We start from the raw sequence: 54,299 nt of genomic DNA, 5'->3' as shown, positions 1-54,299 counted from the left end.
GTCAGGCCGCCGGACCGCCCGCGCCGACGGCAGCGACTCCGGCGGCGGTGCCCACCAGGTCGAGCACCTCGCGCAGGGTGCCCAGCGTGCGGCCGCGCCACTCCCGGTCCGCGTTGAACACCATGTGCTCGGCCAGGTCGGGCGCGGCCAGCCGGACGGCGGTCATCCCGGCCCGTTCGGCGCCGGTCAACTCCTGGCTGCCGCCGTCGCCCACGTACAGGCACTCGTGCGGCGCGAGCCCGAGCCGACCACACGCGGTCAGGTAGAGCGCCGCGTCCGGCTTGCAGCGTCCGACCTGCACGGAGAAGACCCGCACGTCGAGCAGGGGCGCGATCGGGAGCTGCGGCAGGAACGCCGGCAGTTCGTGCGTACAGTCGCTGACCACGCCGGTGCGCAGGCCGCGCTGCCGCAGCGCCGCCAGCACGGGCACGGCGTCGGCCCGCAGCCGGGTGTCCGCGCGGATCGCGCGGTGCCGGGACGCCACCGCCGCCCGCAGCGCACTGTCACTCGGGTGTACGCCCGCCTGGCCGCACACCCACCGCAGGGTCGCCTCGGCGTTGCCGAGCCGGCCGGTGGCCCGCTCGTAGTAGGTGCGATTGAGCACCTCGGTAAGTGTCTCGGTGGGGCAGCCGAGCAGTTCCGCGGTGCCGAGGTGCGCGGCGCCGCGCTGGACCGAACGGGTCAGCGTGCCGAAGAAGTCGAACAGCACCGCCTGGAAGTCGGGCATGGGGGAGCGCCTCCGCGCGGTCGAGGGTCGTCGGCGCGAACGCGCGTGATCGTAACGGAGTGCTGACGGTCCGTGTTGCCCGCGATTCGTGTGACCATTGCTTCCCGTGCCCCCTGGATCTCCCCGCCCGCCGCTGGATCCGCTGACCACCGGCGCGGTCGGCCTGGCAGTTGTCGCCGTGTCGTCGTCCGCGCCGCTGATCGCGTACGCCGCCGCTCCCGCGCTGGCCATCGCCTTCTGGCGCAACCTGCTCGCGGTGGCCGTGCTGAGCCCGTTCTCGCTGGCCCGGCGCCGCGCCGAGTTCCGCGCGTTGGCGAGCCGGGCCGGCCGGCGGGAGGGCCTGTTCTGCGTACTCTCCGGGGTCGCGTTGGCCGGGCACTTCGCGACCTGGGTGCCGAGCGCCCAGCTCACCTCGGTCGCCGCGGCCACCGCGCTGGGCGCCACCCAGCCGGTCTGGCAGGGGCTGATCGCCCGGGCCCAGGGGCGGCGGCTGCCCACTGTGGTGTGGGTCGGCATCGCGGTGGCCGTCGGCGGCGCGGTGATCGCCACCGGGGCGGACGTGGGCATCTCCGGCCGAGCCGTCGTCGGTGACCTGCTGGCGGTGACCGGCGGCATGTTCGCCGCCGTCTACACCGCCTTCGGTGAACGGGCCCGCGCCAGCATCAGCACCACCACCTACACGACCATCTGCTACGGCATCTGCGCGTCGATCCTGCTGGTGATCTGCCTGGTCGGCGGGGTCCGGATGACCGGCTTCGACACTCGGACCTGGCTGGCGATCCTGGCCCTGGTGGCGGGCGCCCAACTGCTCGGGCACTCGATGTTCAACTACGCCCTGAAGAAGATCGCCGCGACCACTGTGAGCGTGCTGATCCTGCTGGAGGCCCCCGGGGCGGCCCTTCTCGGTTGGGCCTGGCTGCACCAGGTGCCCCGCCCGTACGCGCTGCTGGGCATGGCGGTGCTGCTGGTCGGGGTCGTCGTGGTGGTGGTTGGCGGTGCCCGCGCGGGCCGCCGCGCCACGCCGCCCACCCCGCTCCCGGCCGACGCCGCCCCGCTGGAGAGCTGACCGCTCTCACAGGTACGGCGCGAAGTGCTCCTGCACCACGTCGGTCAGCTCCTCGCCGCCGAGCGTGCCGTCGACCCGGATCACCCGTACGCCCAGCCGTTCCGCCTGCGCCGCCGCGTCGTCCGCCACCAGTTCGTCGCGTGCCCACCGGTTGCGCAGCGCCCGTTCCGGGTCGCTGACCCCGGCGGGGACCGCCCGCGCCCGCGGCAGTCGGGCGATTTGCTGGGCACGGAACTCGGCGGTGGGCACCAGCACCACCATCTGCCGTACCGATTCGACGACAGGTGCCACCAGTTCGGGGCGCAGTCCCCAGCCCTCGGCCACCATTCGGCGGCCGGGAACGAGGGCGCTCAGGTCGTCCATGACCCAGTCGAAGCGGCGGGAAAAACTCGCGAGCGTGTCGGCGGCCATCCGGGCCGGGTCGGTGCGCACCCAGGTGGTGTCCGGGTCGGGCCCGGCGGGCGGTTCGCCCCGCCGGACCCGGTCGGCGACCCGCCGGTCGTCGTGGCCGCGGGCGTCGTGTCGGTCGTAGAGGTACGTGGTCAGTCCGTGTCGCAGGCTCAGGTTCACGGCGACCGTGGACTTGCCGGCCCACTGTCCACCGCCGATCCAGAGGGCCTGCCGGGCGGTGGCTGTCGCATCGAAATCCATGCCTCGACCCTGGCCCTCGAACAGTCCAAGATCAAGTCTTGTTCCGGCCCACCACCACGTGATGAAGTAGGGGAAGAGGCGGATCTCTGCCTCCGCGCGGCGCTCAGCTGGTTGCCCTCCGCCCAACCCGGCCGCCCTTCCCCGGCGCCTGCTTCACGCGGCCCGCGCGGTCCGCTTCGCGCGGCCCGGCCGCGAAGCGCGCGCTGAAGAGATCTTGGAGTTGGCCGCCAACGGAAACTGTCCAAGATTGCGAAGAAGCGCCGGGTGCCGCGTCCGCGCCCGGCACTTTGCCCATGCTCGGCTGGCCGGGCGGCGGTCACACCTCGTGGACCTCGATGACCCGGGTGTTCGGGGCGGTCTCGCCGAGAGCGGTGCGCAGCGCCGCCCGCTCCGGGTCGACGAGGAACGACTCGTACCCGGCCCGGTCGTCGAAGGTGATCACGTGGACCTCGGCTCGCCCGTCGGTGCCGCGCAGCCGTCGCTCCAGCCGGCCACCGTGCCTGCCGAGCAGCGCCAGCACGGTGTCCTCGTAGCGCTGCCCAACGGCCTCGGCTCCGGTCGGATACTCGACGACTGCGACAAGGGTCAGCATGACGGCCACGCTACCCATCGATGCCGACGGCCGTGGCGCTGGCTTCCCAGAGCCGGGCCGCGAGCCGCGGATCGGCTGCCTTGCGGTACGGCCGGCGTGGCCGGCGGTTGTAGTAGTACCCCCCGTTGATGAGCCGGGCCGGATCCCGGTTGGCCAGCCAGACCAGCGTCTCGGCGCCCTTGGAGGGGCTGCGGAAGGGCAGGAACCGCATGCCGAACGCGACGATCGCACTGTCGTTGGCGAACCGCGTACGCACCACGCCGGGGTGGAAGCTGTGCGTGGGGATGTGCGGCCAGCGGCGGGCCGCCTCGGCGGCGAACAGGATGTTGGCCTGCTTGCTGGTGCCGTACGCGCCCATCGCCCGGTAACGGCGCAGCGGTTTGTTGAGGTCGGCCGGGTCGAGCCCGCCGTAGCGGTGCGCGCCCGAGGCGGTCACCACTATCCGGCCCACCCGGTCGGCGAGCAGGTTGGTCAGCAGGAAGGGGGCCAGGTGGTTGGCCTGGATCGACAGCTCGAAGCCGTCGACAGTGGTGAGTGGTTGGAGCGCGATGGCCCCGGCGTTGTTGGCCAGCACGTCGATCCGGTCGTACCTGTCGCGCAGCCGCTCGGCGAGCCCGCGTACGTCGTCGAGCACCGCGAAGTCGGCCCGGAACAACTCGGGCCGCGCGCCCGAGGTCTCCCGTACCCGTTCCGCCGCGGCCTGTAGGCGGGCCGGATCCCGCCCGACCAGCACCACCTGGTCGCCGCGGCACGCGAAGCTCACCGCGGCGGCCAACCCGATGCCGGAGCTGGCCCCGGTCACCACCACCAGCCGACGCCCAGTGAGATCTTCCACAGGTCCATTCACCCCGGTCATGGCGCGAGGTTACCGTGACGTCACCACGCCCTTTGGGATCGTTAAGTTTTCTTCGGAGTCACGTGGCGTCGGCGTGTCCGCCGGTCGCTGGAAGGAGCACATTCATGGCCGCAGTCGGTCGTCCCCGCCGGTCCTGCCTGGCCGTGCCGGGTTCCAGCGTCAAGATGCTCGGCAAGGCGCAGGGTCTCCCCGCCGACCAGGTCTTCCTCGATCTGGAGGACGCCGTGGCCCCGCTGGCCAAGCCGGATGCGCGCAAGAACATCGTGGCCGCCCTCAACGACGGTGACTGGGCCGGCAAGACCCGGGTGGTGCGGGTCAACGACCTGACGACCCCGTGGACCTACCGGGATGTCATCGAGGTGGTTGAGGGCGCCGGCGCGAACCTGGACTGCATCATGCTGCCGAAGGTGCAGAACGCCGCGCAGGTGCAGTGGCTGGACCTGACGCTCACCCAGATCGAGAAGACGATCGGCCTCGAGGTCGGCCGGATCGGCATCGAGGCGCAGATCGAGAACGCGGCGGGTCTGGTCAACGTGGACGCCATCGCGGCCGCCTCGCCGCGCGTGGAGACCATCATCTTCGGCCCGGCCGACTTCATGGCGTCGATCAACATGAGGTCGCTGGTGGTCGGCGGCCTGATCCCGGACTACCCGGGCGACCCGTACCACTACATCCTCATGCGGATCCTGATGGCCGCGCGGATGCACGACAAGCAGGCGATCGACGGCCCGTTCCTGCAGATCCGCGACGTCGACGGGTTCCGCGAGGTGGCCAAGCGCTCGGCGGCGCTGGGCTTCGACGGCAAGTGGGTGCTGCACCCGGGCCAGATCGACGCCGCCAACGAGGTGTACCAGCCCGCCCAGGCCGACTACGACCACGCCGAGCTGATCCTCGACGCGTACGAGCACTACACCTCGGAGGCCGGCGGCAAGCTCGGCGCGGTGATGCTCGGCGACGAGATGATCGACGAAGCGTCCCGCAAGATGGCTCTCGTGATCGCCGCCAAGGGCCGCGCCGCCGGAATGAGCCGTACCTCGTCGTTCACCCCGCCGGCCCAGTGACGCCTCGGGCCGGGTCGGTCGCCGCCGGCTGCCGACCCGGCCCAGCAGTCGGCGGTACGCGACCCGCCGGCCGGCTCAGTAGCTGCTGCCGCTGTCGTTGCCGGTCGTGACCGCGAGGACGATCGCGACGACGTAGAACGCGATCCCCAGCACCATCAGCGCGGTGATGATCCAGCCGACGATGATGCCGGCCTTCGCCATTCCCTCGCCGCCCTCGCCGCTGACCCGGATCTGCTTCTGCGCCACGTGGCCGAGGATCGCCCCGATCGGCCCGGTGATGCCGCAGGTGGTCAGGCCGGCCAGGGCCAGTACGAGCGCCGCGATGGCCAGCCCGTTGGTCTTCGGCGGTGGCGGGTAGCCGTAACCGGGGTGCGGCGGATAGCCGGGTGGCGGGTACGCCCCCGGCGGCAGCTGTCCACCCGCGTACGGGTCGACGGGCGCGTACGGGTTCGTGGGGCCGGGTTGGGTCGGTACGGGCTGGCCGGCCACCAGGGTCGGGTCCGGGGGTGCGCTCGACGGTTGAGCCGACCAGGTGGGGTCGGTCCAACCGCCGGGGGGCGGGGGATTGGTCATGCGAACTCTCCGTCGGCTCGGGTGCGCCGACAGAGTAGCCAGGGGTGCCTAAACCCGATGCCCCCGCTCCCGGGTGCCGCGTTGCTCGGGCCGGTCGTAACGGGCAGGATCCCTGGCATGGCAATAGACGCGCGCGCCGCGGACCGTTCCGGCAGCCGACCGCGACGGGACGTGAGCCGCCCGGGTACGGGCCGCCGCGGTCGGGCGGCCACGCCGGCCGGCGCTCCCGGCCCGGACGAACCGGTCGCACTCGCCGATCCGGTGACCATGCGGCTCGACGGCCGGGTGGCCCTGGTGACCGGGGCCGGCAGCCCGGACGGCATCGGTTACGCCACCGCCCGGCGGCTCGCCGACCTGGGGGCGCGGGTGGCCATCGTCAGCACCACCCGGCGCATCCACGAGCGGGCCGGTGAGCTGGGGGCGACCGGGTTCGTCGCGGACCTGACCGACGAGTCCGAGGTCGGCGCGCTGGCGGACGCGGTGGCCGAGCAGCTGGGTGACGTCGAGGTGCTGGTCAACAACGCCGGTCTGGCGAGCCGGGCCAGTCAGGGGGTGCTGCGTCCCGTCGCGCAGCTGACCTACGACGAGTGGCGCGGCGAGATCGACCGCAACCTGTCCACCGCGTTCTTGTGCAGTCGCGCGTTCATCGGCGGGATGGCCGAGCGGGGCTGGGGGCGGATCGTCAACCTGGCGGCCACCGCCGGGCCGGTCAACGCCCTGCCCACCGAGGCCGCGTACGCCGCCGCGAAGGCCGGCGTCGTCGGGCTGACCCGTGCCCTGGCCATGGAGATGATCGCCGACGGGGTGACGGTGAACGCGGTCGCGCCGGGCACGATCTACACGGCGGCGTCCACGATGGCCGAGATCAAGCAGGGCCTGGGCACGCCTGTCGGTCGACCGGGCACCCCGGACGAGGTGGCCGCCGCGATCAGCTTCCTCTGCTCGCCGGCCGCCTCGTACATCACCGGCCAGATGCTGGTGGTGGACGGCGGCAACAGTGTCCGGGAGGCGCGTTTCCGCTGACCGGCCCGGCGGGTCAGTAGCCGCTGCTGTCGCCGGTGTTGCTGAAGATGACCAGCGCCAGCCAGCCGCAGCAGGCCAGCAGGGTCAGCGCGGTGAAGGCGTAGCCGAGGATCAGCCCCCAGGTGGCGAGCTGGTCGCCGTCCTCGCCGCTGGTACGGATCTGTCGCTTGGCCACGTGGCCGAGGACGGCGCCCGCCGGTGGGAACACGAAGGCGAACACCAGCGACAGGATCGCCAGCACGTTGGTGCCCCGACCCGGGCCGGACGGCGGTGGGCCGTACTGGCCGTAGGGGCCCTGCGGCGGGTACGGCGGCTGCTGCCCCCAGTGCGCCGGCTGGTGCGGCTTCTGCTGCTCGTACGGCGACGGCTCGTCGGCGGGGGGCCCGTACGGTGAGCGTTCCGGCGACCCGAACGACGACTGGTCCGGCGGCGGCGGGTACGGCGACTGGCCGGCCGGCGGTGGCGCGTACGGCGACTGGTCCCGGGGTGGCTCGTAGGGTGACGGCGGCGGCTCGTCCCCCGGGGGGCCCGACGGTGGCGGGTAGCTCACAGCTGTCCTCCTCCTGCCGGTGCCGGAAAAGTCCTTCTTGCCGGACGGTACCCGCAGCGGTGAACCTTTTCACAGCGGTTGTGTGGACTGGTCACCTTGGCCTTGCCGGCCGGGAGGCCGATACTGACCGAGCGTTCAGTTACCCATGAGTAGTGCGCTGATCCCCGGAGGCTGAGATGGCCCGACTCGCCCAGACGCCCGGCCTGACCGATGTGCAGCGATCGATCCTGGAGACCGTCCGGGAGTTCGCCGACAAGGAGATCATTCCGCACGCCCAGCGGCTGGAGCACGCCGACGAGTACCCCACCGACATCCTCGACGGGATGCGCGAAATGGGGCTGTTCGGCCTCACCATCGACGAGGAGTACGGCGGGCTCGGCGAGTCGCTGCTCACCTACGCCCTCGTGGTGGAGCAGCTGTCCCGGGGCTGGATGTCGATCTCCGGGATCGTCAACACCCACTTCATCGTGGCGTACCTGATCTCCCAGCACGGCTCCGCCGAGCAGAAGGCCCGCCTCCTGCCGAAGATGGCCACCGGCGAGGTGCGCGGCGCGTTCTCGATGTCCGAGCCGGAGACCGGCTCCGACGTCTCGGCGATCAAGTCCCGGGCCGTCCGCGAAGGCGACAGCTACGTGCTCAACGGGCAGAAGATGTGGCTGACCAACGGCGCGTACTCCTCGGTGGTGGCCACCCTGGTCAAGACCGACACCGGTGCCGAGTCGGTGTACGGCAACATGAGCACCTTCCTGCTGGAGAAGGAGCCGGGCTTCGGCGAGACCGCCCCCGGCCTCACCATTCCCGGCAAGATCGAAAAGATGGGTTACAAGGGCGTCGAGACCACCGAGATGGTGCTCGACGGGGTGACCGTGCCCGACTCGGCCATCCTCGGCGGCGCCGACAAGGTGGGCCGCGGCTTCTACCAGATGATGGACGGCATCGAGGTGGGCCGCGTCAACGTGGCCGCCCGCGCCTGCGGCATCTCCATCCGCGCCTTCGAGCTTGCCGTCGCGTACGCCCAGCAGCGCAAGACCTTCGGCCAGCCGCTCGCCCGGCACCAGGCGATCGCGTTCAAGCTCGCCGAGATGGGCACGAAGATCGAGGCCGCGCACGCCCTCATGGTCAACGCCGCCCGCCTCAAGGACGCCGGCCAGCGCAACGACGTCGAGGCCGGGATGGCCAAGCTGCTCGCCTCGGAGTACTGCGCGGAGGTCGTCCAGGAGGCGTTCCGCATCCACGGCGGCTACGGCTACTCCAAGGAGTACGAGATCGAGCGGCTGATGCGCGAGGCCCCGTTCCTGCTCATCGGCGAGGGCACCTCCGAGATCCAGAAGACAATCATCTCCCGCGGCCTGCTCAAGGAGTACAAGCTCTGAGCTGCCCCTGGTCCTGCTCCGGCCCCGCCCCCGCCCTCGTCGATCAAGAAGTTGTGGTGGGTGACAAGAGCGGCCTATGACCACAAGTCCGGCACCACAACCCCATGATCGATGGGGCGGGGTGGGGGTTAGCTGAGGCGGGTCAGGCCGGCGGCGGCGCGCTCGACGATGAGGCAGCGGTCCTCGACGTAGTCCATCCCGGCCTCCTCGGCGATCCGTCGCGCCTCGGCCGAGACGATGCCCAGTTGCAGCCAGACGGCGGGAGCGCCGATCGCCGCCGCGTCCCGGACCACCTGCACGGCGTCGGCCGCCGGCCGGAACACGTCCACCAGATCCACCGGGTGCGGAATGTCGGCCAGCGTCGGGTACGCCCGCTCGCCGAAGAGCTCGTCGACGGTCGGGTTGACCGGGATGATCCGCCAGCCGTACTGCTGCATCTGCAACGGCACGCCGTGCGCGGCCTTGCGGGGGTCGCGCGACGCGCCCACGACGGCGATGACTGCGGAGTCGGCGAGGATCTGCTGAGCGGTACGCACCCGCCGACTGTAACGCCGCCTGCTGGCTAGAGCAGGGTCAGCTGCTCGGCTGCCGGCGGTGGGGGCGGCTCGGGCAGCCGGCGGTTGTCACCCAGCTCGCCCCGGTGCAGCCCGTGGCGGCGGGCCGCGATCCGCACCCGGGCGGTCAGCTCCCGCTGGTACGCCTGCGGGGCGTACGCGCCGGCCCGGTAGAGCTCGCGGTAGCGGGGCGCCAGGTGCGGGTGCTCCCGAGCGAGCCACTGCGCGTACCACTCCCGGGCACCTGGGCGCAGGTGCAGCGCCAGTGGGGTCACGCTTGTCGCCCCGGCCGCCGCGATCGCCGACACGGTGGCGTCGATTGACTCGTCGCCGTCGCTGAGCCCGGGCAGGATCGGCGCCATCAGCACCCCGACCTCGAAGCCGGCGTCGGTGAGCCGGCGGACGGCGTCCAGGCGGCGGCTCGGGTGCGGCGTGCCCGGCTCGACGCCACGCCAGAGCTGCTCGTCGACGAAGCCCACCGAGTAGGAGATGCCGACCCGGGTCACCTCGGCGGCCTGGCGCAGCAGCGGCAGGTCCCGCAGGATCAGCGTGCCCTTGGTCAGGATCGAGAACGGGTTGGCGAAGTCGCGCAGCGCCGCGATGATCTGCGGCATCAGCCGGTAACGCCCCTCGGCCCGCTGGTAGCAGTCCACGTTGGTGCCCATCGCCACGTGCGCGCCCCGCCACTTCGGCGCGGCCAGCTCCCGCCGTACCAGCTCACCGGCGTTGACCTTGACGATCACCTGCCGGTCGAAGTCCGCCCCGGCATCGAGGTCGAGGTACGTGTGAGTGTTTCTTGCGAAGCAGTTGTGGCTCACCACGCCGTCGGCGATGAAGTCGCCAGTGCCGGTGGTGATGTCCCAGAGCGGCAACTCCAGCCCGAGCGCTTGAACGCCCGCAATCCTGAGGTTGGCCTGGCACTTCAGTGCGGTGCCCTCGATCGAGCGCTTCCTGGTGATGGCCGGGTCGGTCAGGTGGAAGAACCGAAGCCGGGCGGGAAGGCCACCGGTCAATCTGATCTGCCGCACGCGGTTGGGTTTACCGGGGTCTTCGAGCACGCAGCTGAACCCGAACCGGCGCAGTGCCTCAGTTGTCTGGTCGAGGATCGCATCGTCGCTGTTGCAGATGCGCAGGATGCCCCTACCACAGCTGCCCTCGGCGTCGAAGATGCCGGCCAGGAAGCCAAGCCGCCACTCGTCGCTGGGGTTGACCGGCCACTCGATCAGCTTGGTAATGCTCTCGATGTCGCGCTGTTTGGAGGTGCGGATTGCAGAAAGAGCCTGGCGGGTGGCGCTGGCGGGCATGAACGAGAAACGCCGTGTCTGGATGCCCTCCTGGGCAAGGTAGCGCTCGCTCCGGCTCAACGCCTCGTCGTCGATCAGCGCCAGCCGGAACCGGTGCACGACGCCGTAGGAGTACGAGAAGGTGCCGAGATGCGCGTCACCGCGGATCATCCCGCAGAGGTAGCCTCGGCGGTAGTCGGGCGATTCCTTGGGTCCGGCTGCGAAACGGCCCGTGCCGATCAGGCGATTGTTGGTGGTCAGGTAGGGGCGTTGGCCGACACCCTGCATGGCGCCGGTGACGTACTTCCAGCCACGGTCCGAGAGAAACCTGTGGTCACCGCTAGCGATGAGCGTGGTGCCGTCCGTCAAGGTGACGCGGTACGCGGGCTTCACGGTGGACCACTTGTCCAGCACGGTGGTGACGACGTAGCGGCGGTAGGCGCCGCGCCGTTCCGTCCCGTAGATCCGGTCCCCTGGTTCCAGCTCACTGATCGGTTTCGTGCGACCGTCCGCCATCAGGATCGGGGTGTCCGCTCCCAGGCAGTACACACACGCATGAGAGCAGCCACGGTACGGGTTGATGGTCCACTCGAAGGGCACGCGGGACTGGCCGGGCACCCGGTTGAGGATGGACTTGGCCTGCACCTCGTGAAAGGTCATCCCGGCGAACTCGGGGGTGTCGAAGGTGCGCACGACGGCGCCGGGCAGCGCCAGCGGCAGGGGTGGCGTCGCTGGCGCTGCCCGCTCGGGGTCTCCCTCAGCCGGGGGAGCGGTGAGGTTGTCCCAGCGCATGGCCACTATTCGAACACGTGTACGAGATGCGCGCAAGTGACCCGCCGGACACCGGAGCCCACCCGGCGGTCGCGCGGGGGAGGATGGACACCATGGAGAGGTCGACCTTCGTCTACGACGGGGACTGCGCGTTCTGCACGACGTGCGCGGAGTTCATCGAGCGCCGCATCCCCACCGCCGCCCGGGTGGTGCCCTGGCAGTTCGCCGATCTGGACGCGCTCGGCCTCACGGTCGCCCAGTGCGAGGAGGCCGTGCAGTGGGTCGGCGCGGACGGCTCCCGCGCCGCCGGGCCGGACGCCATCGCGAAGCTGCTCGCCGCGAGCGGTCCGCTCTGGCGGGTCGCCGGAGCGGGGCTGCGGTTCCCGCCGGCCCGCGCAGTCGCCTGGCCCGCGTACCGCTGGGTGGCGCGCAACCGGCACCGGCTCCCGGGTGGCACGGCGGCGTGCTCGCTGCCCCAGGAGGCCCGGGAGCGGCTCTACGGGCCGGCCGGCCGCCCGAGCGCCGGGGCCTGATCCCCGGGCGGCACCGGCTCCGCACCGGCTCCCACCGGAGCTGGGTCGGGAGCCGTCGGCTCGGTCTCGACGCGCGCCGGGGTGTCCGTCGCCGACCCGCGAGTCCCCCGGCCGGCCAGCCGGCGGGCCCAGACCAGCGGGCGGAACCGCTCCAGCGGCAGGAAGCTCGTCATCGCGGCGAGGTGCGGCGCGAACGAGATCGTGATGGTCGCGATGGTCACCACGTGGAACGAGTAGAAGAAGCCGACCATGGCCAGGCGCCAGCGGGCCGGGAGCAGGAACACCACGGGGCTGAACAGTTCGAACGCCACGATGCCGAACTGGGCGACGATCAGCAGGTACGGCACCTGGGCGACGAGGTCCGCCAGGTCGGTGCCGCGCCGGATGATGGCCCGCGCCAGCACCGAGCCGGTCAGCCAGTCCAGGCCGCCGAAGCGCAGCTTGGCCCAGGCCGCCAGGAAGTACGTGCAGATCACCGCGATCTGGGTGACCCGCAGCGCCCAGCCGCCGGCCTCGGTGCGGGTGGTGTCGCCGTGGCGGGCCCGACCGGCGGTGGGCAGCACGGCCAGTGCGACGAGGAGCCCGAACCGGTCGTGGTCGACCTTTCCGTAGCTCATCGCGATGATCATCCACTCGAGGTAGAGCGCGCAGACCGACCAGCCGAGCAGCCGGGGCGCCCGGCCGGTCGCGGCGAGCAGGGCGAGCAGCAGCAGCGCCCAGAAGATCACGGCCACCAGCGTCGGCGTCGGCGTCGGCAGGGGGAGCAGCCGGCCGATCAGCAGGGGTTGGTACAGCTCGCCGGGCACGCTGGCCCGGGTGCGTACCCACGGGGTGAAGACCACCAGGTCGGCGGCGACGAACAGGTAGATCAGGGTGCGGAAGGCGGCGATCCGGCCGCGCGGCACCGCCTCGGTCAGCCAGCCGCTCATCGGGCGACCTGCCAGCGGACCACCGTCTCGTCGGTGTGCTGCCCGGTGGGCCGGCCGGCGCGGATGCCGTGCCAGCGGATGACGATGCGGACCTCGACCAGCGCCGGGGCGGCCGGGTGGCGTTCGGCGTACGCGTCGGCCACCTCGGCGAGCAGCGTCGGGTCGGCGGCGTACCGGTCCTGCTGGCCCTCGATCTCGGCGCGGCGGATGCCCGTGGCGCCCTGGTCGAGGTCGACCACGGCCCCGGTGCTGTTCACGCCCTCGACCCGGGTGTCCGGGGCGGGGGCGTTCGGCGGGTTGGAGGTGGCGTACATCCGGAACGGGCCGAACGGGAAGTCGTCGTCGCTGCCCCAGAAGGTGCCGAGCAGCAGCAGGACGAGGCCGAGAGCGGTCGCGCCCAGCCGGGTCGCGCGCCCGCGGGTGGTGAGGGTCTCCATCGGGTCGTGACGATACGGGATGTACCGGCCGTGTCGGGTCCCTCCGACGGTCAGTTCCGCCTGCCCAGGTCGGTGATCATGAGGGTGTGCCCGGGTACGACGAAGGGCCGGACCCGAACCGGGCCCGGCCCTCGCGCGCCGTCGCGGGGACGGCTCAGTGGTTGTGCTCGGCCAGCTGCTTGCGGACGTCGTCCATGTCCAGCGCCTCGACCTGCTCGATCAGGTTCTCCAGCGCGGACTCGGGAAGCGCGCCCGGCTGGGCGAAGACGATGACGCCGTCACGGATCGCCATGATCGTCGGGATCGACCGGATGTCGAACTTCGCCCCCAGCTCCTGCTGGGCCTCGGTGTCGACCTTGCCGAAGACGATGTTCTGGTGCTTCTCCGAGGAGCGCTCGTAGACCGGGGCGAACCGCTTGCACGGGCCACACCAGTCGGCCCAGAAGTCGACCAGGACGATGCCGTCGTTGCCGGTCACCTCGTCGAAGTTCGCCGAGGTCAGCTCAACGGTTGCCATTGCACTCTCCGATCACCGCGGTTTGTCTGCGTCCCGTAGAACCAGGGCTGACCGTATCGAATTCCCGGGCCGTCCAGCACGAAACGTGCGCAGGGCTGCCCGGGGTCCTCGTCGGCCATCGAACTATGTCAGTTCATCCCGTCCTGCGGAACGCAAGTGCATGACGCACTTGCGTGACCTGGGGTGATGGGAGCGATTCCAAGGAGATCCACCCGATCGAGCGCTACGAATCGGTAACTTGAGCCCTGACGAGGAGGTATCCGGCCTGCGGAGATCGCTGATCAACCCGCTCTCCGTCACGGAGAGTAGTGTTACAAAAAGATAAATGTGACCTCGATCTCTGTCGTACCTACGCCGCCGTAGGGCAGAATTCCTCGCATCAGAGCGTGGGCGGCGGGTGCCGGGGAGGGCCCCGCCGCTCATTGCGTCTCCCCTCGGGTGAGTGACCGGTGTGACATTTCCGCCGGGGTCGCGCCCCGGCCGTCGCCTTAACCACCGGTAAGGCATGCTGTGCCGAACTCCATCGCCGCCCGTCGAAGGGGACCAGGATGCAGTTCGGCCGCTACTACGAGGAGTTCGAGGTCGGCGCGGTCTACCGGCACTGGCCGGGCAAGACCGTCACCGAGTACGACGACCACCTCTTCTGCCTGCTCACCATGAACCACCACCCGCTGCACATGGACGCGCACTACGCCGCGACCGCCAGCCAGTTCAAGCGCAACGTGGTGGTCGGCAACTACATCTACTCGCTGCTGCTCGGCATGTCGGTGCCGGACGTCAGCGGCAAGGCCATCGCCAACCTGGAGGTCGAGTCGCTGCGGCACGTGGCGCCCACCTTCCACGGCGACACCATCTACGGCGAGACGACGGTGCTGGACAAGCGCGAGTCGGGCTCCAAGCCCGACCGGGGCGTCGTGTCCGTGGAGACCCGGGGCTACAACCAGGACGGCACCATGGTCTGCGTCTTCCGCCGCAAGGTCATGGTCCCCAAGCGGGAGTACGCGGCCGACGCCGTAGCCGAGGGAGTGGACCCGGAGCGGCCCAGCTTCCCGAGCCCGCGCTGACCCTCCGGGCGGCGCTGAGCAGCAGTCGTCGCCGCCCTGGCACGGGCCTCCATCCCCACCGCAGGTTCTGCCGGGGAGGGGGCCCACCGCCCGTTTCGGGGCTTATGCTGGCGCCGGAGGTTCCGATGAGCCACTCCGTCGCCGGAGAGCCGCCCTCTGCCGGCCGCCGCGCCGCACCCTTGACCACCGCCGTCTACTCCGCCGCCGAGTGGGACCTGCTCACCAGCCTGCCCGCCCGGGTGCTCGTGGCCGCCACAGCGCCCGGCGCCGGCCGCCCGGAGCGGGGGGTGATGGCGGGCCTCGCGGGTCTGGACGCGGTGGCTGCCGGCCGCGGGTTCGACAGTGATCTGGTCCGTGCCGTGGTCGCCGCGATCTACGCCCGCCACGACGGCGCCCCGGCGCCCGCCGAGCGGCTCACCGACCTGGTGGACCTCCTGGTCGCGTGCCGGGCGGCGGTGCGGGTCCTGCACCGGCGCGCTGATCCCGCCGACTCGGCCGCGTACCGCCAGTGGGTGCAGTCGGTCGCGGCCCGCGTCTGCCGGGCGGTGCCCGGCCCCGGCGGACGTCCGGCCAGCCCCGCCGACCGACGCTTCCTGGACCGGCTGGGTGACGCGCTCGGCCTCGGCTGAGGTCGGCGGGCCGTCGCGGCGGACGCCGAGGTGGCCCGTACCCTCTGATGACCGTGACCGACGACCAGCTTGAGGTGGGCGTGGGCCCCTGGCCGGGGGACCCGCCCGAGGACCCGCGCTACGACCCGGCGTTGCTGGCCGAGGGGGACCGGCGCAACGTGGTCGACCGCTACCGCTACTGGCGGCTCGACGCGATCGTCGCCGACCTGGACCGGCGCCGGCACGGCTTCCACGTCGCCGTCGAGAACTGGCAGCACGATTTCAACATCGGCACGGTCGTGCGCAACGCCAACGCCTTCAATGCCGCCGAGGTGCACATCGTCGGACGGCGGCGGTGGAACCGGCGGGGCGCGATGGTGACCGACCGGTACCAGCACGTGCGGCACCACGAGACGATCGAGGAGTTCGTCGACTGGGCGGCGGGGCGGCGGCTGCCCGTGCTCGGCATCGACAACCTGCCCGGCTCCCGCCCGCTGGAGACCGGCACCCTGCCGCGGGACTGCGTGCTGCTCTTCGGCCAGGAGGGACCCGGTCTGTCCGAGCCGGCGCGGGCCGCCTGCGCCGCGCTCTACTCCATCGCCCAGTACGGCTCGACCCGGTCCATCAACGCCGGCGTGGCCAGCGGCATCGCCATGCACGCGTGGATCCGTACGCACGCCGGGCCGCCACCGGACTGACCCTCGCCCCGCCGGCGCAATCGGCGTTCCGGCTTGACGTGCCAGCGATGCCGGGTGACGGTGGGGTTGTGAGTGTCGCGGTGAGTTGTCCGAGATGCGGGGGCCCGGTACGGGCGCCGGATCTGATGCACACCGAGTCGAGGTGCCTGCGCTGCGGTCCCGTACCGCCGCTGCACGTGCCCGAACACATCGGAGCGGAGATCGTCGCGAGCGTGGTGGAGCGGATCGCCGCGACCGGCGGTCCACCGGGGACGCCGCTGTGGTGCCCGTGGCCGCTGCCGCCAGGGTGGACCCTCACCGGCGTGGCGTACGCCGGTGACGACCGCACCGGCGTACGGGCGACTGCGGTGGCCTGCGCGGGGCCCGCGCCGCTCGACGACGGCCCGGCGGATCTGGTCTTCGTGGCCGAGGAGCCGGGCGTCGGCCTGGGCACCCGACTCGCCGGCCTGGCCGGCCCGGATCCCGGACCGGAACTCGCCGACGCGCTGACCGACCCCGGCCCGGGGCACCCCGAGCACGTGGGGCAGGCCAGGATCCGGGTCGGCGGGCACCCGACTCCACTGTGGTTGGTGAATTCTCCGACGGATCGAAGCGCGTACGCCGGCGAGGCTCGGGGAATGTGGCTGCATGCGATAGCCTGGCCGGCGAGTGCGGGTCACCTCCTCGCGGAAGACGTCGTTTTGCACGACCTGACCGAGTGGACTCCGCCCGAACTCGTGTACGGCGCACCATCCCCGTACCTGTCCGGGAGGGCTTGACAGCCTTCCGGGTTTGACGGAGAACGGACGCAGATCTTCACTGTACGACACCACACTGATACTCTGGGTGCCGCTGCGGTAATGGGACCCGGCGCCGCGCGAGAGGATGGCCCGCCATGGTCAAGAAGGTCCTCACCTGGGCCGGAATCGCATTCTTGATCTTCTTCGTCGCCTATCGGCCAAACTCTGCGGCTGATGTGTTCAAGTCGCTGGGCGGCGGGATCATGGACATCGCCCAGGGGTTCGGCGACTTCTTCACCAGCCTCGTCGCCTAACCGTCGATGGGCAGCCCCTCCGGTCCACCCTTCGACCCGGACGACCCCGACCGGGACCGGCGCGACACCGAGCCGATACCGCGGATCGGGCCGGATGACGGCCCGGGCTACGGAGCCGGTCCCGGCCTGTCCGACGGGCCGTCCCTTTCGGACGACGTCGGCTATGGCGAAGGGCCCGGCTATGCCGGCGAAGGGCGGTCCGGCCGGGGCTGGATCCGCGACCCCGAGGCCGCCTACCAGCCACCGCAGATCTCCGAGGACGAGCTCGCGGGGCTGCGTGCCGACGCGACGGGGGCGACTCCCCGGCGGGTGCTTCCGCTGGAGGACGAGCCCAGCTCGCTGGTCGCCCGCTACCTCTTCCCCACCGAGCGCTACCGGGGCGAGTGGAAGCGGCACTGGATCCACCTCACCAACCCGCTCCTGATCGGCATCGCGGCGACGTTCGTGCTCGGCTACCTGTCCGGCTTCCTCGCCGGCAACAACGTGGGCGCGTTGACGACCATCGCGGTGCTGCTCTGGTTCGCCGTCATGGGCTGGGTCGCCTGGAAGGTCGCCGACTGGTGGTATGACCGGTTCATCCTGACCAATAAGCGGGTCATGGTGGTCAACGGCATCGTCACCCGCAAGGTGGCCATGATGCCGCTGGTCCGGGTCACCGACATGAAGTACGAGCAGACGCCGACCGGCCGCGCACTCAACTACGGCACCTTCGTCCTGGAGTCCGCCGGCCAGGAGCAGGCGCTGCGGGAGATCAAGAACCTGCCCAACCCGAACGAGCTGTACCTGCGCGTCGTGGAAGAGATGTACGAGCCGCAGGCGGTCGAGGCGCGGTTGGGCAAGGAGGCCGACGAGGCCAAGGCCGACGACGGGGCGTGAAAGTTTTCGTCCGAACATCGGAGCAAGTGCGCACCTTTCGTCATGGACCGGAACGCCTCTGACGTGGCACTCTGCCAGGACGGTGTGGGTGCGGAGGTGTGTGGTGGCGAGCAGGGACCCGTTGGAGGAGGAGTTTCGCGAGTTCGTCGCGGCTCGCTCCGCCGCCCTGCTCCGTACCGCCTATCTGCTCGCCGGCGACTGGGCGACGGCCGAGGATCTGCTCCAGACGGCGCTGACCAAGACCTACCTCGCCTGGAAGCGGCTCGGCGGGATCGAGGCCGTCGAGCCGTACGCCCGTCGGGTGATGGTCAACACCTCGACGAGCTGGTGGCGGCGACGCTGGCACGGCGAACGCCCCACCGAAGTGCTGCCCGAACGGCCCGGTGTCGACGAGATTGAGCAGCAGCTCGACCGTGACCTGCTCTGGCGACACCTCCGGGAGCTGCCGAGCCGGCAGCGGGCGGTGCTGGTCCTGCGCTACTACGAGGACATGTCGGAAGCACAGACGGCCGCGCTGCTGGACATCTCGCCGGGCACGGTGAAGAGCCAGGCCTCCCGGGCACTGGCCACGCTGCGCCGACGGATGGGCACCGCCACCCCGGACCTGGCCGACGTCCCCGGCCCGGACCGGAGCGCCAACACCACTTCCTCCGGCCGGGGCCGCGACGCCGGTCTCCCGGGTCGCGCTTCCTCCTCCGGCCGTGGGGAGGCTCTCGCCGGCCGGACCGATGCCGCGCGAGCCGGCCGAGGTGCCGACGCTGCTCGACCCGGGCGGGCCGGGAGTGATCCGGGAGGCCGTGCCGAGGCGACGCCCCGTCCGGCGGCCGGCCGTGCCGGGCCGGGAGCTGTCGCACCACGCCCGTCCGAGCCCCGCCCGATCGCACCGGCGGTCGAGCTACCCACCGCTCCGGCGGCCGTGCCCGTCGGCACCGGCGCCGGAGACCAGCAGTGAGCGCATTCCCGCCGCGGCCCGACAACCTGACGGGCGGTCCGCAGCGTCCTAACCAGGTGCGACGTGACCAGCTGGAAGGTGCGGTGCGGGAGACTCTCTCGCACCAGGTCGCCGTCACCCGTCCGCTGACCGCCGACCCGGCCGGTCAGGCCATCCGCCGGGCCAACCGGATCCGACGGCGCCGTACCGGTGTCGGTGTCGCGCTCGGAATGGTCACCACCGTGCTGATCGGCGCCGGCATGACGCAGCTCGCCGACGAGACCGGCCGGCAGGGCCCGCCCATCGTCGTGATCGGCGATCCGGATCTGTCGGCCCGGCCGCTTCCCTCGGCGCCCGTTGCCCCACCCGCGTCATCGCCCGGGGCGCCAGCCGGCCTGCTCCTCGACGGCACCCTGATCAACCCCGACGGCAAGCGGCTGGCGCTGCCCAGCGTCGGGCCCGCCGAACGCGCCCACAGCCTGCCCAGCGGCGCCGGCCTGCTGGTGGTCGGTGCCCCGACCACCGCCGGCCGTTCCCTCTGGGTCGCGCGGGACGACGGCCTGGTGCAGGTGCTGCTGGCCGGTGCGGGCAAGATCGTTCTCGCGCCCGACGCCAGCCAGGTCGCCTGGCGCGACGGCAAGGACCTGCTCGTGGCGGGAGTTGTCGGGAGCCAGCTCATCGGCACGGTGCGCATTCCGGTGCCGGACGGCGCGGAACCCGTCCGGTTCGTCGGAAACAGCGTGCTGGTCCGGCTCGACCGGAACGGGCCGACCCATGCCCTGTGGCGGCCGGGCACGGGGGAGCTGACCGCGGTGTCCGAGCGGGGCACCCTGAACGTCTACGGTGCGCTGCCCGACGGGCGGCTGATCGGTCAGGTGTCCGCGAGCGGGTCCGGTGGGACCTGCCTGGCGGCGCTCGACCCGAAGCGGGCCCTGAAGCCGGTACGCACCGCCTGCGGCACCCAGTTGAGCCGGGACGGCGCAGGCGGCGTGTCCGACGACGGGCGGTGGCTTCTGGTGAACGGGAAGGTCGGCCCGACCGATCAGGCCCTCCTGGTCGATCTGCAGCGACTCGGAGCGACGGTGAACGCCATGCCGGCCGGTCCGGCGCTGAGTGGCGCGGTCGCCTGGACGACCGGGACGGACGTCTCCTACGTCGACAGCGCCGGCAAGCTGGTTCAGGTCGACGTCGAACGGGTGCGTGCCGGGCAACCGGCCGAGCCGGTGCCCGTGGACGGCCTCGCGCCCGGTGACCGGCCGGTCCTGGTCACCGGCTCCTGATCCGCACCCGGCCCCCCGTCGGGCGTGGCGTCCCGCGCTGCGGCAACCGGCTCGGCTCGCTGTGCGCGTTCCGGTGCCCTGCGCCGGGAGTGGTCCGTGGCCCGGCGTGCGCTGAGGGGCACGCCCCTGGGCTGGCCGGCACCTACGCGAGCCGGATTCGGGTCCGCTGGGTAGCGTCGGGAGGTGACCTCGCGTACCGGCCCCGCGCCGCGGATCGACCTGCACGCCCACTCGACCGCCAGCGACGGCACGCTCAGCCCCGCCGACCTGGTCCGCGCCGGTGCCGACGCGGGCCTCGACGTGCTGGCCATCACCGACCACGACACCACCGCCGGTTGGGCGCCGGCCGTGCGGGCGCTGCCGCCCGGTCTGCGCCTGATCCGCGGCGCCGAGCTGTCCTGCCACTGGTCGGGTGCGCAGCCGCCGGTGCCCCTGCACCTGCTGGCGTACCTGTTCGACCCCGACCACCCGGAGTTGGTCGCCGAGCTGACCCGGGTGCGGGCCGCCCGCGAGGAGCGCGGCGAGCGGATCGTGGCGCTGCTGCGCGCCGACGGCATCGACGTGAACTGGCCGGACATCCTCACCGGGGCGGGCGGCGGCACGGTGGGTCGCCCGCACATCGCGCAGGCGCTGATCCGCGCCGGTCTGGTAGCCAGCACCAGCGAGGCGTTCGGGCCGGACTGGCTGGGTGAGCGGTACCGGCTGCCGAAGGAGGACATCGACGTCTTCCGTGCCGTCCGGCTGGTCCGGGCCGCCGGCGGTGTACCGGTCTTCGCCCATCCCCGCGCCACCCGACGTGGCCGGGTGGTGCCCGACGAGCTGATCGCCGAGCTGGCCGCCGCCGGGCTGGCCGGCCTGGAGGCCGATCACGAGGACCACAGCCCGGCCGAGCAGGCGCACGTACGCGCGCTCGCCGCCGACTTGGGCCTCCTGGTCACCGGCTCCTCCGACTTTCACGGCACCCACAAGAGCGTCCAGCTCGGCGCGTTCACCACAGGAGTCGAGGCGTACGAGCGGATCGTCGCCGCCGGGGTGACCGAGGTCGCTTCGGGCTGATCCGCGTATTTCGCCCACCACGGCGCGGCTAGGTTTCTTCCGTGGATCTGAAGCTGTTCGGCGAGGTTTTCGTGACCCTGCTGGTGATCACCGACCCGCCGGGCATGATGCCGATCTTCCTGGCGCTGACCGGGCCGTTGCCCGCGCGCGACCGTAACCGGGCAGCGTGGCAGGCGGTCGCGCTGGCTCTCGGCGTAATCGTGATCTTCGCGGTGGCCGGGCAGACCCTGCTCGACTACCTGCACGTGGACCTGCCCGCGTTGCAGGCCGCCGGTGGGCTGCTGCTCGTCCTGGTGGCCCTGGAACTGCTGACCGGCAAGGCCGACGATCCCAGCCAGCAGGTCACCTCGAACATCGCGCTGGTGCCGCTGGGCACCCCGTTGCTGGCCGGACCGGGCGCCATCGTGGCGACAATGCTCTTCGTCCAGCAGGCCGACGGGTTCGGCGACTTCACCGCCATCGCCGCGGCCATCCTCGCCGTCATGGTCGCGGTCTGGATCGTGCTGCGCTTCTCCGGCGGAATCGTGAAGATCCTGCGCCCCGGTGGCATCGAGGTGCTGACCCGGATCGCCGGCCTGCTCCTGGCCGCGATCGCCGTACAGCTCATCGCCGACGCGGTGGCGGCCTTCGTGACGCAGTACGTCAACATGGCCTGACCGCACACCCGCAATGTCGGCGGTGGATGGCAGGATCGCAGGCGTGCGACGAGCCTCTTCAGCCGGACGACCCGCCGCAGGCGGTCGAGCCCCCCAGCAGCGCCCCGGTGGCGCCGAGCAGCTCGGCTTCGAGGGGATGCCGGAACGGCTGTTCGTCTGCACCCCGAGCAAGCTCGGCGCGTACGCGGACTGCCCCCGCCGCTACCGCTACTCCTACGTCGACCGGCCCGCGCCGCCGAAGGGGCCGCCGTGGGCGCACAACTCGCTCGGCGCCAGCGTGCACACCGCCCTCAAGAACTGGTACGCGCTGCCCGCCGACCGGCGGCACCCGAAGGCGCTGGCCCTCCTGCTCAAGGGCACCTGGGTCCGTGAGGGTTACCGCGACGACGCGCAGGAGCGGGCCGCCTACCGGCGGGCGCTGGCCTGGCTGGAGGCATACGTCGAGACGCTGGATCCGGAGTCCGACCCGCTCGGTGTCGAGCGGGTGGTGGCGGTCAAGACCGCCGTGCTGGCCTTCAACGGCCGCGCCGACCGCATCGACTCCCGCCCCGGACCGGAGGGCCCGGAGCTGGTCATCGTCGACTACAAGACGGGCCGCACCGGGCTGGACTCCGACGACGCCCGGGGCTCGCAGGCGCTGGCCCTCTACGCGTACGCGGCCGAGCGGGTGTTCCGCCGGCCGTGTCGCCGGGTGGAGCTGCACCACCTGCCGACGGGCACGGTCGCCGGCCACGACCACACCGTCGAGTCGCTGACCCGCCAGCTGACCCGGGCCGAGGACACGGCCCGCGACATCATGGCCGCCGAGCGGGCGGTCGCCGAGGGCGGCGACGCCGACGAAGCGTTCCCGGTGGCGCCCGGCCCGCGATGCGGTTGGTGCGACTTCCGGCGGCACTGCCCGACCGGGGCGCAGACGCCGGGCAAGGAGCCGTGGGCGGCCGTCGACCGGCCCGCCGACGGCTGACCGTCAGCGCCCTGCCCGCACCTGACCCCGATCGGGTCCGGCTGTCAGCCGGCCAGCGAGGTCGCGGTGTGCCGCTCGGCCCGCTCCTTGGCGGCCTGTATCAACGGCCCCTCCAGGTAGCGGCGCGGCACCGCGGCGAGCGCCAGGCGCAGGGCGCGCACCGTGAGGTCCGCCGACAGTTCGGTGGTGGGCAGCCCCAATCCGCCGTACATCCGCCGGGCCCACGGAGGCAGCAGCGCGAGCGCGGTACCGGCGATTCCCAGGTACGCCCAGCGCGGCGGGCCGAGGGTGAGGCCCAGCCGGGCGGGCAGGCTGAGTTTCCACGGCAGCGGTGGGGCGGTGAGGAAGATCGCCGTCTCGGCGGCCTCCCGGGTCATCCGCAGCTCCGGCCGCACGGCGCGGTAGTACGCCGCCACCTCGGCGGCGGTGCCCGGCACCGTGGCCGGATCCAGCCCGACGAGAGCTGCCGACCGACGCTGCTCGGTGTAGTAGCCGTCCACCTCGTCGTCGGTGAGCGGCAGGCCCGCCCGCCGGGCCGTGGTGAGGAACGATTCGACCTCGGTGACGTGCACCCAGCGCAGCAGGGCCGGGTCGTCGATCCGGAACTCCTCGCCGGTGGTGGTGTCGGTGGCCCGCAGCCGGTCGTGCAGGCGACGCAGCCGCGCCCCGGCCTGCTCCGCTTCAGCCGTGGTGCCGTAGACGGTGGTCGCCACGTAGGTGGCGGTGCGCACCAGTCGACCCCACGCGTCGGTGCGGTAGTTGCTGTTCTGCGCGACCCCGGCCATGGCCCGGGGGTGCAACGCCTGGAGGTAGAGCGAGCGCAGGCCCGCGACGATCAGGATCGGCTCCTCGTGCACCTTCCACGTGACCGAACCCGGACCGAAGAGGCCGAGGTCATCGGAGTCCACCGACCAAGCGTGCCACGGGCCGCCGGTCGGTGCCGGTGGAGCGGGGTCAGCTGTCGGCGGCGCGTCGCGACTGGCAGCTCGGGCAGAGACCCCAGAAGGTCACCTCTGCCTCCTCCACCTCGAAGCCGTGCGCGGTGCCCGGCTCCAGGCAGGGAGCGCTGCCGACGGTGCAGTCGACGTCGGCGATCTCGCCGCAGCCCCGGCAGACCACGTGGTGGTGGTTGTCGCCGGCGCGCGCCTCGTACCGGGCGGGACTGCCGGCCGGCTCGATCCGGCGGGACAATCCGGCCCGGCTCAGCGCCCCCAGCACGTCGTAGACCGCCTGCGTGGAGACCGAGTCGAGGCGTTCGCGGACCCGCCGGGTGATCTCGTCGACCTCCAGGTGACCGCCGTCGGCGAGAACGTCGAGCACCGCGAGGCGCGGTCGGGTGACGCGGAGGCCCCTCGATCGCAACAGCTCCTCGCCACCGGACATGCGCCAATGACAGCACGTACGACAGGCAGCGACAACCGTCGCTTGCCCGGGGTGGCCACGGACACAGCCCGCCGGACCGACCAGCGGGGTCGCGCCGTGCTGAACCTGATCGCCGCCGCGCGCGTGTCTCCGGGCGAGAGCTCGGGGACGACCGGCGGTCCGTAGGCTGGCGCTCCCCGCACCGTGATCCACCTGGAGGTGTCGATGTTCGAGGAGATCCTGGGTCTACCGGTACACGTCCTCGTGGTCCACGCGGTGGTCGTCATCGTCCCGCTGCTGGCGGTGCTGGCCATCGGATACGTGGGGCTGCCGCGCTGGCGGCACCGACTGGACTGGGCGCTGGGCATCCTGGCCGTGGCCGCGCCGGTGACCGCGTTCGTGGCCGTCGAGTCCGGTGAAGCCTTCACCGACGCCCTGGTCGCCCGCGGCTACCAGGGCCAGATACTCGACCAGATCTTCGAGCACTCCCGCTACGGCGACATTCTGTTCCGGATCGTGGTGCCCCTGGGGATCGTGGCCATCGCGCTGCTCGTGGCGACCAGTGGGCACCCGCGCGTGCCCAGGCTGCCGGCGCTGGTGACGCCGGTGCTGGCGGTGGTTACCGTCGCGCTGGCCATCGCCGCCCTGGTCTACGTCTACCTGACGGGTCACTCCGGCGCCGAGGCCGTCTGGGGCACCACTCTCTGACCAGCGGTCGGACGCCGCCTCAGAAGATGAGCCGCGAGCAGAGCAGGCAGACAAGAGCCACCAGCACCACGGCGGCTGCGGCGCCGAAGCCGTAGGTGACCCGCTGGGAACGCTGCTCGGCTGCATCCAGGACGGCCATGTCCTGCGGCGGGAGCTGTCGGGGCGGGGCCGGCTCCAGGTGCACCGGGGGACGCCAGCCGGCCGGCGGCGGCACGCTCGGGGGCGGTCCCGCGTACCCGCTCGTGGGCGTGGTGGCGGGTGGGGGTCGGTCCGCCATCGGGCCGTCGCCGGTCCCGGGCCGGCGCCAGTAGTCGTCGTCCGGGGTGCTGCCACCGCTGGGGGTCGTCACGGCGTTCGACGCTACCAACGGAGCCGGCGGCCCGGTCGCTTCTGGTCGATGTGCTGACCGCGGCGAGCGGCCGCCCGCTGTCGCCTGCGCTAGTCTTGCCGCTCGTGAGCACCGAGGACCCCGGCCCGCAGGGCGCGCGCGGCGATGACGACCGCACCGTCGACCTGAGCGACGACTTCGTGGTGCTGCCCGAGCAGACCTCGGACGACACCGACCAGGGCTGGGGCGAGCGGAGCAGCGGCAACGACGACTGGCTCCTCTCCCAACGCCCCCCACACTGGGACTGACCCCGACGCCGCGCCCGCAGGGCGGGCGACCGTCGGCACGGCGGGTCGGGTGAGCCGGGCCCACCGCCCGACCGCGACCCCGGGGCGGGCCACCGTCGGCACGGCGGGTTGGGTGAGCCGGACCCACACCCCGGCCGCGATCCTGGGCAGGGCGACTGTCCGCAGGGCGGGTTGGAGGAGCCGGACCCGCCGCCCGGCCGCGGCCCGGGGCTGGGCGACCGTCGGCACGGCGGCGGGCTGGGTGAGCCGGGCCGGTGCCCTGACTGCGCCGTTGGCCGCCGGGCAGCCGGTCGCGGTGCGACCGCCGGTCGGGGTGTCCATGCCGGTGGGGGTGTGCAGGATCGCGGCGGCGAGGCCGAGCAGCGCGGCGACCAACCCGGCCCGCAACAGGGTGCGACCGCCGGGTAGGGCCGGCCGGCGCAGCGGGCGCAACGCCCGAGCGGAGTCCAACGTGCGGGTGATCATCTGCCGCCTCCGTCCCGGGTGCCGTCGTGGTGACACCCGTAGAGCGGCACGGTAGGCCGGCAACGGCCCGCCCTGCGGACCCCTCGTCCCCGCCTGTGGACAACTGGCCGGCCTGTGGATAACGCCCATTTACCGGCCGGATCTGCTATCGCGAGGGGCGCGGCCGCGCTGGCACGGGGGCCGCGCTGGCATGCGGGCCGATCAACTCGGGTTCCTGGAATCCGGGCGATCAACACCGCCGGGACAGGCCGACTTTCGGGAACCCGAGTGGATCAAGACTGGAGCAGCGCCGCCCGGTCGATCGCGGGCGGCGCTGTCGGCGAGGGTGAGGTTGGGAAGGCTGGGTCAGGAGGCGGAACTGGCCGCCGGAGCCTTGCCGCCGCCCGACCCACCGGACGACGACCCACCAGACGACGATCCGGAGGACGATCCACCGGACGACGACCCGGACGACGAGGACGAGGACGACGACCCGGAATCCCCACCCGAGGACGAGGACGACGAGGACGACTCGGACTTGGCCGGCTTGCTCGGCGTGCCGCCGGCGGAGGTCTCGGAGCCGGACGCGCGGGAGTCGGTGCGGTAGAAGCCCGAGCCCTTGAAGACGATGCCGACCGAGTTGAAGACCTTGCGCAGCCGCCCCTGACACGCCGGGCACTCGGTCAGCGGCTCGTCCGAGAAGGACTGCACCGCCTCGAGCTGGTGACCGCACGCGGTGCAGGCGTACTGGTACGTGGGCACGTTCTCCTCCGGTATCTGAGCTCGGCCAGTTGGCACTCGACGTATTCGAGTGCCAATGGTGCGTCATTCGCCCCGGGTTCGTCCAGCGGACGTGTGGGGCGCGACACCCTGCGCCGTACCCGGGCCGTCGTCAAGCGTACGCATCCCGTCGGTGGGGGTGACGACCGCGCGGACCGGACGGTCGTGCGGCTCCGCCGGCAGCGCCTCGACCAGCTCCCCGTCGTGCAGCGGGACCACGGTCAGGACCGCCCGGGGCACCCGTGCCAGCGCCCGGTCGTACGAGCCGCCGCCGCGCCCCAGCCGTCGGCCGCGCCGGTCGACGGCGAGCGCCGGCACGACGACCAGCTCCGCGCCGGTGACCGCGGCTACGCCGAGGCGGGGGCCGATCGGCTCCCGGATGCCCCGGCCGGCCGCCGCCAACGCGTCGGGTCCGGAGTACGCCGCCCAGTCCAGGTCCAGGTCGGCAAGGAGCACCGGCAGCAGCAACTCGGCGTCGGGCGGCAGCGCCGACCGCAACACCTCCGGCAGGTCGGCCCCGCCCGGCTCGGAGCCGACCGGGACGTACGCCGTCATCCGGGCCGGGCGCAGCCGGCGTACCAGGGCGACCAGCTCGGCCTGGACGCGCCCGGCGGCCTCGGCCCGCGCCGGGGCAGTCAGGGCCCGGCGGCGGGCGAGCAGGTCGACACGGGTTTCCCGCTTCGCCACTCGGGCCACTTCCGCTTCATAAGAAAATTCCGGCACGCAACACTCCTGACGCAACGCCACTCCCACGGTTGCTCTGTGTCAGCATCGCAAGCAACGGAGGCGGAACTTCCGGGGGGACCGAGTGACGCTACGCGGGCGGTTGACTGCAGCCTTCCTCGTGGTGGTGCTCGGCCCGGTCGTGCTCGGCGCGTTCTTCGTCGCCTCCACCGTCGCGGCAGTCGACCGCAGCCGGTCCACCGAGCGCCTCGCGGTGGCGGCCTCGACGGTGCGTACCTCGGTCGACGCGCTCTGCCAGCAGCTGCGCGCCGCCGCCGACACGGTCGCCCTCACCGGTGACCCGGCCATCGCCGCCGGCCAGCTCGTCGGCCGTGGGTTGGCGGCAGCGGTGCAGGTCACCGACGTGAACGGACGCGTCACGTACGCCTCGCCCGGCGCTCCGCCGACGCCCTGGCGGGACTGCTCCGAGCCGGCCGCCGCGCCGTCCGGCCCGGTCCGCGCGCTGGCCGCCCGGGTCGACCGCCGCGACCCGGCCGGCGCGCTGCTGGGCACGGTGGCCGCCGCGCACCTGGTCGACCCGGCCTTCGTGGCCCGGCTGGCGGCGGTGACCGGGGTCGCGGTCACCCTGCTCGACGGCGGTGCGAGCGCCGCCCGCTTCACGCACACCACCGAGTCCCAGCAGGAACGCGACGCGGTGCTGGCCGCCGCCGGGTCCGCCAGCGGTGAGCGGGTCACCGAGAGCACCAGGGGTCGGTACGTGCGCCGGATCGGGCCGTCCGCCGGCCAGCCGCTGCCGCTGGTGTTGTCGGTGCCGAGCGAGCGGCCGCCCGGGCTGCACGTCACGCTGGCCGGCGTGGTCGTGCTGGCCGGGCTGCTCGCCGTGTTCACCGCCTGGCGTCTGGCCCGGGTGACCACCCGGCCACTGGTGGAGTTGGCCGGAGCGGTCGACCGGGTGGCGCACGGTGACCTGACCGCGCGGGTGCCGGTGCGCAGCCGCGACGAGCTGGGACGGCTGGCGGCAGCGTTCAACCGGATGACCCGCGAGACCGGGTCGTACGTCGCGGCGCTGACCAGCAGCCGCGACCAGCTACGTGGGCACCTCGCGGTGCTCGGCGACACCCTGGCCAGCACCCACGACCTGCAACGCATCCTGCGGGTGATCCTGCACAGCGCCATCGCGGCCACCGGGGCGCGGGCCGGCGCGGTGCTGCTGGTCGAGGCCGGCGGGGTGCTCGTCGCGCAGTGCAGCGAGGGGTTGGACGGGCGCTGGCCGGCGGGGGACCCGGACGGGTCGCAGGGACTGCGGGTGCCCGTGGGCGTCGGCGTGGTCGGCGCGGTGGCCGCGACCGGCGAGCCGCAGCGGGGCCGGCTGGAACCGACGGAGGCTCCGACCGGCGAGCCCCGCTGCCGCACCTACGTCGCGGTCCCCTTCTCGACCCCGGGCGGAGCGACCACACCGGGCGGCCCGACAACGACAGTCCCGGGCGGCGAGCGGTGTCTCGACGAGGCCGGCGCCGCGGCGGCGCTCGGTGTGCTGGCCCTCTACGACCGGGTGGGCGCGGACGAGTTCGACGACGACGACCTGGACACCCTGCGCACCTTCGCCGGCCACGCGGCAGTGGCGGTGGAGAACGTCCGGGTGCACGAGGAGGCCCAGCGGCTGTCGCTCACCGACCCGCTCACCGGCCTCTGGAACTACCGCTACCTGCGCGAGTCGATCCGGCGGGAGGTGGAGCGGGCCAGCCGGTTCGGCCGGATGCTCAGCGTCCTCGCCCTCGACCTGGACCGCTTCAAGGACGTCAACGACACGTACGGGCACGCGGCGGGGGACACCGTGCTGGCCGAGTTCGCCCGGCGGGTACGCGGTGAGATCCGCGAGGTCGACCTGGCCTTCCGGCAGGGCGGCGAGGAGTTCGTGCTGCTCCTACCGGAGACCGACGCCCGGGGTGCCGCGATCGTCGCGGAGCGCCTCGGCGCGGCGGTGCGCGAGACGCCGATCGCCGTCGAGGCGTACGCGGGGCCGATCGTGGTCACCGTGTCGGTGGGCATCGCCGTCTACCCGGACCACGGCAGCACCGGACGGGAGGTGCTGGAAGCCGCCGACGACGCCCTGTACGCGGCCAAGGCGGCCGGCCGGGACACCTATCGCGTCGCCGAGGCCCGCCCCGACGTGCCGACGTGGGAGATACCGGTGCCCGCCGGCGCCGTCAGCCCACCCGACGGGCTGCCGCGGGCCGGCCGGCAGGTGCAGGTCCCGCGGGAGCCGGGCGGGCACGCCCGGTCGGAGTCGACAGCTGGCGTACCGGAGTCGAACCGGTCGGGGCCCGCGCACGCCCGCCCGGATCCGGCGGACGAGCCGGCGGCCACCGCCGCGGACGCCGCGCGGGCCGGCCCCGACGTCGGCCGGCCGGGGCCGGGCGGCGGCGCGTCTTCTGGGCCACACCCGCCGCGGCAGAGCCGTGGCCGATAGTCTCGCGGCATGTCGGAGCACTCAGCGAACCCCTCATCGACGGTCGCCGCAACCGGCCGTCCCCTGGCGGTCAAGGCAGTTATCCCGGCCGCCGGACTGGCCACCCGCTTCCTGCCGGCCACCAAGGCGGTGCCGAAGGAACTGTTGCCGGTGGTCGACCGGCCGGTGCTGCAGTACATCGTCGAGGAGGCCACCCAGGCCGGCATCGGCGACGTGTTGCTGATCACCGGTCGGGGTAAGACGTCGATGGTGGACCACTTCGATCGACGCCCCGACCTGGAGACCAGGCTGGAGGAGAAGGGCGACGCCGAGCGGCTGGCCGCCGTGCGCCGGCCCAGTGAGCTGGCCGAGATCTACACCGTCCGGCAGCCGGAGCAGCTCGGGCTGGGCCACGCCGTCGGGTACGCCGAGTCGCACGTCGGTGACCAGCCCTTCGCGGTGCTGCTCGGCGACGAGTTCGTCAAGCCGTCCGAGCCGCTGCTGCCGGCGATGCTGGAGCTGCAGGCCCGCACCGGCGGCGTGGTGCTCGCCTTCTTCGAGGTCGACCCGGCCGACACCAAGCGGTACGGCATCGCCTCCGTCGAGCCGGCCGAGGCGGAGCTGACCGACATCGGCGAGGTCGTCAAGGTCACCGGCATGGTGGAGAAGCCGCAGCCGGAGGACGCGCCGAGCAACCTGGCGGTGCTGGGTCGGTACGTGCTGCCCGGCAAGATCTTCGACGCGATCCGCCGCACCAAGCCGGGCAGCGGCGGCGAGATCCAGCTGACCGACGCCATGGAGCTGCTGCGCACCGAGGGCACACCGGTGCACGCGATCGTCTACCGGGGCACCCGCTACGACACCGGCATGCCGCTGGGGTACCTCCAGACCGTCGTGCAGATCGCCGCCGAGCGCGAGGACCTCGGCGCCGAGTTCCGCTCCTGGCTGGCCGAGTTCGTCAAGGCCGACGCGGCAGGCGGATCTGGTACATGACAGCGACGGCCGACGCCGAGGCGGCCGCGAACGAGTTGACGCCGCTCGCCGACTACCTGGGCAGCGTGCTGCGCAGGTTACGAGCGCTGCCGCCACTCGACCTCGACCTCACCCAGGCGCACGGCAACGTCCTCGCCGAGGACGTCGTCGCGCCGCACGCCTTCCCGGCCTTCGACCAGGCGGCCGTGGACGGGTACGCGGCCCGGTGGGAGGACATTTCCGGAGGGGGCCGGGGCCCGAGCTACGTCCCGGCCCCCTCCGGCACGCCCGGCGGCCGGACCATCCGGCTCAACGTGGTCGGCGACCTTGGCGCGGCGAGCTGGCGGCCGGTGCGGCTCACCCCGGGCTCGTGCTTCTCGGTGGCCGCCGGGGCGCCGCTGCCGGTCGCCGCGGACGTGGTGGTCCCGGTGGAGTGGACCGACCAGGGCATGGCCGCCGTCGAGATCTTCCGCACCCCCAAACGGGGGTACGGGGTACGCCGCGCCGGTGAGGAACTGCCCGCCGGCACCCTGCTCGCCCGCGCCGGCACGTACGTCTCTCCGGCCCTCGTCGCCGTCTTCGCCGCGACAGGCATCGGTCACGTGGTGGTCCGGCCCAGCCCCCGGGTGGTCATCGTGGCCACCGGCGACGAGTTGGTCGACGTGGGCCGGGGCAGCCAGCCCGGTCAGGTGGTGGACGCGAACTCGCACGCGTTGACCGCCGCCGCCGCCGAGGTCGGCGCACTGGCGTACCGGGTGGGCATCTGCGACGACGACCCGGAGGGGCTGCGCGGGCTGCTGGAGGACCAGACCCTGCGCGCCGACCTGATCATCACCACCGGGGGGACCGGCACCGGCCCCGGGGACATGGTCCGGCGGATCCTGTCCCGCCGCGAGGGTGGCCGCGCCGGCCCGGTGACCTTCACCGACGTGGCGCTCTATCCCGGCACCGCCCTCGGGTTCGGCACCGTCGGCGCCGAGGAGGTGCCGGTGGTCTGCCTGCCCGGCGACCCGGGCGCCGCGCTGATCGGTTTCGAGGTGCTGGCCCGCCCCGCGATCCAACTGCTCGCCGGCGCCGAGCCGGTGTTCCGGCCCAGCGTCCGGGCGCACCTGCTGGAGACCGTGTCGTCCCCCGGCGGGCTGCGGGAGTTCCGCCCCGCGCACGTCGCGGAGCGTCGCGGTGGCGGCTATACGGTGCAGCCGCTGCGCGGCGGCCCGTTCACCCTCTCCGGACTGGCCGAGGCGAACGGGCTGCTGGTGCTCGGCGAGCGGGTCACCACCGCCGCGGCCGGCTCCACCGTGGACGTCCTGCTGCTCGACAGGCGCCGGTGACGTTTCCGCGCGCCCAGCGGTCCATCGCGGGTCCACTTGCGCGCTTTACGGTCCCGCGCGGGAGACTGTGGGAGTGAGTCTTTTTGGACCGGCCCGAGCACCCGGTTGGCCGGCGGTGCTGGTCGACGGTCCAGTGCTGCTGCGGCCCTACCGGCGCTCCGACGCGGCGGCGTGGTCGGAGGTACGCCGGGCCAACCGGGCCTGGCTGGCACCGTGGGAGTCGTCGCTGCCGGGCAGTTGGGACGAGTTGAACTCGCCTGCCGCGTTCCGCTGGGTGCACCGTGACCAGCGCCGTTCCGCCCGGGAGGGTGAGGGGATGCCGTTCGCGGTCTGCCTGCGCGAGGCCGACCGGGACCGGCTGGTCGGGCATCTCAACGTCGGCAGCATCGTGCGCCGCGCCTTCTGCTCCGGCTACGTCGGCTACTGGGTGGACGCCCGGGTCGCCGGGCAGGGAGTGATCCCGACGGCGCTCGCACTCGCCGTTGACCACGCGTTCGGCCCGGGTGGGCTGCACCGGGTGGAGGTCAACATTCGGCCGGAGAACCGGCCGTCGCGGCGGGTGGTGGAGAAGCTGGGCTTCCGCGAGGAGTCGTACCACGTGCGCTACATGCACATCGACGGCGCCTGGCGGGACCACATCGGATACGCGATGACGAGCGAAGAGGTCGCCGCCGAGGGCGGTCTGCTGGCCCGCTGGCACCGGCTACGCGCCACCGCGCGGTGAGCCGTCCCACGGACGGGATCGGCGCGGCGCGGCGGCATCGCGGTCGGTGCGCCGTAACCTCAAGTAACTGCAAGCTGCGGCAAGCGCTCAACGCCCGGACGATCTACGCACCCAGGCACGATCGGTGGAAGATCCTGCGGTCGGGGAGTGGTTGCTCCGAATTCGGTGACGGGAGGGGTGAGGGTGCCGACCTCGGTGCTCCTCGCCGTCCTCGCCGCCGCCGGCCTGCTCGCCCTGGCCCCGGCGCTGGTCCGCCGGTACGACGCCACCGAGCGGCTGGTGGCGGAGCGGGCGCAGTCGACGGCGCGGGTGCTCCAACGCCGTCGACGGCGCCGCACTGTGCCAGGACGGCAGCCCGTGCACCCGCCACGCTCCCTCGTCGTCACTCTGAGTGAAGATGCGACTACGGGTAGGTTGGCTGCGCCGGTCTCCGCGCCCCCTGCGGCACGCCGCTCCGGCCGCCTGCGGGCCGTACCGCCGGCACCCAAGCGTTCCCGCCGCCGTCCGCCGCACCGGCAGCACACCCCCGCCGTGTACCGCCGACGCCGGGTGCTCGCCGCGCTGCTGCTGCTCAACGTCGTCGAGCTGATCGGCGTGCTCTTCGTCAGCCCCGGCTTCTGGATCGGCTTCTCGGTCACCTTCCTGCTGCTGGCCCTGTACGTCGTACACCTGCGCGGGCGTGCCCTCGCCGGCCGCCGTCGCCGCCGCGCCCGCGCCCGGGAGGCGGCGTGGCTGGCCGCCCGCCAGGCCGAGGTCCGCCGCGAACAGGCCCGCCGCGCGGCGGCCCGCCGGGAGGCGCAGCGCCGCCTGGCAGCCCAGCGCGAGGGGGTACGCCGAGCAGCCATGGGCCTCGACCGGCCCGGCGACCTGCCGGCGGCCGTCAACGGCGGCTCGGTCTCGTACCGTCGCTCGGGCGGACTGCGTGGCCGCCCCTACGAGGCCGGCCGCGGCGCCTGACGTCGCCCGACCCGGCTGCGGCGCCTGACGTCGCGCTGCCCGGTGTCGCGCTGCCCGGCGTGTGGCGGCGCTTGATCGACTCCGGTTCGCCGAGGTGGCGGTATCGCCGGGAGATGATGCCGCCACATCGGCGATGTCGAGTCGATCAAGGATGTGCGGGCGCTTGATCGACTCGGTTTCCTGGAAGTCGGGGTGTCGGGGCGTCCGGGATGCCCCGGTTTCCGGGAAGTCGAGTCGATCTCCGTACTGCTGTCAGCGCCGCACCGGGGGCGGATTCGCGGTGGAGGCCGGCGACCTGTTAGCCTTGCTGCCGGCCCGCCCGGTGTAAGCCGGGTGGGACCGAAGCCGGTTCGCCGGTGGGGGGCTGTGGCGCAGACTGGTAGCGCACCTCGTTCGCATCGAGGGGGTCAGGGGTTCAAATCCCCTCAGCTCCACCAGCACGACGGTTTACCTGGGGAAACCCGCCGACCAAGATCGGCGGGCACAGATCCGGCACAAATCAGCGAGATTCCGGGGCCTTCGGGCCCCGTTTTCGTTTGGCGCTCGCGTCTCGGAGCGCGCCGCTGATGATGTTGCGGCGACGATCCTTCTTGGGCCACCAGTGGACGTAGGTTTCCAGCGTGATCCGCAGGCTGGAGTGCCGTAGCGCGTTCTGCACGTCGGTGGGATCGGCACCCGAGGTGATCAAGCGGGTGGCGAAGTAGTGCCGCAGGGAGTGGAAGGTGCCCTCATCGGGCCAGCCGGCCGCATTGCGCCAGGTCCGCCACATCTGCGACCACCGTTGGTCATGAATCGGCCGCCCCTGGCCGTCGGTGAACAGCAGCGGCACCATCCGACGCTTGGGCTCCCTACCCGGGTCCGGGGTGCCGGCAGTGATGTCGGGCAGCTCGACCAGAGCGGGCGGGTACACGCGGACGTGCTGGGCGAAGACGGCAGCTACGTGGTCGTCCAGGTCGACATCGCCGACTGAGCCTGCCTTCGGCGGGGCGAGGTAGAAGCCGCCGTAGGCGACCTTGTGAAACCGCAGTTGCTGAACGACGTGCAGTTCCTGACGCCCCGGGTCAATGCACCGGGTGCTGTCCTCCAGGCCGAGCACTTCCCCGAGTCGCATTCCCTCACCGCCGCCGGCCCAGATGGCGGCCTGATACTCGTCGGGCACCACGTCCACCAGGGCGAGCACGTCGTCATCGGTCGGTACCCACTTCGGTGCGCGGGAGAAGCCCCGCAGGATCGCGAGCAGCCGGATCGACTTGCAAGGGTTGTCGGGGATCACCTTGTCGGCGACAGCGGAGTTCATGATGTTGTTCAGCAGGTCGAAGTACGTCTTCACCGATGATTGGGCGACGTTGTTCCGCAGCAGCGTGGCGACCCACTCCAGGACGTCCGTGACGGTGATCGCGCGGATGGCCCGGTCCCCGAAGTGCGGGTAGAGGTGGTGGCGTAACCGGGATTCGGTGTGCCGCTGGTAGTCGAGGGCCTGACTGATCTGGCGGGACAGTCGCCATCGTTCGCCGTAGTCCTGGAAGGTCAGCCGGCGCTCTCCCTGGTCGATCCTGGTCTCCTCGGCGATTCCGGCTCGTGCTTTGGCGTCCCAGTCTTCTGCGTCGGCCTTGCGGTCGAAGAGTCGTTCCCGAGTTTCGCCGTTGCGGTCCACGTACCGGCAGCGCCACCGTTTACCGCGCCCGTAGCGCTTGGACTTCAAGCGCTCCTTGTTGGGGCCACGCTTGGTCAGATACCAGAGATCATCGATTGCCATTTCAGGCCGCCTGATCTTCCAGCCAGGCCCGGACATCGGCGGGGTCGTAGCGCAGGTGCCGGCCGACCTTGAAGGCACGCGGGCCGGTCCGGCGGTGCCGCCATTGGTAGAGGGTGCCGACGGGAATGCGCAGGAATGCGGCTGTTTCGCTGATGGACCAGAGGTCCGGCAGCGGGAGTGGGGTAGGTGCGGTCATCGTGGCTCCTTCCGGGTGATGTGATGTAGGTGCGGCTTTCGCCGCTGTAGCCGGCGGGTCGGGTGCTGGTGCGGCAGGTGACCCGGTCGCGGCCGTAGTGGGCGGTGAGTTGAGCCGCGATGGTCGCGGCGTGGGCGGTGACGGTGGCGGTCGGGCCGATGAGTCGGACCGCGACCAGCGGGCGAGGGCATGTGGGCATGGCGCTCCTTCCGGGTCAGGCGGGCAGGGCGGTAGTTGCTTGCGCTGTGGAGTTGTCAAGGAACGGCTTCACTGGTGTTGACACGTACGTGTCAAGCGGCCAGGGGTTGGACCGCGCGAGCGGCGGCGAGTTCGTCGGCCAGGGCGTCGATGCCGGCGAGGTGTTGTGCGCGGGCCATGGCGGCGGCGGTGTTGGCGAGCAGGGCGTCGCCGGTGGTGATCCAGCCGGTGGCTTGGTAGCCGAGTTCGTAGATGACGCGTTCGGTTTGCTCGTCGTCCCAGGTGTGCGGGTGCCCCTCGGTGCGTCGCCAGATGGTGCGCTGCAAGCGGAGGAAGCCGAGGGTGACGGAGAAGGCGCGGCTCTTGGTGGCGATGTGTCCGCCGTAGCCGAACTGGTGCGCCCAGCGGCGAAGCCGGGCGTAGTCGGGGTGCTCTCCGATGTCCCAGCACGCCCGGATCAGCCGGCCGAGGTGCGTGGCCGAGTCGCCGTGGATTTCGACGGAGAGGTCATCGACGCGGCGCAGGCTCAGGCCGGTTACCTCGGTGCTCTTGGTGACGTACTTGGCGATGTACCCGGTGATCTGGGCGAGGTTGACTTCGTGGCCGGGTGCGTTGACGTGCTTGAGGTCTAGGCCCTTGTCGCCCCAGGCGATGTGCCAGCCCTGCCCGCCGTTGGCGGGGTGCGACGCGGAGGTGTAGGCCGTTTTGAGGAAGGCGGCTTCCACGGCGTCGGCGAACATCTGCCGGGTGATGGCCGCCGGCGGCGGGACGATCGCCTCAGGGCAGTCGGGGTTGTAGCCGTCGAGGCGGATGAGGGCGTGGTAGTGGATGACGCCGCGCACCTGGAACTCGTAGACCTTGATGTAGCGGCGGCGCAGGTCGGCACCATGGGTCCGGCCGAGGCGGCGTAGTTCCCGGTCGGCTTGTTGGATGGTGCGGCGCCACAACTCGGGTGCTTCGTGGTTCCACACGACCTGGCCGACGTGGTCGTAGCAGTTCAAGCACAACGGCTGCCCGAGCTTGGTATCTGCGGCCTTGTGGCGCTGCCCGCAGCGCAGCTCCTGGCCGTGAGGGCAGGTCCGCCCGAACGGGTGGCAGACGGAGGATCGGCAGGTGCAGCCGTCCTTCTTGCGGCAGTCGGCAGCGTGGACCTTCACGACCCGGTGGTGCACCGGCCCGAACGATGGGGCGGTGGCGGTGAGGAAGATGGCGATGTGCTCGTTGAGCGGGGGTAGTCCCCATCGGTCGCCTTGCAGGCCGGCTTTGATGAGGTGGTAGGTGTCGCGGCGATACAGCTCGGCGCAGGACGGGCAGACGGCGGCGCGGCGGTTGCCGCAGGGGGTGTAGATCGCGCCGTCGGGCATGTCCTCGGTGTCGACGGTGGCCATGCGGTTGCCGTCGGCGTCGTTGACGTGGATCTGCCCGGCCAGGCGGATCGGGTGCTTGCATGCCGAGGCGGCGCGGACGTGACCGAGCCATTCGGGGTAGTCGGGGTCTTGAGCGCGGGCGCGCCCGGAGGCGACGGTGCGGGGGTCGTGCCCGCGTACCCACCCATCGGCGGTGGGGTTGCGGGAGCCGGTGGTGGGTGTAGCCCAGGGCCAATAGCCGGCGGACTCAGCGGAGGCTCCCGTGCCCGAAACCGTGGTGGTTTCGGGCGCGAGAGGCAGCGTCGAGGACGTCACGCGGTGGCTCCAACGGCGGTGCCGTTGTGGGTCTTGTCGTTGATAATGCTCGGTTGGTTGGTCAGGGCCGTCAGGATGTCGGCGGCGGTGTGGGTGGGGACGCGCAGTCGGACGGCGAGTTGGCCGGGGGTGATGGGTTCACCGTGGGCTTTCTCGTGGGCCGTGGCGACGATGCGGGCGTTGGACAGCATTGCCGGGGCGGGCGTGACCGGCGTCGTCGTGTTCGTGGGTGCGGTCGTGTCCGGAACCGGAGTCGGCGCGGGTGCGGTCGGCTCAGGCGTGGTGCTGGTCGTCTTCGGTGCGGTGGTCGTCTTCTGTGCCGGGGTGGTGCGTTTGCGGGGTGCCGCTGTCTTCTTCGCCGGGGTGCGCTTCGATGCGGGTGCGGTGGCCGTGGTGGTTGTCGCGGCGGCCGGGCGGACCTTCACCGGGGCGGGGATGTCGGGTGACGACGCCGGGGTGGAGGTGGCCGGCACGGTTGCCGGGGCAGGGTTCGACGGCCGGGTGTTGGTGTGTTTGGTGGCGAGGAGAGCGGCGGTGGCCATGAGCATCAGGCCATCGACGGCGACGGGACCGAACCAGATGACGAGGGTTCCTTCGTCGTAGTGACGCAGGAGCCCGGACAGGTGTTGGTAGGAAACGAACGCGGCGACCAGGGCGACGGGCGGCATGCCGACCCAGCGCAGGACGTCCCAGCCCCAGCCGGTCGGCCAGGGGGTGCGGGCAAGGATTTCGATGGCGATGAACAGGAACAGCGGCCAGACGATCGCGGAGACAACCGCGCCCGGTTCCGGGTTCCAGTTCTGCGGTGCGCCCTTGGGGGCGATGAATGAGTGGGCGATGTTCGCGGCGACGGAGACGAGTCCGCCGAGGACGAGGCCGAGGTAGGCCCAGCGGGAGGGCCGGAGGTTGGTTGTGGTCATGACCGCCGTCCTCGGTTGGAGGGCCGAGGCGGGGTGTGGGGGTTGCGACGGGCGTCGCGGTTGGGGTTGGGGTTGGGGTTGCGGCGAGAGGTGTCGTCGTCGCGGGTCGGGTCGGCGTAGAGGGAGAACGCCAGGATCATGACGTTGGCGTAGCCCTGGCGGGTGATGTAGTCCCGGTGGAGGGCGAGGTCGTCGCAGGTGGCGATGGGCGTGGCGGTGTTGACTTGGACGTTGCCCATGTCGATGCCGTTCGGGATGCTGTAAGCGAAGGAGACGTAGTAGCGGTACATGGTGGTGTCCTTTCGGCTAGTTGCAGTCGAGGCAGGTGCCGGTTCGGCGGGGGATGTAGTAGGGCTGGACCTGGCCGCAGTCGGGGCAGGTGCGCCGGGCGGTAAGCGCCTTGTTGATGGCCGCCTGTTGGGCGGGGGTGGCGGTGCGCTTGGGCATCGCGAGGTCGAGGCGGTAGAGGTAGGCGACGCGCGTTCCGCGACGCCACATGATTTGGGCGGCGGGGTCTTGGCCGCCGGGGCGCAGGTTGCGGGTGCGCAGTTGCCGGCGGGTGAGTAGCCCGTCGGGGGCGAATTTGAAGGGGTAGGTGGGCAGGCCGTAGCGCTCGCCGGTCGGGTCGTAAAAGACCATCGGGTCCTCCGAGTCGTCGGCGTCGTCCTGGTCGTGGTCGTCGTCGGCAGGGGTGCTGCCGGTGGTGAAGGTGGGGTGTTCGTAGGTGTCGCGGTCGATGTCCTCGGGCAGGAACGCGGCCGAGCACAGGGCGCAGACGATCGGGCCTTCGTCGAAGGCGGCTTTGGAGATGCGCAGCTTGCGGGGGCATTCGCATTCGCACGAGACGCCGTTGTTGTTGTTCGTGCGGGTCTTGCCCTCGCCCGTGGGTTCGGGGTGGCGGTAGAAGCGCAGCGCCTCAGTCAGGCCGGTGATGGTGGCCTTGTAGCGGGCGCGGGTGAGGTCGGTGAGGGTGCAGGGGGAGTAGCCGAGCTTGTCGTCCTTGGTGGTGGACAGGCCGAGTTCGGCGGCGAGGGTGGCGAATTTCTTGTTGTGCCAGCGGCCCTGCCGGGAGGTGTCTTGGATGCCTCGCACGTCGGCGAGGGCGTGGGTTGCTTCGTGCAGGAGCGTGGTGAACACGGCTTCCGGGTCGCGGGACAGTCCCTCGCCGGAGATGAGGATTTCGGGGAGCTGGGTGTCGCCGGCTTGCCAGCGCAGGGCGGCGAAGTGGCCCCACTTCATGCCCTGGTTGGGTCTGGTGGGTGAGCCTGAGCCGACCACGAGGACGGCGGCCGGGACTTCGGTGTGCTGGTCGCGGATCGCGGCCCAGGCGGCTTCCAGGGCGGCGACGAGGCCGGCGGTGGAGATGTCGTTTTGACACGTACGTGTCACGTCGGGGGTGTGGGCGGCGGTGCTCATGCGGCCCTCCGGATGGCGTGTCGGCGGTAGGCGATGGCGGCGGCGCACAGCGCCTCGATGACGTCGGCCGGTTTGCGGCCGGGCAGGGTTTCCCAGTCGAAGACCGGGGCGTGCAGGCCGGCGTGGCCGATGGCGATGAGGTAGGTGTTGAACCACTCGACGGCGGCGCTGTAGGCGTGCTGGTCGGTGTCGGTGATGCCGGTCAGGTACCAGCGGGGGCGGCCGAAGGCGGCGGCCCGGATCGCGCCGAGGATCGACGCCGGGTAGGTGCCGGTGCGATGACAGGCGCACTTCGCGGGGCAGGCGTCGTGGGCGTCGTAGAGGCCAGTGGGGGTCCAGCCGTAGCGGCCCAGGTAGAGGGCGGCGCGGTCGAGGACGGCGTGAACGTTGCCGGTCGGCAGAGCGGAGACGGTGCTCATCGGGTGGCCCGCCAGACGAGGTAGCCGATACGGGTCGGCAGCCGTTCCTGGCTGTACTCGTGTTCGGCGTAGGTTTCGAGGTCGTCTTCGGTGGCGTGAGTCCAGTCGTAGTCGTCGGCGGCGTCCCGCAGGGTCGTGATGACCTGCTCGGCGGTGCGGGCCGGGTGGTCGTTCCAGGTGAAAGGCAGGATGTGATCGGCATCGGTGTCCGAGGCCGGCGTCTCGCGTAGGTCGAGGAAGTCGACCAGGACGGTGACGGCGTTGCGGTAAGCGACGACGTCCGGGGTTTGCTGGGCGTTGAGCAGGACCGGCGTGCAGTCACCGAAGACCGCCATGGCTATGGCGCTGCTGACGCAGGCGGGCGGGAACCACAGTTCGTCGGTGCGGTCGAAGTAGGTGCCCTGGGTCCAGCCTCGGATTTCGAGGTAGCGGGCGGCGCAGCGCAGGATGTCGGCCGGAGTCAGGTCGGCCAGCGCGCCGGAGGTGGTGGGCTGTTTTTGGGTAGGGTTCATGGCGGCCACGTCCTTTCGTGGGCGGTGGTTGGGTCGGCGGTCCGGGTTCGCTTTCCAGGGCTTGGTCCGGGCCGTCGGCCGCTTCTATCGGTGGTGCAGGTGGAGCCGGAGAATCACCCGCTGCCTGCCGTCGCTGACAAGAGCGGGTGCGGAGCGGAAGATCAGGGCGCCCGCGTGTCGGGCGATGGCGGTCAGGGCCGCGATGTCCTCGCCGCTCCCGACGAGCACGAGGTCGAGGACGCGGGTCGGGGTCGCGGTCGTGGTGCTCATGCCGCTGTCCGCAGATCGGCGGTGGCGGCGAGGCCGGAGCGACGGCGGGTCCAGGTGGCGTAGTCGGCGACGCGGATGATGTCAGCGTCGGTCATGTAGGCGGCCTTGACGCGGTTGGGGGTGCCGCCTTCGGCGATGAGGTAGCCCTCGCCCTGGTTGTTCGGGTCGATGCTGTTGGAGGAGAAGCCGCGGGCGTACCAGCCGTGTCCGAGCACGATGTCCGAAGACACGTCGTTGGTGCAGCGGCCGGCGAACCGCCACGCGAACAGGTCCCGCAGTGACGGCGGGATGATGTCCGAGGACGGGCGCTGCGTCGCGGCGGCGACGATGATGCCGACGGCGCGGCCCCGGGCGACGATGTCGCGCAGCAGCGCGGCGAACAGGTCCTGATCCTTCTTGTCTCCGGCGGTGGCGGAGAAGTAGGCGATCTCGTCGCAGGCCACGAGGATCTGACCGAACAGGTCGTTCGGGCCGATCTTCCGGCGACGCCGGGCCAGCAGGAACGAGTACCGGTTGTCCATCACCGTCTGGACCCGGCGCAGGGTGCGGATGGCGTGGTCCATGTCCGGGCCGACGAACACGTCGGCGGCGTCCTTCCACAGCCCCAGTTCGACCTGCTTGCCGTCGAGCAGGCAGAGCCGCACGTCCGGGCACAGAGCGGCGTGACCGACGATGGTGTTCAACAGGCTGGACTTGCCCGCGCCGGGCTCGCCGCCGATGAGGATGTTGCGGTAGATCATCGGCAGGTAGGCCGGGTGGCCGAACTCGTCGATGCCGAGGAAGATCGGGTCGAAGATGGACAGGCCCGCGCCGACCGGCACCGTCTGCGGCGCTTCCGAGTGCGGGGGCAGTTCGATGGTGTCCGTGAGGTCCATAGCGGGGCTCCCGGGGTCGGTTGACACATACGTGTCAGAGCGGGTGGGGGATTGGGTGGGGCGCGGACGCTTGACCCGTCAGGGGTGCGTGGTCCGCGCCGTCCCGGTGGTTAGGCGTAGTCGGAGGGGTCGAACCCGTTCGGGCTCGCGGTGTTGGTGGTGGGGTTGCGCGGCTTGCGCTGGCGGGGGGTGTCGGTCGGTGTGATGACCGGCTGGTCCGGCACGTCGGGCAGGTCCAGGCCGACGGGCGGCATGCCCGGTGAGGTGGGGGCGTTGGCCGGGATGTCCGTGGGGACGTAGTCCGGCAGCGGCGACACGATGGTGTGCGCCAGGGGTTCGCGGCGGGTGATGTCGATGCGGATCAGCGCCGCGTACTTGCGGCCGGCGCGCATGACGCGGACCTCGTTGGCCCAGCACGCCACGGCGAGCTTCTGCACCTGGCCGTCCTGCTCCAAATCCCGCAGGGACAGACCGGGGCGCAGCCACACCCAGACCCGCTCGCCGGCCGGGGTCGGCCGGGCGGGCAGGATCAGCGGCAGTGAACCGTGCCGGTTGGTGGCGATGAACGCCGCGAAGCACAACCGCAGCCGGTGCCGCACGATCAGGCACCACACCCAGGCCATCACCCGACGGCGCACAGGTGCGATCACGGCGGGGACGCCGACGACCAGGGCGACGATGAGCAGCGAACCCCACAGCGGGGTCGACTGCATCACCGTGGTCCAGCCGTAGACGCCGGCCAGGCCCAGCAGGATCTCCGGCAGCCAGTGCCAGAAGACCCGCAGCACCGGCCACGCCACGATCAGCGCGAACACCACCGCGCCGAGCACCGCGCCGAGGACGATGCCGAGCAGTCCACCCAGGATCGGGTGCATGTACTCAGAGGCCACCGTGGCGGCCAGGAGGCCGACCACACCGAGGGTGACCCAGAACGCGATAGTGGCCCGACGACGGTACGAGCGGGCAACCGGCGCTTCGATGACAGTGACTTGCCCCCCACGGTTCGACCAGCCGAACGGGGACCTCTGGCTAGACTTGGACACGACAAGTCCTCCCTAGGTAGGGACCTTGTTGGACAGGACGCGGGGTCGCAGACGACGCCAATCAACGGCGACCCCGTGTCCACCTCTTCGCTTCTGTGGAGCCGAACAGGAACACCCGCCGCTAGACGCCGGCGGTCTCCATCGCGGTCAGCGCCGACGCCCGGAACGCGACACCCGAGCGGACCTTGCCGTCCCGGTCGTTGACCCAGGGCAGCGCCTCCAGGTCCATCGGCACCACCGGCTGACGAACGGCCACCGCCGGCATCACCGGGCTGACCACCGTCACGTTGATGACCTCCGCGCTTCCCTCTGACAGGGCGTAGAGCTGCACCGCCCACATCGGCTGCTTCGTCTCCCGGTCGAACTTCTGCTGACCCGTCTGGTCCAGCTTCGGAACCGGGTTCACCGCGACCTCGTACGACACCCGCGAGGTGTCCAGCAGCAGACGTCCCATGACTGACTCCTTCCGACTGGGGCTCGCTCACCTTGAGCGATTGCCCGTGTTCGATGGGATCAGCCTAGCCCGTACAAAAATACGTGTCTAGTACTTCAGTACGTGTCATCGGTCGGAATCTTGGTACGAAGAAGGGCGCCCCGCTGTGGGACGCCCTTCGGTGCAGCTCGGAACGTGTGGCGATAGCTAGGCCACTCCTACGCGGCGAGCCAAGGCCGCCAGTCGGTCAGACGGGGCGGGCTCCATCCGTACAAGGTCGGAAACCATCGTCTCGACCACCGGGTGTCCCTTGACCTGCTCCGGGGTCAGCGCCTCGGCCTTCTCAAGCGCATCGACCGCCTCAGAGATCCTGCGACGCTGAGTCCAAGCGCGTGCCACGTACATGAGGAGCCGAGCCTGCCGCTCAGACGATAGGCCGGACGAGTCGATCCGCTCCGCCGTCCGGAGCGCAGAACCGGCGTCGCCGAGTTCGACTGCCACCGCGACCTCGTGTAGCTGGACATTCGTGGGGCCAAACTCGGTCTCGTAATCGTTGCGGTCGACCCCCAGGAGCTGAGCTGCGTCTCGCGCTACTCCGAGATACTCGTGAGCCCTCTGGTCATCTCCCATCCGCGCAGAGGCCACAGCCAGTTGCAGATTCAGCGCGCCGAACAGCGACACAGCCGCCGGCTTGTCCGCCGATACCTCGGACTCAAGCGCTGCCGCAGACGACGAGGCAGCGCTTATGACCTGCTCGAATTGCCGCCCACCCTGGAACACCAGCGCAAGGCGGAACGTTCCAGCGGCGACCAACAGCGGGTCTCCGACCTGCTCCGCAACAAGCAACGCCCGATCGATTGCGACCCAGGCCGCCTCATGCTGACCAAGCTTCGACAGTGCGGCCGAGAGGGCGTGATACACCGACGCTAGCTCGGTGAGGTACGTCTTTCGTGCCTCGCCTTTGGCGGATCGTGTTGCTCTCTCCAGATCCGGCAGTAGGCCCCGCAGCAGCTCGGCCAGGTCCTCGTAACGGGCGGCGTGTGCGTATGTCCAGCACAGATCGGCTCGCTCGGCTGTCTGCGGCAGGGGAAGCTCTCGGTCCTTGCCTAGGATCGCGGCCATGAGGTAGCTGGTACTTAGCACCGAGCGTAGGGCGGCAGCCGCGGAGGGAACCTCAGCGCTCTCCGTATCCACAGTGCCCGGGGCCAGTTCGGACATCGGGATACCGAGCGCACCCGCAATCCGCTCCAAGATGGAGACTCGGTCAATCGAACGTACCCCACGCTCAACCTGGGAAAGCCAAGCCTCAGACCGCCCGATCATCTCGGCAAACTCACGTTGAGAAAGTCCACGCTTTTGCCGCCGCGTAGCTATAAGCCGGCCTTGCTCGTTGCTGTCAGGCATTCAGTGAACCGAGGCCCTTGCTAGGTCCGACCGTTAGGAACTCAACCCGCGCGTCCTGCGTGTACGGTTCGCGCTCCTTATGAAAGCGGATTACGTGAGGTTGCACTTCGTGCGCCTCGAATGCTTCTCGGTCCGCGTAGCACTCGTAGAAGACTCGGGCAAGAGGTTCCCCCTCGACAGAGTGCGTCGCATAAATCAGCGTCCCTGGTTCGCGAGCACGGATCTCAATCCCTGTCTCTGCGACAAGCGCGTCAAACGCTTTCGCGCTCTCTTCGTCTTTCAGATCGAAGCGCACTACCAATGCGAACATGTAGCCACCCTTCCTGCTCAACCGAGAGTTACGGCTTGCGTACGCAACTCTAGCCGTACTCTGGTGCGGCCACCCGTATTCTATTACGGATCAGGCTCCACGGGCTAGTCGGTGACCAGTTGGCCTCGCTGCGTGGTGGTTCGGGCGGCACCTACTGACAGGCTTTAGCGATGGCTCACGGCGCACGAACCTGCCGGCTTCGGGGCATCCGGTAGCTGCGGTAGGCCGCATGGCTCAACTCCTGCGGCGCTCGATGGTCCTGACGGCTGAGGCTGGAGCCGCTGCGGTGCCGCGACGGGACCGGGCCGAACTAGCCGCAGCCTAGAGACCATCACTCGGGCCTAGCTGGCTCCCACTGCAAATCTGCGCCCGGTCAGTCCTGAATTCCGTACTGCGACTCCGCGAAGTATTCCGGATCGAAATCGTCACTCAGATCGCTCAGATGGATTTCATGTCTAGACGCTGGCAACTTTCCCTCGGCCAGCTCTTCAGGGCCATGGAGGGTCAGCTTGCATACGTTGCAAGCGAAGGTTTGCGGAGAGAGTTGCAACGCCCACCCGCCGACGATGAAGGAATCGTACTGGCCGTTGCCTAGCGGCTCCACGTCATAGTCGACTTCGTACTCCCCATCGACATGGCCAAACAGCTTGCCTCCCGAGCCGCACTCAGGGCAAACCGCATCGACCCCCCACAACCCATCACCGAAATCTTCTCCTACCAGCGCATCCGCTGCTAATCCTTCAAGGCGACTCGTGGTCTCCTTGAACATCTCTTCACCAAGCCGCTCTTCAAGTTCTGTTAGACGGCGACGTGCCCTAGCGAGCTTAGCTGCGACTCGATGCCCTATCTCCGTGCGCTTTTCGTCGAGGAGAGTGAGCACGTTAGCGCGATGGTCACCGTAGAATGCGCTGGCGTCCTCTCCCAAATACCCAAGCAGGGCGTCACAGACAGTCAGACAATCGGTCAGGACGTTCCTGGATTCCGCTGGCAAGCCAACATGCATCGCGCCATTCCGGACCTCCACCATGCGAGTTCGCCGCTTGCCCTCGACCGGGAGGCCGCCCCCAAGTAGCTGGTCTAGACGGCGAAGGACGATCGACAGACCAATCGTTCGGAGCTTCGGAGACGCGAGATCGGGCTGGGTTGCGAGGCTGAGAAGGGAGGCTTCGTGCTCGGGGGCTAGGGGCACGACAAGAACAGGGTTCTTCTGCCATAGGGCAGCCTTCCCTAGGTGCTCGACCGCGAGTGGTGCGAGAACGGCTACCTTTCCATAGTCGTCCGCCGTCCAGGCGTTCATCGCCTCCCTTATCCACCCGGCAGCCGACCTCACGAGTTGTGACTCTGCACCTCCGCCAGGGGGAGTGGGGTGGGTGGTGACCGGGGAGTGTATGGCTGCGGCTTGGTCTCGGGGCATGCGTAGATTCTCCCACCGTTTCCCTCAGCCGTTAAGGGCCGTCTGCGTATGCAAAGCAAAGGCAGCGCATCTAGCGGCATCATGCGAGGAGCATCCTCGGCACTAGCCCGGCGGCAAAGATCCGTAGGTGATCGTTGCCAGTGTGATGAATTTCTGTACGAGATCAAGGCGGCCCGCTTCGCAGGCCGCTCGCGCCGCCGACCAGGGGCCGACCCAAACCGGGTCGCCGCTCGGGGCCCCGCGCCCTTAGCGCAAGCGCACGGGCGCACCCCGAACGGTTGCAGCCCCGCCGGCGGCGCGACATACGAAGGAGCCCCGGGCCGCCATGATGAGTGGCAGATCCGGGGCTTCGATGTTGAAGGCGAGGACCAGGGCGTGCCTCCGGCGGGGCGCTCAGGCGCTCTGGGATGGTTGGCGCCATCCCGACAACCTCCGTCCGGGCAGAGCCGAGCAGGTGGGGCCTGCCCGGTCAAGGTCGTTCAGACAGTGGGGTGCTCCACCTTGACCGAGCAGGCCCCACCCACTCCACCAAGGTGCGGACGAAGGCCGACGGGATGGCAGGGAAGGCGAGGCGGCTATGTTGATGCTGAGTCTTCTGCCGGCTGCTGTTTAATCACGTCGCGTGACTTGAGTTGTTCGGCAATCGAACGACGCTGCCAGGCGCATGCCTTGATCCAGTCATTCATGTGAGCCTCCCACGAGCACCTTTTCAAGGTGCCGTCCTCAAGTCGTGACCAGCGCCTCCCGCTTGTATCACGGAACCGCACTGACGGCTGAGGTGGGCGATAGTTCCCGACCAGGCCAAATCCTTCCAAGAGTCGCCGAATCTGAATCTCTCCAAGGGGCTTTACGTATACGCGTTCGCTCTCCGGAGGAATCACGTCGTAGGCGACACTGTTGATTACCCCGTGGCAGTGAATGACCACTTCGTAGACTGGTAGCTCGCTGCCGTTCTTCACCACAAGCCGGAGGGCTTCGACAGGCTCCTCTGCTGGCTCGACCCAAGCTGCGACCGCTAGAGCTTGCGAACGGCGCGCTTCCTTCCTGCCGTGGCGATACGTAAGAGCGGCGATCAGGAGTGACGCAGCAGTGAGGATGGACCCGACCAAGGTGAGCGCTGGACCGGTCCAGATGCTCGTCAGTGTTTGTTGCTGTGTTGTTGATGCCAGCTGAGCCAGCCCCGATGTCGCCGACGCTTCAACCACGGCGTGCCATCCTCCAACCTCTAGGCAAGCATTGTTTCGAGCGAGTGATCACGCCCGGTTGCTCACCCGCCCCGTTGGCCGATCTCTGGGGCAAGCAGCCATCGTGTTCGAAGGCCGGGGTCGGTGGGGGAGTGGGTCGACCTGGGAAGCCGCCCCGACAGCGGCCTGAACCTTTAGCCATAGAGCGAATGTTCCGTCGCTCGGGCTGCCGCAACCTTTGGTCCGGCGGTCGTTACTCTTTTTGCAGCCACCAGTACGAGATCCGGACGCCGCCACGCGAAATTACTTCGCACTGCCCGCCTAATTTGGCCTAGCTCCCAGTCGGCCTTTGCTTCGAGACCGTTGGGAGCTGAATCTTCCGGCTGATCCGGTCTCCACGAGATTTTGAATGATGCGTCATCGAGGCCCAAATCGCCGATAAATACTGCTTCGGAGAAGATTAAGTGGGCGAGGCTGTGAGCACTCGAAAGTCCAACGTGCAGAGCGGTTCCGGTAAAATCAGCTGATTCGAAGAATGTTGTGCGCCCGAACCGTGTGCTGCAAAAGAGTAACGGGCTGCGATATACCTGAAAGGATGCCTCGGAGAAGGATGCCCGCTCACGGAAAACTGCCCCATAGAAGCTGGCTCCGCCCAGGAACCTGGCGCCATGAAAGTCGCATTCGTCCAGGAAGATTGCGTTGATAAACGACGCATGCTCTTCGAAGACAGCATCGCGAAATGAGACTCTGCCGTAAAATATTGCTTGGTCGAAGTCTGCCGTCCCGGTGAATGTGCAGCCTTCGAACGTCGCTTCATTAAGGCGGACGCCGGTCAGGTTGGCACCAGGTATGGGTGTGCCGGATAGGTTAAGTGTTGAGCCATCCCATCCGCTCGAACGGTACCGCCCACGTGCACTCTCCAGCACTCGGTGGAGTGCGGCGGTGTGGTCTAGGCCAGACATCAGGTCCTGCTGGACCGCTTGGCGAAGGTACTGGCAAATCACGTCAACACATCGTTGTCGACCCGATCTCCACACTGTTGCCAGCTCGATAAGTATGGACAAGCTGGAGCTTCGGACAATATCTGTCGGATCGTTCAGCTTTTGAGTCGATTCACTGAATCGCTCATGATAGGTCTCATCCTGTCCGCGCACCGCATTGACTTCTTCGGCCCGCTGTTTCCGGTAGGCGACGTAAATGCCTGTCCCGGCCCCGATTCCGGCGACAACCGTAAGGGACGTCTTGATGACTTCGAGTTGTGCGGTTGGAGTGAGAGTTTGAGTTCGGTTGCTCGTCTGCAGGACTCGGAGAATCACATTGTATGTAACCCAGGATCCGAGACCGCCTAAAGCGATAACTCCTAAATATGTTGGCAAGAAGTGCCGGGGCTTGTAGTCGAGGAGGCGTCGTTGTGCGGCCGCACGATATTGCCCGCGTCGCCTTGCGCTTAACGTGGCGATAGTGTTGCTTGTGAACTTGATTAGCTTTACTGCGAGGATGTAAGACATTGCCGACAAGGCGATCACGTTAAACTTGCTTGCGGCTCCCTGGTTCCAGATTTCTTGGACCCAGGAAATGAACGACGACAACAAGCTTCGCCTCCTAGCGCCGTAATGTCTGCCGCCCAGCGCCAGCCATGGGTGAGGGTAACGGTCCGCCGCAAGCGCCGGGCTTGGCCGTCTCGCTGTCAGTGGGGAGGGCCCGGCTCAAGTAGGTACAGCAGCGAAGTACAGCAACCGACGACACCGAGCGGAACCATGGTGACCACAACCCGACCGCCGGCCAGCGGTCAGCGCCGAACCGAACCACGTTGCCAATCTCTGGGGGTCAAAGGTCGCGCCGGGATCGAAGATCATCGGGCACAGATCCGGCACAACCGGGACCGAAAAGCCGTGTCAAACGTCGAGAGGTGTTGGCGACGGTTGCGCAGGCCAGCCCGACGATCCGTCCGATAGCAGATGATCTATCGAAGACGGAGGTGTAAGGGGTTCAAATCCCCTCAGCTCCACCAAGAAACAGCAGGTCAGGGCGGGTTCTCGGATGACGGGGAACTCGCCCTTGATCATTTGTCCGTCGTTTGTCCGCCGGGCAGAGCCCCATACCGCGGCACTGGGCGGCACAACTCGGCTATTAGGTGACAATTGCCGGATGGATCGGGTGCTCAACGTGTTGGTGGCGCTGCCACCCGTCCTGGTGCTCGTCCTGGCGTTCCTCCTCCCGGCGCTGGAGGCGTCGACCTTCCTCGGCCTGGTGGTGCCGGGGGAGGTGGCCGTGCTGGTCGGCGGAGTCGTCGCCCACTCCGGGAGGCTGCCGCTGTGGGCGGTGGTGGTTGTGGCACTGGCCGGGGCGGTGCTCGGTGACCAGGTGGGTTTTCTGGTTGGCCGTCGTTACGGCCGCCGGTTGCTGAACCGGGCGCCACGCCGGTTCGTTCGATCTGGTGAAGTGCGCCGTGCGTTCGACCTGATCCGTCGGCGGGGCGCCGCCGCGGTGGTGTTCGGCCGCTGGGCGGCCGCGCTGCGGGCGCTGGTGCCGGGTCTGGCGGGCATGAGCGGCATACCGCGGCGTACGTTCACGGTCGCCAACGTTGCCGGCGGGGCGCTGTGGGCAGCGGCGGTGGCGGTGCTCGGTTACCTGGCTGGCGCCTCGTACGGGCTGCTGGAGCGGCGGCTCGGCCTGGGCGGGGAGGTGCTGCTCGCGGTGGTGGCGCTGGTGATCGTGGCACGGATCTGGGGTGGCCGGCGGGCTGCGCGCCGCGAGCGGGCGGCGCGGGAACCGGCGAAGCCCAGTGACGGTCGCTGACGATCGAGGCTGTCGGCGGACAGGCTGTCCGTGACCGTGCCGCTGGCCATGGACACCAGGTTCGCCCGTCCCGCGGGCACCCGATCGTCGGTGCTCCACCTACGCTCTCGTCCGTGAACCTGCGCAAGCTCGTGATCGCGGCGGCCTGGACGATCCCGGTGGTGGCCATCGTGTGCGCCGGAGCCGGGTTCCTCCTGGTCCAGAAGGACGCGGCCGACCGACGTACCTGCCAGGAGTCGGTGAACGCTTCGCAGGCGAAGGTGCGCACCGATGCGTGGGACCCACCGGCGGACCTGCCGGGCGTCGGCACGGATCCGGAGATCCACTGGCAGGTGCGGCCGTTGAGCAACCCCTGTTCGTTTGGACCGGGGCCGACTGACTGGGCGTACCAGGGCGTGGTCAACCTGCGCCCGGAGGATGCGCGGGTGCTGGCGGACCAGTACGACTTCGTGCCCTACGCCACTCTGGACCCGGATGAGCTGCCTCTGTCCAACAGCCCGGCGGATGTATGGCCGGCGCTCGCGTCGTATCTGCCCGACAAGCCACGGTGGCAGTACAGCTCGTCGTACAGCGTGGGAAGTCACGTCGCGGAGCTGAGCGCCGTGTTCCTCGATGTGGAGCACCACACGCTCTTCTTCCACCTCTTGAACAGCTAGCAGAAGCGTTCGGTGGTCACGGCGATCAGGCCGTGCCGCCGCAGCAGGTGCGTCAGGTCGGTCAGGGTCGAGCGCACCGCCCCTGCCGCGCCGGTTCCCATCAGGACTGTCACGTCAAGAGCCCAGGCGAGGGTGTGGCCGACCCGTCGCAGGTCCCACGAGAACTGGTGGCCGCCTCTCTCGTGGTGGCCGCTGGCGGCGGACCCGGCAGTGCCGCCGTCCGTCGTCCGCCAGGCGGCCCTCAGGGTCGCCACCTGATCCGCGCGGAGGTCCTTGGCGAAGAGGACGCGGTACACGCGTCGCTCCTGGAAGCCCTCTGGTGGCTGCGTCGGGCCGAGCCGCAGGGGCGGGGCGGCCGCGAAGGCCTGATGGTCACGAAAGTGCGTGCGCAGGACCGCCTCGGCGGGCAGGTGCCCACCTCCGAGGCGACGGTAGGCGGCTGCGGCGTCGACGCGTGCGATGGGAACAACCCGGGCGAGCACTGCCGGATCGGTGCGCAGGCCGCGACTCAGCGGGGCGGAACTCCACCAACCGGCGTTCGGCGTCCAACCCACGCTGTGCAGCCCTGTCGTGGTGAAGTCGTCGTGCCGGGTGAACTCCTCGACGAGGAGGCCCTCCGCCCCATGGTCGCCCGGCGCGGGCAGGACCAGGTGATAGTCCAGCGAAGGCCCCGAGGGCGGCCGATCGGTCCTCACCAGCCTCATCCTCCAACCACGCCGCACCTCGGGCAAGATTCGTCGCCGGCGCCGCCCTGCGGGTCGGGGAGAACAACAACCAGTACCTGACGACCGGGTGACTCCGGTCCGCTAGACGGGCTGCTGAGCGCGCGACAAACGGGGGCGTGGGGCCGGTCCGATCAATCGGGCCGGCCCCACTGCACGTCACGGCTTCCAGGAGCCGGCGGTCGCAAACTTGTGCTGGTACTCCAGCACTCCCGCGGTGTCGTGCACGTCGAACACGACGCTGCCGGTGCGCCTGGTGCCGGCGGTCAGGTCGTTGGCGGCCGGCATCGGTTTGCCGCAGCCGGAGAAGGCGCCGGCGATCGCGTTGGTCTCCGTGCCGTCGGCGGCGACCCACTGGAAGTAGAGCGGGTTCGCCGAGGCGGTGCCCTTGGTGACCGCCACCGTCACGTCGGCGATCACGTACATGCCCTCGTCGGGCTTGAGGCCGTACGAGGTGCAGGGTTTGGTGGCGGTGCTGAACTTCGTCACGGTGATCTCGACGGTGCCGCCGTTGTCGTCGATGACCAGGGTCTCCCCGGCGGACATGTTCCGGGTTTCGCCGTCGGTGGACGCCCGGGGCGACGGCGCGGTGGCCGGTGGCTGCCCGACGCCACGGGTCACTCCCGGGGTGGGCAGCGCGTCGGTCACCTCGTTCGCGGCGCGGTTCGCGCCGATGACCACCGCCACGATGCCGCCCGCGCAGCACAGCAGGGTGAGCACGGCCGCGGTCACCGCGATGGCCACCACTGTCTTCTTCGATTTGTTCGTCTGCACGGGCGACGGCGGCATGAGCGGGTAGCCCGGCACACCCGGCGGTGGGTAGGCCCCAGCGCCGGCCTGCGGGTAGGCGCCGCCGGCCTGCGGGTACGCGCCGCCGGAGAACGGTGGCTGCGGCGGGTTCGCCGCTGCCGACCACGGGTTGGGCGGCATCGGCGCCTGCGGGACCGTCGGGTCGGCGGCGGACTGCTGCGGCTGCGGTGTCGCCGCGAACGGTTGCGTCGGCGGCTCCAGGTTCGGCTGCTGAGGGTCCTGCGGCCCGGCGGGGGGCTGGGGGTGGGTCACCGTACTCCTTGACGCGTCGTACGTGCGGTTCGGGAACCCGCCGACGCTACCGTGCGTCGCCGATCCGCCGGTCGCCGCGCCGGCTCGTGTCCCACCGTCCGCGAGTCGTCGACGGACCGGCCAGCATGGACGGTGCCGGGGTCAGCGGAGAGTGAGGACGGCGGCGGTGCGGATCAGGCCGTCGGCGACCACGAACCGGCCGGTGATCGTGCTCGGGGGATCGGCGACCTCCGCCGCGTCCACCCGCGCCGGTGCGATCCGGGCGGTGAACGTGCCGGCCTCCGGGTCGATGTCCAAACGGGCGTCGTGAAAGTCCAGCCAGCTTCCGACGACGGGGTGCCAGACCTTGTAGACGGTCTCCTTGGCGCTGAACAGCACCACGGGCCAGAAGGTGTCGGAGGGTAGCCGCGCGAGGCTCTCCTCCTCCTCGGGCAGCAGCACGAGTCGGCGTACCCCCGCATTGATCTCGCGGTGCCGTTCGGCGTCCATGCCTACCGATCGCAGGTCGGTGGCGCGCGCCGCGGCGGCGGCGCAGTAGCCGGTGGTGTGGGTGATGGTGCCGACCACCCCGGCGGGCCAGATCGGCGCGCGGTCGGCGGCGGCCGGCACGGCCACCGCCGGCAGGCCGAGGTCGGCCATCGCCCGACGGGCGCACACCCGGCCGGCGGTGAAGTCCCGTCGACGGGTCTGCACCGCCCGTTCACCGAGGCACGCCTGTTCGGCGGTGAGGAGTTCCCCGGTCCAGTCGTCGGGAGCGGCGACCGCCACGGCGACCGTCGGAGGCAGGAGGTCACGCACCGCCGTCACCTACCGTCCGGTAGCGAAGGGTCATCTGTTCGACCGTCAGATTTCCGACTCCCACGACGGGAGAAGGTACCGCAAAGATGTAACACCGGAGGGACGCGTCGCGCCCTCCAAGATGGCTCCGGGGGGACCACCATCAATAGCTGGCCAGTCCCGCGAACATCTGGAGAGGACCTGCGATGAGCGATGGCACCGAACCGCCGGGGGGTCGGGCCGACGACCACGCACCGACGACCCCGGGCTGGAGCTGCGGCTCCTGCGGCGACGAGTGGCCGTGCGCGACGAAGCGCAGCCGGCTGATCGCGGAGTACGGGGATGATCGGGCCATGCTCAGCGTCTACCTGGGCTCGTGTCTCGCCGCCGCCGCCGAGGACCTGCGAGCGGCCCCGGTGATGTCGTTGCAGGATCGGTTCATCGGCTGGCTGCCACGCGGCGCGAGACGTCGCTGAGCCCGCCGGTGGGCCCCCCCCCCCGGGGGGGGGGGGCCCCCGGGGGCCGGGGGGGTGGGGGTCGGC

62 protein-coding genes, 1 tRNA gene and 1 pseudogene are annotated in these 54,299 nt (G+C 70.6%); 27 read left to right on the top strand and 37 right to left on the bottom strand.

Annotation, left to right across the window (positions count from 1 at the left end; all coding sequences use genetic code 11):
* Position 1: 1 nt before the first annotated feature.
* The gene (locus AB0B39_RS03570) at positions 2 to 727 is read right to left on the bottom strand and encodes an HAD-IA family hydrolase (RefSeq protein ID WP_357490710.1); all 726 of its coding nucleotides are present in this window, start codon (positions 725 to 727) and stop codon (positions 2 to 4) included.
* Between the two features lie 106 nt (positions 728 to 833).
* On the opposite strand from AB0B39_RS03570, the gene AB0B39_RS03565 reads away from it, so the two are divergent.
* The gene (locus AB0B39_RS03565) at positions 834 to 1,793 is read left to right on the top strand and encodes a DMT family transporter (protein ID WP_357573390.1); all 960 of its coding nucleotides are present in this window, start codon (positions 834 to 836) and stop codon (positions 1,791 to 1,793) included.
* A 6-nt stretch (positions 1,794 to 1,799) separates the two neighbouring features.
* Here the strand turns inward: AB0B39_RS03565 and AB0B39_RS03560 are convergent, their stop codons facing one another.
* From AB0B39_RS03560 to AB0B39_RS03550, 3 genes are all read right to left on the bottom strand, one after another.
* A complete protein-coding gene (locus AB0B39_RS03560; RefSeq protein WP_357490706.1) occupies positions 1,800 to 2,444 on the bottom strand; it encodes a hypothetical protein in 645 nt (214 codons plus the stop codon).
* Between the two features lie 316 nt (positions 2,445 to 2,760).
* Complete coding sequence (locus tag AB0B39_RS03555; RefSeq protein ID WP_357573389.1) at positions 2,761 to 3,036, bottom strand: hypothetical protein; 276 nt, start codon at positions 3,034 to 3,036, stop codon at positions 2,761 to 2,763.
* A gap of 10 nt (positions 3,037 to 3,046) precedes the next feature.
* A complete protein-coding gene (locus AB0B39_RS03550) occupies positions 3,047 to 3,871 on the bottom strand; it encodes an SDR family NAD(P)-dependent oxidoreductase (RefSeq protein ID WP_357492026.1) in 825 nt (274 codons plus the stop codon).
* Between the two features lie 125 nt (positions 3,872 to 3,996).
* Here AB0B39_RS03550 and AB0B39_RS03545 point away from each other — a divergent pair, with 125 nt between their 5' ends.
* Complete coding sequence (locus AB0B39_RS03545) at positions 3,997 to 4,953, top strand: CoA ester lyase (protein ID WP_234584344.1); 957 nt, start codon at positions 3,997 to 3,999, stop codon at positions 4,951 to 4,953.
* Between the two features lie 75 nt (positions 4,954 to 5,028).
* Here the strand turns inward: AB0B39_RS03545 and AB0B39_RS03540 are convergent, their stop codons facing one another.
* Positions 5,029 to 5,526, bottom strand: coding sequence for a DUF4190 domain-containing protein (locus AB0B39_RS03540; protein WP_357573388.1), 498 nt, complete (start codon positions 5,524 to 5,526; stop codon positions 5,029 to 5,031).
* A 117-nt stretch (positions 5,527 to 5,643) separates the two neighbouring features.
* Here AB0B39_RS03540 and AB0B39_RS03535 point away from each other — a divergent pair, with 117 nt between their 5' ends.
* The gene (locus tag AB0B39_RS03535) at positions 5,644 to 6,549 is read left to right on the top strand and encodes an SDR family NAD(P)-dependent oxidoreductase (RefSeq protein WP_234584346.1); all 906 of its coding nucleotides are present in this window, start codon (positions 5,644 to 5,646) and stop codon (positions 6,547 to 6,549) included.
* A 13-nt stretch (positions 6,550 to 6,562) separates the two neighbouring features.
* Here AB0B39_RS03535 and AB0B39_RS03530 read toward each other — a convergent pair whose 3' ends face one another.
* Positions 6,563 to 7,099, bottom strand: coding sequence for a DUF4190 domain-containing protein (locus tag AB0B39_RS03530; RefSeq protein WP_234584347.1), 537 nt, complete (start codon positions 7,097 to 7,099; stop codon positions 6,563 to 6,565).
* Positions 7,100 to 7,275: 176 nt separating this feature from the next.
* On the opposite strand from AB0B39_RS03530, the gene AB0B39_RS03525 reads away from it, so the two are divergent.
* Entirely contained in the window at positions 7,276 to 8,472 is a 1,197-nt protein-coding gene (locus AB0B39_RS03525; protein WP_357573387.1) for an acyl-CoA dehydrogenase family protein, read from the top strand.
* A gap of 128 nt (positions 8,473 to 8,600) precedes the next feature.
* On the opposite strand, the gene AB0B39_RS03520 is transcribed toward AB0B39_RS03525, so the two are convergent.
* On the bottom strand, positions 8,601 to 9,008 hold the full coding sequence (locus AB0B39_RS03520; RefSeq protein WP_266248639.1) for a CoA-binding protein: 408 nt from the start codon (positions 9,006 to 9,008) through the stop codon (positions 8,601 to 8,603).
* Between the two features lie 26 nt (positions 9,009 to 9,034).
* A complete protein-coding gene (locus tag AB0B39_RS03515) occupies positions 9,035 to 11,101 on the bottom strand; it encodes an intein-containing Rv2578c family radical SAM protein (RefSeq protein WP_357573386.1) in 2,067 nt (688 codons plus the stop codon).
* A gap of 92 nt (positions 11,102 to 11,193) precedes the next feature.
* On the opposite strand from AB0B39_RS03515, the gene AB0B39_RS03510 reads away from it, so the two are divergent.
* Complete coding sequence (locus AB0B39_RS03510; protein ID WP_357490695.1) at positions 11,194 to 11,613, top strand: DUF393 domain-containing protein; 420 nt, start codon at positions 11,194 to 11,196, stop codon at positions 11,611 to 11,613.
* On the opposite strand, the gene AB0B39_RS03505 is transcribed toward AB0B39_RS03510, so the two are convergent.
* From AB0B39_RS03505 to trxA, 3 genes are all read right to left on the bottom strand, one after another.
* The gene (locus AB0B39_RS03505; protein ID WP_357573385.1) at positions 11,577 to 12,542 is read right to left on the bottom strand and encodes an HTTM domain-containing protein; all 966 of its coding nucleotides are present in this window, start codon (positions 12,540 to 12,542) and stop codon (positions 11,577 to 11,579) included. The two genes, AB0B39_RS03510 and AB0B39_RS03505, sit on opposite strands and share 37 nt — an antisense overlap.
* The gene (locus AB0B39_RS03500) at positions 12,539 to 12,979 is read right to left on the bottom strand and encodes a hypothetical protein (protein WP_234584353.1); all 441 of its coding nucleotides are present in this window, start codon (positions 12,977 to 12,979) and stop codon (positions 12,539 to 12,541) included. Before AB0B39_RS03500 ends, AB0B39_RS03505 begins: the two co-directional genes overlap by 4 nt.
* 154 nt (positions 12,980 to 13,133) lie before the next feature.
* Positions 13,134 to 13,496 carry a thioredoxin gene (trxA, locus tag AB0B39_RS03495; protein ID WP_030329190.1) on the bottom strand — a complete coding sequence of 121 codons (363 nt, stop codon included), beginning with the start codon at positions 13,494 to 13,496 and terminating at the stop codon, positions 13,134 to 13,136.
* Between the two features lie 548 nt (positions 13,497 to 14,044).
* Here trxA and AB0B39_RS03490 point away from each other — a divergent pair.
* The 11 genes from AB0B39_RS03490 (at position 14,045) to AB0B39_RS03440 (ending at position 22,662) form a co-directional block, all read left to right on the top strand.
* Positions 14,045 to 14,560 (top strand): MaoC family dehydratase, encoded by a 516-nt coding sequence (locus AB0B39_RS03490; protein WP_234584354.1) that lies wholly within the window; start codon positions 14,045 to 14,047, stop codon positions 14,558 to 14,560.
* A gap of 104 nt (positions 14,561 to 14,664) precedes the next feature.
* Positions 14,665 to 15,189: a hypothetical protein gene (locus AB0B39_RS03485; RefSeq protein WP_357573384.1), complete on the top strand. Its 525-nt coding sequence runs from the start codon at positions 14,665 to 14,667 to the stop codon at positions 15,187 to 15,189.
* Positions 15,190 to 15,242: 53 nt separating this feature from the next.
* The gene (locus AB0B39_RS03480; protein ID WP_234584374.1) at positions 15,243 to 15,866 is read left to right on the top strand and encodes an RNA methyltransferase; all 624 of its coding nucleotides are present in this window, start codon (positions 15,243 to 15,245) and stop codon (positions 15,864 to 15,866) included.
* 47 nt (positions 15,867 to 15,913) lie between these two features.
* The gene (locus AB0B39_RS03475; protein WP_308195366.1) at positions 15,914 to 16,624 is read left to right on the top strand and encodes a DUF6758 family protein; all 711 of its coding nucleotides are present in this window, start codon (positions 15,914 to 15,916) and stop codon (positions 16,622 to 16,624) included.
* A gap of 116 nt (positions 16,625 to 16,740) precedes the next feature.
* Positions 16,741 to 16,899, top strand: a complete 159-nt coding sequence (locus AB0B39_RS03470) for a hypothetical protein (protein WP_007455302.1) — start codon at positions 16,741 to 16,743, stop codon at positions 16,897 to 16,899.
* A gap of 6 nt (positions 16,900 to 16,905) precedes the next feature.
* Positions 16,906 to 17,775 (top strand): PH domain-containing protein, encoded by an 870-nt coding sequence (locus AB0B39_RS03465; RefSeq protein ID WP_234584357.1) that lies wholly within the window; start codon positions 16,906 to 16,908, stop codon positions 17,773 to 17,775.
* A gap of 103 nt (positions 17,776 to 17,878) precedes the next feature.
* Entirely contained in the window at positions 17,879 to 18,727 is an 849-nt protein-coding gene (locus AB0B39_RS03460) for a SigE family RNA polymerase sigma factor (protein WP_357573383.1), read from the top strand.
* A gap of 83 nt (positions 18,728 to 18,810) precedes the next feature.
* Entirely contained in the window at positions 18,811 to 19,986 is a 1,176-nt protein-coding gene (locus AB0B39_RS03455; protein WP_357573382.1) for a hypothetical protein, read from the top strand.
* Between the two features lie 183 nt (positions 19,987 to 20,169).
* Complete coding sequence (locus tag AB0B39_RS03450) at positions 20,170 to 21,042, top strand: PHP domain-containing protein (RefSeq protein WP_357573381.1); 873 nt, start codon at positions 20,170 to 20,172, stop codon at positions 21,040 to 21,042.
* A 41-nt stretch (positions 21,043 to 21,083) separates the two neighbouring features.
* Positions 21,084 to 21,698 (top strand): MarC family protein, encoded by a 615-nt coding sequence (locus tag AB0B39_RS03445; RefSeq protein WP_234584361.1) that lies wholly within the window; start codon positions 21,084 to 21,086, stop codon positions 21,696 to 21,698.
* A gap of 136 nt (positions 21,699 to 21,834) precedes the next feature.
* Positions 21,835 to 22,662 (top strand): PD-(D/E)XK nuclease family protein, encoded by an 828-nt coding sequence (locus AB0B39_RS03440; RefSeq protein ID WP_357573771.1) that lies wholly within the window; start codon positions 21,835 to 21,837, stop codon positions 22,660 to 22,662.
* 44 nt (positions 22,663 to 22,706) lie between these two features.
* Here AB0B39_RS03440 and AB0B39_RS03435 read toward each other — a convergent pair whose 3' ends face one another.
* Together AB0B39_RS03435 and AB0B39_RS03430 are read right to left on the bottom strand one after the other, a co-directional pair.
* The gene (locus AB0B39_RS03435) at positions 22,707 to 23,570 is read right to left on the bottom strand and encodes an oxygenase MpaB family protein (protein ID WP_357573380.1); all 864 of its coding nucleotides are present in this window, start codon (positions 23,568 to 23,570) and stop codon (positions 22,707 to 22,709) included.
* Positions 23,571 to 23,616: 46 nt separating this feature from the next.
* Positions 23,617 to 24,045 (bottom strand): Fur family transcriptional regulator, encoded by a 429-nt coding sequence (locus tag AB0B39_RS03430; RefSeq protein ID WP_357490681.1) that lies wholly within the window; start codon positions 24,043 to 24,045, stop codon positions 23,617 to 23,619.
* Between the two features lie 204 nt (positions 24,046 to 24,249).
* Between AB0B39_RS03430 and AB0B39_RS03425 the strand changes: the two genes are divergently transcribed.
* On the top strand, positions 24,250 to 24,732 hold the full coding sequence (locus AB0B39_RS03425; protein WP_357492022.1) for a DUF2231 domain-containing protein: 483 nt from the start codon (positions 24,250 to 24,252) through the stop codon (positions 24,730 to 24,732).
* Between the two features lie 19 nt (positions 24,733 to 24,751).
* On the opposite strand, the gene AB0B39_RS03420 is transcribed toward AB0B39_RS03425, so the two are convergent.
* Entirely contained in the window at positions 24,752 to 25,081 is a 330-nt protein-coding gene (locus AB0B39_RS03420; protein WP_234584364.1) for a hypothetical protein, read from the bottom strand.
* A gap of 104 nt (positions 25,082 to 25,185) precedes the next feature.
* Here AB0B39_RS03420 and AB0B39_RS03415 point away from each other — a divergent pair, with 104 nt between their 5' ends.
* Entirely contained in the window at positions 25,186 to 25,368 is a 183-nt protein-coding gene (locus AB0B39_RS03415) for a hypothetical protein (protein ID WP_357490679.1), read from the top strand.
* 810 nt (positions 25,369 to 26,178) lie between these two features.
* Here the strand turns inward: AB0B39_RS03415 and AB0B39_RS03410 are convergent.
* Positions 26,179 to 26,574 carry an FmdB family zinc ribbon protein gene (locus AB0B39_RS03410; RefSeq protein ID WP_357573379.1) on the bottom strand — a complete coding sequence of 132 codons (396 nt, stop codon included), beginning with the start codon at positions 26,572 to 26,574 and terminating at the stop codon, positions 26,179 to 26,181.
* A gap of 63 nt (positions 26,575 to 26,637) precedes the next feature.
* Positions 26,638 to 27,315 (bottom strand): 5-formyltetrahydrofolate cyclo-ligase, encoded by a 678-nt coding sequence (locus AB0B39_RS03405; RefSeq protein WP_357490675.1) that lies wholly within the window; start codon positions 27,313 to 27,315, stop codon positions 26,638 to 26,640.
* A gap of 85 nt (positions 27,316 to 27,400) precedes the next feature.
* On the opposite strand from AB0B39_RS03405, the gene AB0B39_RS03400 reads away from it, so the two are divergent.
* The 6 genes from AB0B39_RS03400 (at position 27,401) to AB0B39_RS03375 (ending at position 34,146) form a co-directional block, all read left to right on the top strand.
* Positions 27,401 to 29,746, top strand: a complete 2,346-nt coding sequence (locus AB0B39_RS03400) for a diguanylate cyclase (RefSeq protein ID WP_357573378.1) — start codon at positions 27,401 to 27,403, stop codon at positions 29,744 to 29,746.
* Positions 29,747 to 29,755: 9 nt separating this feature from the next.
* Complete coding sequence (locus tag AB0B39_RS03395; RefSeq protein ID WP_234584368.1) at positions 29,756 to 30,718, top strand: UTP--glucose-1-phosphate uridylyltransferase; 963 nt, start codon at positions 29,756 to 29,758, stop codon at positions 30,716 to 30,718.
* Positions 30,715 to 32,028, top strand: a complete 1,314-nt coding sequence (gene glp, locus AB0B39_RS03390; protein WP_139582488.1) for a gephyrin-like molybdotransferase Glp — start codon at positions 30,715 to 30,717, stop codon at positions 32,026 to 32,028. The genes AB0B39_RS03395 and glp overlap by 4 nt, the downstream gene beginning before the upstream one ends.
* A gap of 73 nt (positions 32,029 to 32,101) precedes the next feature.
* Entirely contained in the window at positions 32,102 to 32,752 is a 651-nt protein-coding gene (locus AB0B39_RS03385; RefSeq protein ID WP_357573377.1) for a GNAT family protein, read from the top strand.
* 177 nt (positions 32,753 to 32,929) lie between these two features.
* Complete coding sequence (locus AB0B39_RS03380) at positions 32,930 to 33,709, top strand: hypothetical protein (RefSeq protein ID WP_357573376.1); 780 nt, start codon at positions 32,930 to 32,932, stop codon at positions 33,707 to 33,709.
* A 360-nt stretch (positions 33,710 to 34,069) separates the two neighbouring features.
* Positions 34,070 to 34,146, top strand: a tRNA-Ala gene (locus AB0B39_RS03375).
* Positions 34,147 to 34,208: 62 nt separating this feature from the next.
* Here AB0B39_RS03375 and AB0B39_RS03370 read toward each other — a convergent pair.
* The 18 genes and pseudogenes from AB0B39_RS03370 to AB0B39_RS03285 form a co-directional block, all read right to left on the bottom strand.
* A complete protein-coding gene (locus AB0B39_RS03370; RefSeq protein ID WP_357573375.1) occupies positions 34,209 to 35,465 on the bottom strand; it encodes a tyrosine-type recombinase/integrase in 1,257 nt (418 codons plus the stop codon).
* Between the two features lies 1 nt (position 35,466).
* Positions 35,467 to 35,661 (bottom strand): helix-turn-helix domain-containing protein, encoded by a 195-nt coding sequence (locus AB0B39_RS03365; RefSeq protein WP_357573374.1) that lies wholly within the window; start codon positions 35,659 to 35,661, stop codon positions 35,467 to 35,469.
* Between the two features lie 290 nt (positions 35,662 to 35,951).
* Positions 35,952 to 37,541: a replication initiator gene (locus tag AB0B39_RS03360; protein ID WP_357573373.1), complete on the bottom strand. Its 1,590-nt coding sequence runs from the start codon at positions 37,539 to 37,541 to the stop codon at positions 35,952 to 35,954.
* Positions 37,538 to 38,461 (bottom strand): hypothetical protein, encoded by a 924-nt coding sequence (locus AB0B39_RS03355; RefSeq protein WP_357573372.1) that lies wholly within the window; start codon positions 38,459 to 38,461, stop codon positions 37,538 to 37,540. The genes AB0B39_RS03360 and AB0B39_RS03355 overlap by 4 nt, the downstream gene beginning before the upstream one ends.
* The gene (locus AB0B39_RS03350) at positions 38,458 to 38,751 is read right to left on the bottom strand and encodes a hypothetical protein (protein ID WP_357573371.1); all 294 of its coding nucleotides are present in this window, start codon (positions 38,749 to 38,751) and stop codon (positions 38,458 to 38,460) included. Before AB0B39_RS03350 ends, AB0B39_RS03355 begins: the two co-directional genes overlap by 4 nt.
* A gap of 16 nt (positions 38,752 to 38,767) precedes the next feature.
* Entirely contained in the window at positions 38,768 to 39,100 is a 333-nt protein-coding gene (locus tag AB0B39_RS03345) for an RRQRL motif-containing zinc-binding protein (protein ID WP_357573770.1), read from the bottom strand.
* A gap of 773 nt (positions 39,101 to 39,873) precedes the next feature.
* On the bottom strand, positions 39,874 to 40,296 hold the full coding sequence (locus AB0B39_RS03340; protein ID WP_357573370.1) for a hypothetical protein: 423 nt from the start codon (positions 40,294 to 40,296) through the stop codon (positions 39,874 to 39,876).
* Positions 40,293 to 40,808 carry a hypothetical protein gene (locus tag AB0B39_RS03335; protein ID WP_357573369.1) on the bottom strand — a complete coding sequence of 172 codons (516 nt, stop codon included), beginning with the start codon at positions 40,806 to 40,808 and terminating at the stop codon, positions 40,293 to 40,295. Before AB0B39_RS03335 ends, AB0B39_RS03340 begins: the two co-directional genes overlap by 4 nt.
* Before the next feature lie 84 nt (positions 40,809 to 40,892).
* Entirely contained in the window at positions 40,893 to 41,078 is a 186-nt protein-coding gene (locus AB0B39_RS03330; RefSeq protein WP_357573368.1) for a hypothetical protein, read from the bottom strand.
* The gene (locus AB0B39_RS03325) at positions 41,075 to 41,953 is read right to left on the bottom strand and encodes an FtsK/SpoIIIE domain-containing protein (RefSeq protein ID WP_357573367.1); all 879 of its coding nucleotides are present in this window, start codon (positions 41,951 to 41,953) and stop codon (positions 41,075 to 41,077) included. Before AB0B39_RS03325 ends, AB0B39_RS03330 begins: the two co-directional genes overlap by 4 nt.
* 110 nt (positions 41,954 to 42,063) lie before the next feature.
* On the bottom strand, positions 42,064 to 42,996 hold the full coding sequence (locus tag AB0B39_RS03320; protein WP_357573366.1) for a hypothetical protein: 933 nt from the start codon (positions 42,994 to 42,996) through the stop codon (positions 42,064 to 42,066).
* Positions 42,997 to 43,117: 121 nt separating this feature from the next.
* Entirely contained in the window at positions 43,118 to 43,450 is a 333-nt protein-coding gene (locus tag AB0B39_RS03315; protein WP_357573365.1) for a hypothetical protein, read from the bottom strand.
* Between the two features lie 186 nt (positions 43,451 to 43,636).
* Complete coding sequence (locus AB0B39_RS03310; RefSeq protein ID WP_357573794.1) at positions 43,637 to 44,647, bottom strand: hypothetical protein; 1,011 nt, start codon at positions 44,645 to 44,647, stop codon at positions 43,637 to 43,639.
* A pseudogene (locus AB0B39_RS03305) lies at positions 44,648 to 44,833 on the bottom strand (helix-turn-helix transcriptional regulator); the annotation flags it as partial.
* Complete coding sequence (locus AB0B39_RS03300) at positions 44,826 to 45,143, bottom strand: antibiotic biosynthesis monooxygenase (protein WP_357573364.1); 318 nt, start codon at positions 45,141 to 45,143, stop codon at positions 44,826 to 44,828. The pseudogene AB0B39_RS03305 and the gene AB0B39_RS03300, both read right to left, overlap by 8 nt.
* A 373-nt stretch (positions 45,144 to 45,516) precedes the next feature.
* Positions 45,517 to 46,440, bottom strand: a complete 924-nt coding sequence (locus AB0B39_RS03295; RefSeq protein WP_357573363.1) for a hypothetical protein — start codon at positions 46,438 to 46,440, stop codon at positions 45,517 to 45,519.
* Positions 46,441 to 47,132: 692 nt separating this feature from the next.
* A complete protein-coding gene (locus tag AB0B39_RS03290; protein WP_357573362.1) occupies positions 47,133 to 47,762 on the bottom strand; it encodes a hypothetical protein in 630 nt (209 codons plus the stop codon).
* Positions 47,763 to 47,935: 173 nt separating this feature from the next.
* The gene (locus AB0B39_RS03285) at positions 47,936 to 49,333 is read right to left on the bottom strand and encodes a pentapeptide repeat-containing protein (protein ID WP_357573361.1); all 1,398 of its coding nucleotides are present in this window, start codon (positions 49,331 to 49,333) and stop codon (positions 47,936 to 47,938) included.
* A 556-nt stretch (positions 49,334 to 49,889) separates the two neighbouring features.
* Between AB0B39_RS03285 and AB0B39_RS03280 the strand changes: the two genes are divergently transcribed.
* Together AB0B39_RS03280 and AB0B39_RS03275 are read left to right on the top strand one after the other, a co-directional pair.
* Entirely contained in the window at positions 49,890 to 50,540 is a 651-nt protein-coding gene (locus tag AB0B39_RS03280; RefSeq protein ID WP_357573360.1) for a VTT domain-containing protein, read from the top strand.
* Positions 50,541 to 50,653: 113 nt separating this feature from the next.
* Positions 50,654 to 51,196: a hypothetical protein gene (locus AB0B39_RS03275; protein ID WP_357573359.1), complete on the top strand. Its 543-nt coding sequence runs from the start codon at positions 50,654 to 50,656 to the stop codon at positions 51,194 to 51,196.
* Here the strand turns inward: AB0B39_RS03275 and AB0B39_RS03270 are convergent.
* The 3 genes from AB0B39_RS03270 to AB0B39_RS03260 all read right to left on the bottom strand — a co-directional run bounded on the left by AB0B39_RS03270 (position 51,193) and on the right by AB0B39_RS03260 (position 53,778).
* On the bottom strand, positions 51,193 to 51,891 hold the full coding sequence (locus AB0B39_RS03270) for a hypothetical protein (protein ID WP_357573358.1): 699 nt from the start codon (positions 51,889 to 51,891) through the stop codon (positions 51,193 to 51,195). The genes AB0B39_RS03275 and AB0B39_RS03270 overlap by 4 nt on opposite strands.
* A 186-nt stretch (positions 51,892 to 52,077) precedes the next feature.
* Positions 52,078 to 52,980 carry a hypothetical protein gene (locus AB0B39_RS03265; protein ID WP_357490662.1) on the bottom strand — a complete coding sequence of 301 codons (903 nt, stop codon included), beginning with the start codon at positions 52,978 to 52,980 and terminating at the stop codon, positions 52,078 to 52,080.
* A 141-nt stretch (positions 52,981 to 53,121) separates the two neighbouring features.
* Positions 53,122 to 53,778 (bottom strand): 4'-phosphopantetheinyl transferase superfamily protein, encoded by a 657-nt coding sequence (locus AB0B39_RS03260; RefSeq protein ID WP_357573357.1) that lies wholly within the window; start codon positions 53,776 to 53,778, stop codon positions 53,122 to 53,124.
* Between the two features lie 185 nt (positions 53,779 to 53,963).
* Here AB0B39_RS03260 and AB0B39_RS03255 point away from each other — a divergent pair, with 185 nt between their 5' ends.
* The gene (locus tag AB0B39_RS03255) at positions 53,964 to 54,233 is read left to right on the top strand and encodes a hypothetical protein (RefSeq protein ID WP_234585444.1); all 270 of its coding nucleotides are present in this window, start codon (positions 53,964 to 53,966) and stop codon (positions 54,231 to 54,233) included.
* Positions 54,234 to 54,299: the final 66 nt, after the last annotated feature.

It is taken from the genome of Micromonospora sp. NPDC049114, assembly GCF_040648635.1.
GTDB lineage: Bacteria > Actinomycetota > Actinomycetes > Mycobacteriales > Micromonosporaceae > Micromonospora.
This window is presented reverse-complemented; position numbering and strand designations above follow the sequence as displayed.

Coding starts and splice junctions, on each gene's coding strand:
- AB0B39_RS03535 (WP_234584346.1), top strand. CDS start 5,644: ATGGCAATAGACGCGCGCGCCGCGGACCGTTCCGGCAGCCGACCGCGA.
- AB0B39_RS03370 (WP_357573375.1), bottom strand. CDS start 35,465: ATGGCAATCGATGATCTCTGGTATCTGACCAAGCGTGGCCCCAACAAG.
- AB0B39_RS03515 (WP_357573386.1), bottom strand. CDS start 11,101: ATGCGCTGGGACAACCTCACCGCTCCCCCGGCTGAGGGAGACCCCGAG.
- AB0B39_RS03330 (WP_357573368.1), bottom strand. CDS start 41,078: ATGAGCACCACGACCGCGACCCCGACCCGCGTCCTCGACCTCGTGCTC.
- AB0B39_RS03340 (WP_357573370.1), bottom strand. CDS start 40,296: ATGAGCACCGTCTCCGCTCTGCCGACCGGCAACGTTCACGCCGTCCTC.
- AB0B39_RS03560 (WP_357490706.1), bottom strand. CDS start 2,444: ATGGATTTCGATGCGACAGCCACCGCCCGGCAGGCCCTCTGGATCGGC.
- AB0B39_RS03485 (WP_357573384.1), top strand. CDS start 14,665: ATGCTGGCGCCGGAGGTTCCGATGAGCCACTCCGTCGCCGGAGAGCCG.
- AB0B39_RS03430 (WP_357490681.1), bottom strand. CDS start 24,045: ATGTCCGGTGGCGAGGAGCTGTTGCGATCGAGGGGCCTCCGCGTCACC.
- AB0B39_RS03505 (WP_357573385.1), bottom strand. CDS start 12,542: ATGAGCGGCTGGCTGACCGAGGCGGTGCCGCGCGGCCGGATCGCCGCC.
- AB0B39_RS03345 (WP_357573770.1), bottom strand. CDS start 39,100: ATGGTCTTTTACGACCCGACCGGCGAGCGCTACGGCCTGCCCACCTAC.
- AB0B39_RS03500 (WP_234584353.1), bottom strand. CDS start 12,979: ATGGAGACCCTCACCACCCGCGGGCGCGCGACCCGGCTGGGCGCGACC.
- AB0B39_RS03335 (WP_357573369.1), bottom strand. CDS start 40,808: ATGAACCCTACCCAAAAACAGCCCACCACCTCCGGCGCGCTGGCCGAC.
- AB0B39_RS03555 (WP_357573389.1), bottom strand. CDS start 3,036: ATGCTGACCCTTGTCGCAGTCGTCGAGTATCCGACCGGAGCCGAGGCC.
- glp (WP_139582488.1), top strand. CDS start 30,715: ATGACAGCGACGGCCGACGCCGAGGCGGCCGCGAACGAGTTGACGCCG.
- AB0B39_RS03365 (WP_357573374.1), bottom strand. CDS start 35,661: ATGACCGCACCTACCCCACTCCCGCTGCCGGACCTCTGGTCCATCAGC.
- AB0B39_RS03295 (WP_357573363.1), bottom strand. CDS start 46,440: ATGAACGCCTGGACGGCGGACGACTATGGAAAGGTAGCCGTTCTCGCA.
- AB0B39_RS03350 (WP_357573371.1), bottom strand. CDS start 38,751: ATGTACCGCTACTACGTCTCCTTCGCTTACAGCATCCCGAACGGCATC.
- AB0B39_RS03490 (WP_234584354.1), top strand. CDS start 14,045: ATGCAGTTCGGCCGCTACTACGAGGAGTTCGAGGTCGGCGCGGTCTAC.
- AB0B39_RS03470 (WP_007455302.1), top strand. CDS start 16,741: ATGGTCAAGAAGGTCCTCACCTGGGCCGGAATCGCATTCTTGATCTTC.
- AB0B39_RS03255 (WP_234585444.1), top strand. CDS start 53,964: ATGAGCGATGGCACCGAACCGCCGGGGGGTCGGGCCGACGACCACGCA.
- AB0B39_RS03510 (WP_357490695.1), top strand. CDS start 11,194: ATGGAGAGGTCGACCTTCGTCTACGACGGGGACTGCGCGTTCTGCACG.
- AB0B39_RS03570 (WP_357490710.1), bottom strand. CDS start 727: ATGCCCGACTTCCAGGCGGTGCTGTTCGACTTCTTCGGCACGCTGACC.
- AB0B39_RS03395 (WP_234584368.1), top strand. CDS start 29,756: ATGTCGGAGCACTCAGCGAACCCCTCATCGACGGTCGCCGCAACCGGC.
- AB0B39_RS03280 (WP_357573360.1), top strand. CDS start 49,890: ATGGATCGGGTGCTCAACGTGTTGGTGGCGCTGCCACCCGTCCTGGTG.
- AB0B39_RS03310 (WP_357573794.1), bottom strand. CDS start 44,647: ATGTCCGAACTGGCCCCGGGCACTGTGGATACGGAGAGCGCTGAGGTT.
- AB0B39_RS03300 (WP_357573364.1), bottom strand. CDS start 45,143: ATGTTCGCATTGGTAGTGCGCTTCGATCTGAAAGACGAAGAGAGCGCG.
- AB0B39_RS03540 (WP_357573388.1), bottom strand. CDS start 5,526: ATGACCAATCCCCCGCCCCCCGGCGGTTGGACCGACCCCACCTGGTCG.
- AB0B39_RS03425 (WP_357492022.1), top strand. CDS start 24,250: ATGTTCGAGGAGATCCTGGGTCTACCGGTACACGTCCTCGTGGTCCAC.
- AB0B39_RS03545 (WP_234584344.1), top strand. CDS start 3,997: ATGGCCGCAGTCGGTCGTCCCCGCCGGTCCTGCCTGGCCGTGCCGGGT.
- AB0B39_RS03325 (WP_357573367.1), bottom strand. CDS start 41,953: ATGGACCTCACGGACACCATCGAACTGCCCCCGCACTCGGAAGCGCCG.
- AB0B39_RS03525 (WP_357573387.1), top strand. CDS start 7,276: ATGGCCCGACTCGCCCAGACGCCCGGCCTGACCGATGTGCAGCGATCG.
- trxA (WP_030329190.1), bottom strand. CDS start 13,496: ATGGCAACCGTTGAGCTGACCTCGGCGAACTTCGACGAGGTGACCGGC.
- AB0B39_RS03465 (WP_234584357.1), top strand. CDS start 16,906: ATGGGCAGCCCCTCCGGTCCACCCTTCGACCCGGACGACCCCGACCGG.
- AB0B39_RS03315 (WP_357573365.1), bottom strand. CDS start 43,450: ATGGGACGTCTGCTGCTGGACACCTCGCGGGTGTCGTACGAGGTCGCG.
- AB0B39_RS03440 (WP_357573771.1), top strand. CDS start 21,835: ATGCCGGAACGGCTGTTCGTCTGCACCCCGAGCAAGCTCGGCGCGTAC.
- AB0B39_RS03475 (WP_308195366.1), top strand. CDS start 15,914: ATGCCGGGTGACGGTGGGGTTGTGAGTGTCGCGGTGAGTTGTCCGAGA.
- AB0B39_RS03355 (WP_357573372.1), bottom strand. CDS start 38,461: ATGACCACAACCAACCTCCGGCCCTCCCGCTGGGCCTACCTCGGCCTC.